50 protein-coding genes (2 of these 50 running past the window's edge) are annotated in these 57,671 nt (G+C 39.5%); 28 read left to right on the top strand and 22 right to left on the bottom strand.

All coding sequences use genetic code 11. The annotated features are described in order from the left end of the window. Positions 1 to 773 carry the end of an ABC transporter permease gene (locus AAC026_RS00890; protein ID WP_339694176.1) on the top strand. Its footprint begins 1,831 nt before the window's first position, so 773 of the gene's 2,604 nt are visible here — the last part of the coding sequence; its start codon lies off the left edge, out of view; its stop codon occupies positions 771 to 773. Beyond that, a complete protein-coding gene (locus AAC026_RS00895) occupies positions 766 to 3,444 on the top strand; it encodes an ABC transporter permease (protein WP_339694179.1) in 2,679 nt (892 codons plus the stop codon). Before AAC026_RS00890 ends, AAC026_RS00895 begins: the two co-directional genes overlap by 8 nt. Before the next feature lie 107 nt (positions 3,445 to 3,551). On the opposite strand, the gene AAC026_RS00900 is transcribed toward AAC026_RS00895, so the two are convergent. Next, entirely contained in the window at positions 3,552 to 4,442 is an 891-nt protein-coding gene (locus AAC026_RS00900; protein WP_339694182.1) for a DUF72 domain-containing protein, read from the bottom strand. Positions 4,443 to 4,657: 215 nt separating this feature from the next. Here AAC026_RS00900 and AAC026_RS00905 point away from each other — a divergent pair, with 215 nt between their 5' ends. The 3 genes from AAC026_RS00905 (at position 4,658) to AAC026_RS00915 (ending at position 6,959) form a co-directional block, all read left to right on the top strand. Then, positions 4,658 to 5,404, top strand: a complete 747-nt coding sequence (locus AAC026_RS00905; RefSeq protein ID WP_339694185.1) for a lysophospholipid acyltransferase family protein — start codon at positions 4,658 to 4,660, stop codon at positions 5,402 to 5,404. A 50-nt stretch (positions 5,405 to 5,454) separates the two neighbouring features. After that, entirely contained in the window at positions 5,455 to 6,600 is a 1,146-nt protein-coding gene (locus AAC026_RS00910; RefSeq protein WP_339694188.1) for a hypothetical protein, read from the top strand. Between the two features lie 134 nt (positions 6,601 to 6,734). Then, positions 6,735 to 6,959, top strand: a complete 225-nt coding sequence (locus AAC026_RS00915) for a VF530 family protein (RefSeq protein WP_339694191.1) — start codon at positions 6,735 to 6,737, stop codon at positions 6,957 to 6,959. Between the two features lie 25 nt (positions 6,960 to 6,984). Here the strand turns inward: AAC026_RS00915 and AAC026_RS00920 are convergent, their stop codons facing one another. The 6 genes from AAC026_RS00920 to AAC026_RS00945 all read right to left on the bottom strand — a co-directional run bounded on the left by AAC026_RS00920 (position 6,985) and on the right by AAC026_RS00945 (position 10,897). Continuing rightward, the gene (locus AAC026_RS00920) at positions 6,985 to 7,191 is read right to left on the bottom strand and encodes a hypothetical protein (protein WP_339694194.1); all 207 of its coding nucleotides are present in this window, start codon (positions 7,189 to 7,191) and stop codon (positions 6,985 to 6,987) included. Positions 7,192 to 7,354: 163 nt separating this feature from the next. After that, entirely contained in the window at positions 7,355 to 7,675 is a 321-nt protein-coding gene (locus AAC026_RS00925) for a heavy metal-binding domain-containing protein (RefSeq protein ID WP_339694197.1), read from the bottom strand. Positions 7,676 to 7,724: 49 nt separating this feature from the next. Next, positions 7,725 to 8,231, bottom strand: coding sequence for a cupin domain-containing protein (locus AAC026_RS00930; protein WP_339694200.1), 507 nt, complete (start codon positions 8,229 to 8,231; stop codon positions 7,725 to 7,727). 63 nt (positions 8,232 to 8,294) lie between these two features. After that, a complete protein-coding gene (locus AAC026_RS00935) occupies positions 8,295 to 8,870 on the bottom strand; it encodes a YceI family protein (protein WP_339694203.1) in 576 nt (191 codons plus the stop codon). A 111-nt stretch (positions 8,871 to 8,981) separates the two neighbouring features. Then, on the bottom strand, positions 8,982 to 10,007 hold the full coding sequence (locus tag AAC026_RS00940) for an aminoglycoside phosphotransferase family protein (RefSeq protein WP_339694205.1): 1,026 nt from the start codon (positions 10,005 to 10,007) through the stop codon (positions 8,982 to 8,984). Continuing rightward, entirely contained in the window at positions 10,007 to 10,897 is an 891-nt protein-coding gene (locus AAC026_RS00945) for a sugar phosphate nucleotidyltransferase (RefSeq protein ID WP_339694208.1), read from the bottom strand. The genes AAC026_RS00940 and AAC026_RS00945 overlap by 1 nt, the downstream gene beginning before the upstream one ends. An 82-nt stretch (positions 10,898 to 10,979) precedes the next feature. On the opposite strand from AAC026_RS00945, the gene AAC026_RS00950 reads away from it, so the two are divergent. From AAC026_RS00950 to AAC026_RS00970, 5 genes are all read left to right on the top strand, one after another. After that, positions 10,980 to 12,761, top strand: coding sequence for a sodium:solute symporter family protein (locus AAC026_RS00950; RefSeq protein WP_339694211.1), 1,782 nt, complete (start codon positions 10,980 to 10,982; stop codon positions 12,759 to 12,761). A gap of 70 nt (positions 12,762 to 12,831) precedes the next feature. Further along, on the top strand, positions 12,832 to 13,545 hold the full coding sequence (locus AAC026_RS00955; RefSeq protein ID WP_339694214.1) for a hypothetical protein: 714 nt from the start codon (positions 12,832 to 12,834) through the stop codon (positions 13,543 to 13,545). After that, positions 13,542 to 16,322, top strand: coding sequence for a carboxypeptidase-like regulatory domain-containing protein (locus tag AAC026_RS00960; RefSeq protein ID WP_339694217.1), 2,781 nt, complete (start codon positions 13,542 to 13,544; stop codon positions 16,320 to 16,322). Before AAC026_RS00955 ends, AAC026_RS00960 begins: the two co-directional genes overlap by 4 nt. Positions 16,323 to 16,344: 22 nt before the next feature. Further along, complete coding sequence (locus AAC026_RS00965) at positions 16,345 to 18,549, top strand: hypothetical protein (protein WP_339694220.1); 2,205 nt, start codon at positions 16,345 to 16,347, stop codon at positions 18,547 to 18,549. Then, positions 18,536 to 19,765 carry a DUF4249 domain-containing protein gene (locus AAC026_RS00970; protein WP_339694223.1) on the top strand — a complete coding sequence of 410 codons (1,230 nt, stop codon included), beginning with the start codon at positions 18,536 to 18,538 and terminating at the stop codon, positions 19,763 to 19,765. The genes AAC026_RS00965 and AAC026_RS00970 overlap by 14 nt, the downstream gene beginning before the upstream one ends. Positions 19,766 to 20,171: 406 nt before the next feature. On the opposite strand, the gene AAC026_RS00975 is transcribed toward AAC026_RS00970, so the two are convergent. Together AAC026_RS00975 and AAC026_RS00980 are read right to left on the bottom strand one after the other, a co-directional pair. Next, positions 20,172 to 20,687, bottom strand: coding sequence for a hypothetical protein (locus AAC026_RS00975; RefSeq protein WP_339694226.1), 516 nt, complete (start codon positions 20,685 to 20,687; stop codon positions 20,172 to 20,174). Between the two features lie 44 nt (positions 20,688 to 20,731). After that, complete coding sequence (locus tag AAC026_RS00980) at positions 20,732 to 22,099, bottom strand: Gfo/Idh/MocA family oxidoreductase (RefSeq protein WP_339694228.1); 1,368 nt, start codon at positions 22,097 to 22,099, stop codon at positions 20,732 to 20,734. Between the two features lie 194 nt (positions 22,100 to 22,293). On the opposite strand from AAC026_RS00980, the gene AAC026_RS00985 reads away from it, so the two are divergent. Genes AAC026_RS00985 through AAC026_RS00995 form a run of 3 tightly spaced genes read left to right on the top strand, consistent with a single transcriptional unit; the run spans position 22,294 to position 26,925 of the window. Further along, positions 22,294 to 23,646: a PhoH family protein gene (locus AAC026_RS00985; protein WP_339605994.1), complete on the top strand. Its 1,353-nt coding sequence runs from the start codon at positions 22,294 to 22,296 to the stop codon at positions 23,644 to 23,646. Between the two features lie 14 nt (positions 23,647 to 23,660). Further along, the gene (locus AAC026_RS00990; RefSeq protein WP_339694231.1) at positions 23,661 to 24,203 is read left to right on the top strand and encodes a hypothetical protein; all 543 of its coding nucleotides are present in this window, start codon (positions 23,661 to 23,663) and stop codon (positions 24,201 to 24,203) included. A gap of 34 nt (positions 24,204 to 24,237) precedes the next feature. After that, positions 24,238 to 26,925: a DEAD/DEAH box helicase family protein gene (locus AAC026_RS00995; RefSeq protein WP_339695307.1), complete on the top strand. Its 2,688-nt coding sequence runs from the start codon at positions 24,238 to 24,240 to the stop codon at positions 26,923 to 26,925. Positions 26,926 to 26,931: 6 nt separating this feature from the next. Here AAC026_RS00995 and purT read toward each other — a convergent pair whose 3' ends face one another. The 4 genes from purT to polX form a co-directional block, all read right to left on the bottom strand. Then, positions 26,932 to 28,089 (bottom strand): formate-dependent phosphoribosylglycinamide formyltransferase, encoded by a 1,158-nt coding sequence (purT, locus tag AAC026_RS01000; protein WP_339694234.1) that lies wholly within the window; start codon positions 28,087 to 28,089, stop codon positions 26,932 to 26,934. Between the two features lie 113 nt (positions 28,090 to 28,202). Continuing rightward, positions 28,203 to 28,472 carry a hypothetical protein gene (locus AAC026_RS01005; protein ID WP_339694237.1) on the bottom strand — a complete coding sequence of 90 codons (270 nt, stop codon included), beginning with the start codon at positions 28,470 to 28,472 and terminating at the stop codon, positions 28,203 to 28,205. Then, positions 28,469 to 29,485 carry a glycosyltransferase family 9 protein gene (locus AAC026_RS01010; protein ID WP_339694239.1) on the bottom strand — a complete coding sequence of 339 codons (1,017 nt, stop codon included), beginning with the start codon at positions 29,483 to 29,485 and terminating at the stop codon, positions 28,469 to 28,471. The genes AAC026_RS01005 and AAC026_RS01010 overlap by 4 nt, the downstream gene beginning before the upstream one ends. Continuing rightward, positions 29,478 to 31,190: a DNA polymerase/3'-5' exonuclease PolX gene (gene polX, locus AAC026_RS01015; protein WP_339694242.1), complete on the bottom strand. Its 1,713-nt coding sequence runs from the start codon at positions 31,188 to 31,190 to the stop codon at positions 29,478 to 29,480. Before polX ends, AAC026_RS01010 begins: the two co-directional genes overlap by 8 nt. A 103-nt stretch (positions 31,191 to 31,293) precedes the next feature. On the opposite strand from polX, the gene AAC026_RS01020 reads away from it, so the two are divergent. From AAC026_RS01020 to AAC026_RS01040, 5 genes are read left to right on the top strand one after another with little or no spacing between them, the layout of a single operon-like run. Beyond that, positions 31,294 to 31,701 (top strand): EVE domain-containing protein, encoded by a 408-nt coding sequence (locus AAC026_RS01020; protein ID WP_339694245.1) that lies wholly within the window; start codon positions 31,294 to 31,296, stop codon positions 31,699 to 31,701. Then, entirely contained in the window at positions 31,701 to 33,254 is a 1,554-nt protein-coding gene (locus AAC026_RS01025; RefSeq protein ID WP_339694248.1) for a hypothetical protein, read from the top strand. The genes AAC026_RS01020 and AAC026_RS01025 overlap by 1 nt, the downstream gene beginning before the upstream one ends. 52 nt (positions 33,255 to 33,306) lie before the next feature. Beyond that, entirely contained in the window at positions 33,307 to 33,855 is a 549-nt protein-coding gene (gene pyrR, locus AAC026_RS01030; protein WP_062588433.1) for a bifunctional pyr operon transcriptional regulator/uracil phosphoribosyltransferase PyrR, read from the top strand. Beyond that, positions 33,855 to 34,787: an aspartate carbamoyltransferase catalytic subunit gene (locus AAC026_RS01035; protein ID WP_339605986.1), complete on the top strand. Its 933-nt coding sequence runs from the start codon at positions 33,855 to 33,857 to the stop codon at positions 34,785 to 34,787. Before pyrR ends, AAC026_RS01035 begins: the two co-directional genes overlap by 1 nt. Before the next feature lie 4 nt (positions 34,788 to 34,791). Then, positions 34,792 to 35,763 (top strand): alpha/beta fold hydrolase, encoded by a 972-nt coding sequence (locus AAC026_RS01040; RefSeq protein WP_339694251.1) that lies wholly within the window; start codon positions 34,792 to 34,794, stop codon positions 35,761 to 35,763. A gap of 129 nt (positions 35,764 to 35,892) precedes the next feature. On the opposite strand, the gene AAC026_RS01045 is transcribed toward AAC026_RS01040, so the two are convergent. Next, entirely contained in the window at positions 35,893 to 36,795 is a 903-nt protein-coding gene (locus AAC026_RS01045; protein WP_339694254.1) for a hypothetical protein, read from the bottom strand. 197 nt (positions 36,796 to 36,992) lie between these two features. On the opposite strand from AAC026_RS01045, the gene AAC026_RS01050 reads away from it, so the two are divergent. The 5 genes from AAC026_RS01050 (at position 36,993) to AAC026_RS01070 (ending at position 42,325) form a co-directional block, all read left to right on the top strand. Beyond that, complete coding sequence (locus AAC026_RS01050) at positions 36,993 to 38,369, top strand: cystathionine beta-synthase (RefSeq protein ID WP_339605984.1); 1,377 nt, start codon at positions 36,993 to 36,995, stop codon at positions 38,367 to 38,369. A gap of 184 nt (positions 38,370 to 38,553) precedes the next feature. Next, positions 38,554 to 39,108: a sigma-70 family RNA polymerase sigma factor gene (locus tag AAC026_RS01055; protein WP_339694257.1), complete on the top strand. Its 555-nt coding sequence runs from the start codon at positions 38,554 to 38,556 to the stop codon at positions 39,106 to 39,108. After that, positions 39,101 to 40,306 (top strand): hypothetical protein, encoded by a 1,206-nt coding sequence (locus AAC026_RS01060; protein WP_339694259.1) that lies wholly within the window; start codon positions 39,101 to 39,103, stop codon positions 40,304 to 40,306. The genes AAC026_RS01055 and AAC026_RS01060 overlap by 8 nt, the downstream gene beginning before the upstream one ends. A 274-nt stretch (positions 40,307 to 40,580) precedes the next feature. Beyond that, the gene (locus AAC026_RS01065; protein WP_339694262.1) at positions 40,581 to 41,537 is read left to right on the top strand and encodes a Gfo/Idh/MocA family oxidoreductase; all 957 of its coding nucleotides are present in this window, start codon (positions 40,581 to 40,583) and stop codon (positions 41,535 to 41,537) included. A gap of 11 nt (positions 41,538 to 41,548) precedes the next feature. Further along, on the top strand, positions 41,549 to 42,325 hold the full coding sequence (locus tag AAC026_RS01070; RefSeq protein ID WP_339694265.1) for an HAD-IIA family hydrolase: 777 nt from the start codon (positions 41,549 to 41,551) through the stop codon (positions 42,323 to 42,325). Between the two features lie 13 nt (positions 42,326 to 42,338). On the opposite strand, the gene AAC026_RS01075 is transcribed toward AAC026_RS01070, so the two are convergent. Continuing rightward, a complete protein-coding gene (locus AAC026_RS01075; protein WP_339694267.1) occupies positions 42,339 to 43,160 on the bottom strand; it encodes a universal stress protein in 822 nt (273 codons plus the stop codon). A gap of 191 nt (positions 43,161 to 43,351) precedes the next feature. Here AAC026_RS01075 and AAC026_RS01080 point away from each other — a divergent pair, with 191 nt between their 5' ends. Then, positions 43,352 to 44,449 (top strand): DegT/DnrJ/EryC1/StrS family aminotransferase, encoded by a 1,098-nt coding sequence (locus AAC026_RS01080; protein WP_339694270.1) that lies wholly within the window; start codon positions 43,352 to 43,354, stop codon positions 44,447 to 44,449. A gap of 37 nt (positions 44,450 to 44,486) precedes the next feature. Here the strand turns inward: AAC026_RS01080 and AAC026_RS01085 are convergent, their stop codons facing one another. Continuing rightward, positions 44,487 to 45,197 (bottom strand): pirin family protein, encoded by a 711-nt coding sequence (locus AAC026_RS01085; protein ID WP_339694273.1) that lies wholly within the window; start codon positions 45,195 to 45,197, stop codon positions 44,487 to 44,489. 208 nt (positions 45,198 to 45,405) lie between these two features. Here AAC026_RS01085 and AAC026_RS01090 point away from each other — a divergent pair, with 208 nt between their 5' ends. From AAC026_RS01090 to AAC026_RS01105, 4 genes are read left to right on the top strand one after another with little or no spacing between them, the layout of a single operon-like run. Then, positions 45,406 to 46,107: a glycosyltransferase family 2 protein gene (locus tag AAC026_RS01090; protein ID WP_339694276.1), complete on the top strand. Its 702-nt coding sequence runs from the start codon at positions 45,406 to 45,408 to the stop codon at positions 46,105 to 46,107. Then, positions 46,108 to 47,595, top strand: a complete 1,488-nt coding sequence (locus AAC026_RS01095; protein ID WP_339694279.1) for a cellulose synthase family protein — start codon at positions 46,108 to 46,110, stop codon at positions 47,593 to 47,595. Then, positions 47,588 to 48,895, top strand: a complete 1,308-nt coding sequence (locus AAC026_RS01100) for a hypothetical protein (RefSeq protein WP_339694282.1) — start codon at positions 47,588 to 47,590, stop codon at positions 48,893 to 48,895. Before AAC026_RS01095 ends, AAC026_RS01100 begins: the two co-directional genes overlap by 8 nt. A 26-nt stretch (positions 48,896 to 48,921) precedes the next feature. Beyond that, entirely contained in the window at positions 48,922 to 49,773 is an 852-nt protein-coding gene (locus tag AAC026_RS01105) for a hypothetical protein (protein WP_339694285.1), read from the top strand. 312 nt (positions 49,774 to 50,085) lie between these two features. Here the strand turns inward: AAC026_RS01105 and AAC026_RS01110 are convergent, their stop codons facing one another. From AAC026_RS01110 to AAC026_RS01135, 6 genes are all read right to left on the bottom strand, one after another. Beyond that, on the bottom strand, positions 50,086 to 50,895 hold the full coding sequence (locus tag AAC026_RS01110; RefSeq protein WP_339694287.1) for a GIY-YIG nuclease family protein: 810 nt from the start codon (positions 50,893 to 50,895) through the stop codon (positions 50,086 to 50,088). A gap of 319 nt (positions 50,896 to 51,214) precedes the next feature. Beyond that, on the bottom strand, positions 51,215 to 52,138 hold the full coding sequence (locus AAC026_RS01115; RefSeq protein WP_339694289.1) for a nucleotidyl transferase AbiEii/AbiGii toxin family protein: 924 nt from the start codon (positions 52,136 to 52,138) through the stop codon (positions 51,215 to 51,217). Positions 52,139 to 52,200: 62 nt separating this feature from the next. Then, on the bottom strand, positions 52,201 to 52,812 hold the full coding sequence (locus tag AAC026_RS01120) for a DUF6088 family protein (RefSeq protein WP_339694291.1): 612 nt from the start codon (positions 52,810 to 52,812) through the stop codon (positions 52,201 to 52,203). Between the two features lie 541 nt (positions 52,813 to 53,353). Beyond that, the gene (locus tag AAC026_RS01125; protein ID WP_339694294.1) at positions 53,354 to 54,475 is read right to left on the bottom strand and encodes a hypothetical protein; all 1,122 of its coding nucleotides are present in this window, start codon (positions 54,473 to 54,475) and stop codon (positions 53,354 to 53,356) included. Positions 54,476 to 54,557: 82 nt separating this feature from the next. Next, entirely contained in the window at positions 54,558 to 56,675 is a 2,118-nt protein-coding gene (gene scpA / locus AAC026_RS01130; protein WP_339694296.1) for a methylmalonyl-CoA mutase, read from the bottom strand. Positions 56,676 to 56,684: 9 nt separating this feature from the next. After that, positions 56,685 to 57,671, bottom strand: partial view of a methylmalonyl-CoA mutase family protein gene (locus AAC026_RS01135; RefSeq protein WP_339694299.1) — the 3' portion only. Its footprint extends 150 nt past the window's final position; the window shows 987 of its 1,137 coding nt (coding positions 151-1,137); its start codon lies off the right edge, out of view; it ends in the stop codon at positions 56,685 to 56,687.

A 57,671-nucleotide genomic window follows, 5' to 3' on the forward strand; every position in this document is an offset into this window, starting at 1 on the left:
CGCTGAATTTAAGACTTGTAGCAGGCCGGGCATTTTCTAAAGAAATGAATGACGATGAGAGCAAAATCATGCTCAACGAAACCGCAGTGAAATTCATGGGATTAAAAGACCCTATTGGCTTTCAGCTAGAAGCTTCACCCAATGACTTTAAGGAAGTGATAGGAGTGGTTAGTGATTTTCAATATGGTTCATTGCACCAAGAAATTGAGCCTATGCTTTTCCGCTTCAGGAGCAGCGGTGATGATTTTATCGTCAGATTGCAACCAGGGGCTGAAGTAAACACACTTGAAAAAATCAAAACGATTTACGCCAAGTTCAACCCAAAACACGACTTCGAGTCTTCCTTTTTAGAAGATGATTATCGAGCCCTGTATAGCACGGAAGATAAGGTAGCCCAATTGTCTAACTACATGGCGGGAACTGCCATTCTCATTTCGAGCCTTGGTCTTTTTGGCTTGGCCACTTTTACCACAGAACGAAGAAGCAAAGAGATTGGAATTAGAAAAATATTGGGCGCAAGTCAGTTAGTAGTGGTGAAATTGCTTTCTGCCACTTTTACCAAAACGGTATTGATCTCTATAATTCTAGCCATTCCTATTGGCTATTACTTCTCCAACCAATGGCTTCACAACTTTGCTTATTCCATCGAATTGAAATGGTGGTTCTTTGCCTTAGCTGGTGTTTCCGCTTTATTAATTGCTTGGCTGACCGTAGGTTTTCAAACACTTAAATCAGCCAGAGTCAACCCTGTGGACTGCTTGAGAAATGAGTGATCTTAAAAAGAAGATCAATCCTGAACCACCTCGCTGGTCACTTAAGCTCCTTCGGCTCTTCATCAAGAAAGATTTCTTGGAAGAAATTGAAGGGGATATGGAAGAGGTCTTTTCAGATCTTCTTGAGCAACATTCTGTCAAAAAATCCAGGCGCTTATACAATGCTCAAATACTAAAGCTGATGCGGCCAAACTTGATTTTTAATTATAAAGAAAGGAAGATATTTACCCCACTCACAATGTTCAAACATCACTGTAAAACCTCTTTCAGAAGTCTAAAGAAGAACTTTGGATATTCGGCTATCAATATTTTTGGGTTGGCTGTAGCAATTGCAAGCGCTGCGCATTTGCTGATCTACATACAAGACGAGTTCTCTTATGATCGAGAGATCAAAGATGGCGATCGCATTTATAAAATGGCTTTGGATCGACAGTATCCAGATCATAACGAAGTGATTGGAGCGGTGCCACATTCCTTGGCAAAAGCAGCATTGAATGATCACCCAGAAATAGAGCAGCTTACCACCTTTGCGGGCCCTTTCAGAAGCATGCTCATTTCTTATACCAATTCAGAAAATGACATCAAGAATTACCATCAAAACGTAGTTGCAGCCGATAGTAATTTCATTTCTTTTTTCGGCCTCAACATGTTAATGGGGAACCCCAAAACTGCTCTTTTAGAGCCAAAATCGATGGTGCTGACATCAACGGCTGCAAAACGGCATTTTGGTAATGATAACCCGATTGGGAAAATCATTAGAATGTCGGGAAGTAATTTCAATATCACTGGAGTTTGTGAGGACTTGCCTGCCAACACCCATTTGAGCTTTGAATTCTTAATGTCCATTAACACTATTGGTCGATTTAGTGCTTTGAATTTTATGAAGCCCGATGTGGCTTGTTATTTTAAACTTCACCCAGAAGCGAACCCTGAAAGTTTACAGGCAAAACTCCAAAATACTGTAGATAAAAACCTTTCCATTTATTCTGAAAGCATAAACCGAATGCCGTGGGAAGATTACAAAACAGCAGGTAATGACTTCCATTATTTTCTTGTTCCTCTGAGCAAGCTTTACTTGCACCCTGATAATTTAGGCGGTATGAAATCTGGCGGAAACATGCGTTCCGACCAGACCATGATCGTAGTAGCCATCCTGATCATACTTTTGGCCAGTATCAACTTTATCAACCTTTCATCTGCCAAATCAATAGCAAGAGCGAAAGAGGTGGGCACCAAGAAAATATTGGGTTCTAGAAGAGGCCAGATTGTTAGTCAGTTTTTTATTGAAACCTCAATGATCTCCATGGCCAGCCTCCTACTTGCTTTGGTATTATTATGGCTTACTCAGCCTTATTTCAACGAACTCATAGGCAGGAATCTTAGCTTCCAATTGAGCCTACAAACTATTGGCCTGTTATTTTCGATTGGATTGATCATAACCCTTCTTGCTGGAGTTTACCCGTCCATTATGGCCGCCAATATTCGGCCACTCATGGTATTGAGGGGCCAATTTATAAGTGGTAAAAGGAGTCTTTGGTTTAGAGATGGTTTAGTGGTTTTTCAATTTTTCATTTCTATCTGCTTGGTCATTGGCATGTTTGTAATGAAGAACCAAATGAAATTCATACTTGATAAAGATTTGGGTTATGACAAAGAGCAGCTCGCGGTGATCTCTGGAGATTTTCACATGGACCCTAATTTCGCAAAGTCATATATCAATGAAATAGAATCCATTCCCCAGATAAAGTCTGTTGCTGGTTCACTTTCCATGTTAGGCCTTGGCATTTTTTGGCAAGAAGAATATCAACAAAAAATAAGCAATCAACTGATCAGTGTACAGTCCATGAAAGTTGGTGACAATTTCCCTGAGGTTATGGGTTTGAGAGTTAAAGAAGGAAGAATGTTTCGTCCTGATTCTTGGGATTCCCTTTCGGTCATTTTGAATGAATCTGCTGTAACAGCCCTAAACCTATCAGAGCCTATAGGCCAGCAAGTAACAGAAATTCTTGCCGATGGATCATCTTTGAATTATACGGTGGTGGGAACAGTTCATGATTTTAACTATGACGATCTTTATAATGAGGTTTCTCCTCTGGTAATAAAAAGCAATGAAATCCTATTTGAAAGAGCAAGCAAGGTATTAGTAAGGATCAATAAAGAAAGTGACCTTCGGCAGGTAGTGGCAAATTTAGAATCCAAATGGAAGGAATTAAGGCCAAGGGATCCTTTCATTTTTCAGTTTGTGGACCAAATGATTGATGCTTCATACAAAAAAGAGGCTCGACTACTTAATGTTTTCAAAGTTTTCTCCGGACTCAGCCTGTTCATTGCGTGCCTCGGTCTTTTTGCGCTTTCGAGTTTCATTATAAAACTCAGGACAAAGGAAATCGGCATTAGAAAAGTGAATGGCGCTGGGCTAATCCATATCATAGTGCTCTTTGGTAAAAGGACTACGATAATGGTCTTAATTGCGTTTGCCATCGCTGCGCCCTTGGCTTCTTACGGTATCGAAAATTGGTGGCTCGCTAACTTTGCCTACAGAACCAACATTCAACTGTGGTCAATATTCTTTTCAGGGTTCGCAATACTACTTTTGGCATGGCTCACTGTGTTGGGGCAAACGATAAAAGCCGCCAAAACAAACCCTATCGATTGCCTGAGGAATGAGTGATAATTAAAAGTTGAACAAGTGATTTGTCTCTTACTGCCTTCAGGTCAAAAGGCTAATCATCACTCGGCACAACCGAGCGATTGTTCTATTTGAGATTTACGCTACAATTAAAACATAGTCGTTTGCCCACCTTGCTGTTCGGGCACATGTAAATTATAACCCAGTTCGTTATTCAGTCGCTTAATAAAGTAGGCCGAAAGCAAAGGCGAGGCTTTCTCAAGGTTTTGGTGAACGAAGAAGTAAATATCTTCCAAACCACCGATTTCAATCCAGCTTTTAATTCGATCGAACCAATCATCTAAGCGTGCATAATCACTTTCATGATTTGCACCTACATAGCGAATAAAGGCTTTGGGTGTTGCCAAACGCATGTGAAGTAAATCTCTTCGACCAGCCGTATCGGTAATGATATTAGTCACATTGTTTTCTTCGAGTAACGCATAAAATCGATCAGCAACTTCAGCATCATTCAGCCAATCGGTATGCCTTACTTCTACCGCAAGCGGAATTCCTTTGGGGAAATTTGTAATGAAATGCGCTAGTCTATCCCAGTTTTTTGGCCCAAAATTATCGTGCAATTGAAGAAAGGTTTGCTCCATTTTTTCTTCCAAGCCCGACAAGGCATTTACAAAATCTTCAGTATAACGATCCGCATCGTTCAATCGCTTTCTATGGCTGATCATCTGATTAATTTTTGGAAAGAACTTGAAATCGGCAGGTGTTTTTCCATACCAGTTTTCAAACTGCTCAGCGCTATAATTATAGAAAGTGGCGTTCAACTCAATACTATTGAATTGAGTAGCATAGTAAGTCAGTTCATCCTTTGTGCCTTTCGGGTAAAAGCCCTTCAAATCAGTTTTATTCCATTTGGCGCAACCCACATAAATCTTTGGTTTATCCTTAGCGTTTGACTTCCCCAAAACTTTGGCGGTATCTGGGTGGTCATGTGGTAAAGTAAAATCAATTTTCTCTGGGTGTTCAACACTTCCGAATTTCATATTTCAAGATTTGCCTCAAGTTAAACTAATCCACAAAAAAAGCCCAAACCTGTGAGGGTGTGGGCTGCAAGTAAAGAGTGAAGTTCATCCTTTTCTTTAAATTGAGTCATGATTTGGATGAATAATCATGGTCAATTGTCATTAATTTCCGCTCAAATCTAATGACGCATTCCACATAAAAAAACTATTTTAGCTAATTCTTCAGAAAAGATTTTATGCTGAAAAAAGGGATTCAAATACTGTACACAGCTTGGTGCGCCATTTGGTTTGTAGCCATTATGATTGCGCTGTCTCCTTTTACGGTAATTCCAAGATTGATCAGCCCCAAACTGGATGAATTCAGTTACTTTTTTGCCCGAGTTTGGGTCTTCCTTTTTTCAATGGTTTCTTTCATACATTTTAAAACCCACAACCGAAAGTTGGTTCAGCGTGGTCAGCCTTATATTTTCACGATTAATCATACTTCGTTTTTAGATGCTCCTGCCATTCCAAGGGCTATTCCCGTTCCATTAAAAGGTTTGGGTAAAAAGGAATTGGCCAAAATTCCTTTGTTCGGGTTTATTGCCAGTAGCTTTGCGGTATGGGTAGATCGTACCAGCGAAGAAAGCAGAAAGAAAAGTGTTCAGAAACTGGTGAAAAACTTAAACCGGGGTTTATCCATTATGGTAGCGCCAGAAGGCACACGAAACAATACCGATGAACCTCTGCTTCCTTTTTATAACGGCCCTTTCAGGTTGGCCATTGAAACGAGTACTCCCATTATGCCTTTGATTATTCACGATGCAAAAAGGCTTATGCCTAAAGGTCAGTTGGGCTTGAGACCAGGACTAATTCATAATTATTTTCTACCACCCATTTCTACCCAAAACATGACCCAGGAGGACCTTCCAGCCCTAAAAGATCAAGTTTATGAAATGATGAAATCTAAGATCATTGAATTAGATGAGGAGAATAAAAGCTAATTTGGCATTCATTTTGGAATAATGGCTTACTCAACCAAACAATAAAGCTTATGAAAACTTTTTTACACTCACTTTTAGCCCTTATGGTGCTGACTATCGTAAGCTGTGCTACAGGAAAAAATGCACTTGAAAAAGGCAATTATGAAACGGCTTTAGACCGTGCCATCAATCGTTTACAATCGAACCCAGACAATAAGAAATCGCAAGATGTATTGATTGAGGGTTATCGTTTGGCGAGCAATTATCATATGGATTACATCCGCATGTTGGCTGTAAATAACGACCCAAATAAATGGGAGGCTACTTACTATCAGTACAAGCAGTTGAACAGTTATTATCGTCAAATTCAGCGATGCCCAGCTTGTTTATCGCTGGTAATGCCCAAATCTTATGTTAGCGAAGAAAGCGATGCTGCCAGAAAAGCTGCTGAATATCAGATAGAATTGGGGAATAACGCTTTAGCTACCAATACCATCGAAGGTGGAAGAAGGGCTTTTAAGCATTTCAATTTTGCACTCAATTTTGATAGAAACGTACCGAACATTGACAGTCTATTGACTGACGCTAGAATCATGGGAACGGTTAGGGTTTTAATCGAGCCAATTCCTATTCATTCTCGCAGTTTGGAGCTGACCAATGAGTATTTTGAAAACCGAGTAATCGAGTACCTAGATAGATTTAGCCAAGGCAGATTCGTTCAGTTTTTCACTGTTGATGAAGCTGAGCAGATTGATTTGCAACCCGACCAAATCGTATCGATGCAATTTGATGATTTCGTTTTGGGTCAAACTTTGATTGAATCGAAAACCAAAGAGGTAAAGCGTGATAGCGTAGTGGTAGGTCAGTTTACTGACGACAAAGGCGTGAAGCACGATGTGTACAATACTGTGAAAGCCGAATTAACGATTAATCGCAAAACGCTTTCGTCTCAGGGGGTTATGAATTTCGAAATAAGAGATGCTTATACTGACCGAATTTTAACCAATCGTAAATTGCCAAACCAAGATGTTTGGGTGCATGAGTGGGCTTCGTTTAACGGAGACTCTAGAGCGCTTACCCGCGATGAGATAGAAATGAGTAAGTTGAAGGAGTTGCCTCCGCCACCACCTCAAACCCTTTTCATCGGTTTTGTAGACCGCATATACGATCAAATTATTGGCAACATCAGTAATTTCTATAGAGATTCTGAAATATAAATAAAGGCCTTGGCATTCTTGTCAAGGCCAATTTTAATTACTCAATTTTAGCCAGTAAAGCATTTTATTGCACGCTGCTTTTCATCCTGAGTGGCAACGAAGGAACTATATTATTACCTGAAAGAAATAAAACTATGACCACCCCAAAAGAAGCCCAACCTAACAACCCCCTCCACGGAATAAAGCTGGCCGATATACTAGAGGCGCTGGTAAAGAAATACGGATGGGAAGAATTGGGTGATAGAATCAACATTCGCTGCTTTACGCATAATCCATCCATTAAATCGAGTCTTACTTTTTTGCGCAAAACGCCTTGGGCCAGAGAGAAAGTAGAACAGCTGTATCTTAGGTCTATTTAGTAGAGTCAATCTCTAATTGAACAGGCTATCTTTTCTTTTTTCTAAAAAAGGTGTACCAAATAAAACCTATTGCCATAATTCCGATCAGTATTCCCCATATCAAATCGGGATTTTTAGAAAGGAAGTCACTATCATCAGGGTCATTACCATTGTAGATTGACCTTTGAACTACAGGAGTGTATTCAATTAAATCAAAATGGCTTGAAGGATTTTCTATCAGTTTATAGAGCATAAATTATTTCTTAATTGATCAATATGCCCGACAGTCGAGCAGCATTAACTATGCTTAACTAACTTTTAGCAGTGTCAAAGGTTTATGTGTGATTGCCAAAGGAAAAGCCCCGATTTACTAGAAACCGAGGCTTTATGGGATAGAAAACACCAATTGGTGTATCTTATTGATAGGTTACCGCTGTTCCGCTTGCCGTAACCATAAGCATACTAGAACTTTGCCCTATCGTTTCATAATCCAAATCAATGCCCACTACTGCGTTGGCGCCCATTGCTTGAGCGTTATATTGTAATTCTTGCATTGCATTATTTTTTGCTTCGCGAAGCACTTTCTCGTAGGAGCCAGAACGACCACCGACTAAATCGGTAATGCTGGCGAAAATGTCTTTGAATAAATTGGCACCAATAATGGCTTCGCCTGTAATTACACCATGGTACTTTGTAATCGTGTGACCTTCAATGGTTGGGGTTGTTGTTAAAAGCATATCGTTGTTTTTAGTTTTAAGTTTCACTGCATGTTTATGCAGAACACAACTATGCTTTCGTGAAACGCTTAATCAGTGTTTTATGATCGGGATAAACGGAACTTAAAGTGGAGCGATCGGCCAATTCAAAGTCCTCAAACTCGAAGCCAGGAGATACAGTACAGCCTACTAAAATAAAATCTCCCTTGACAACTTCTGCGGCAAACCAGTGGTGTTTTGGAATAACCACCTGAAACTGTTCTCCATTTCCCAAGTCTTTTCCAATGGTTTTGGAAACCAATTTCCCCTCGTGTGAAAGCATGTGGATGCAGGCTGCACCACCGTCATGAAAATGCCAAATTTCGTCTGAGCTAAGTCTGTGGAAATTTGAAACACTATCAGGAGTAAGTAAAAAGTAAATTGAGGTACCGAAAACCCTAGCTGATGGATAACGGTTGGGCAGTGCACTTTTCTCAATACTTTCTTCCGATCTATAATTTTCAGCGTAATAGCCGCCTTCTGGATGAGCTAAAAGGTTTAGCTTTTCAATATAGTATTCAGCGGTTCTTTCAGTCATAACTAAAAATAATAAAAGGCTGCCCCATTAAATGAACCAGCCCTTGAGTATTGTTTGTAAGGGCTATTTTTGCGTTGCCATTTCTACATTGCAGATAATCTCGATCACAGGAGCTACAGATCCTCCTGCACCAGAAACTCCAAATTCATTTCTATCCACGCTTCCTTTAATCTGAAAGCCTACTTTCTTGCCTCCATCCCTTGTATCGATAGACCCAATATGGTGTGCCATTAGCTCCACTTGTTTGGTGTTGCCGCGCATGGTTAAATCACCCACCACTTTATACATACCATCACCTGATTTGGTGAAAGAAGTACTTTTAAAAGTAACGGTTGGGTGGTTTTCCATATCGAAAAAATCTGCTGATCTGAGGTGGTTATCTCTTCCGTCAACGCCCGTGTTGATGCTTTGTACTTGGGCTGTAAAAGTTACTTTAGCATTGGTAAAATCTTCTGCTGTTCCACCCTCAACGGTGGCTTCAAATTTCTCAAACCTTCCATTTACAAAGGAAATTCCCGAATGCTTTGCGTTAAATAATATGCTTGAATGTGCAGGGTCTACTTTCCACGTTTGACCGCTCATGGGGTTGGCCGAAAATAAAGTGGAAATAACAAATAAGGTGAGCATAACTCTTTTCATAGAATAGTTTTTTGTTTGTGTTCGAATAAAACTAACGATTTTTTCAACTGAAGGAAACGGACATTTCTGTTCAACGGTAGAAATTCATTAAAACAAGCTTATCACTTTCACTTAGCCTTTCTCTCCAAAAGTTTGGGTATGTATTAACTGAAGCAAGATCAACTGATTTTTCGCCCTGATAAAGTTTTCTTCAGGGAAGCTTATCTTGTAATAGGTATCACCATTTAAGTAATCGGCCAAAAAACGAATAGCCTGCATATAAGTCATGTATAAGCCTCCAAACTCTAAATTCTGGATTTCCAGGGGCGAAAGCGACTCTTCACAAGCCGAAAGGTATCCCGATTTCAATGCATTTAAATAACCTTCTCTAATTTCAATTTTGCTTTCATCCACCTCAGCTTCCTTCGTTGGTGATAGTAATGTACGCATCATATCTCCAAAATCAGAAAGCACATAACCTGGGCCTGTGGTGTCTAAATCGATCACATGCCGAAACTCATCGCTACCTTCGGTCAAAAGAATGTTGTCAATTTTTGTATCGTTATGACACACCCTAAGCGGCAAACCATTTTCAACAAGCTTATTAAAATGATCAGCGATCCAACTGAAAGCGTTTACCTGATCGATAAGTTTTTTGGAGGCATCAACTCGGCTCGCCTTGTTTAGCGATACAGCTTTATCCAACTGTTCTAAACGCCATTTTAAACTGTGAAAATTTGGGATGGCTTCATCAAAAATTGCGGCATCTAGAGTAGACGTAACTTGGGTAAACATACCAAAACCTCTCCCCACTTCTTCGACCAAAGTGAGGTTATTAGCGGTAGTTGGCCCATAGGCATTCAATACAAATTCTTGCAATTTCCAGCAGCCTGCTTGGTCAAGATGAAAGCATACTCCGTTCTTAGTGGTAATGTGTTTTGCAAAGACGTTCGACTGTAAGCTTTGCAGTAGATTGAGGTTATTTTCTAAAGTTTCGGTATTCTGAAAAACTTTGGTGTTCACCTTCTGAAGCAGGTAATTTCCACAGCTAGACTCTACTTTATAGGTATCATTGATATGGCCCGAACCGAAAGGGGCAACCTTTTCGATCGCCCCCTCTAATTGGAATGCCTTCAATGCTTCTAAGGCAATGTTCATTACTTTATTTCTTCTGGGTATTTACCATCCGCAATCATTTTACTGATTCCGCTTACTACAAATGGTTTGTCTTCCTGATAGGTTACACCAAGCCAAGAGGCAGAAGTTGGTACTACTTTAATTGTAGCTTTTCCTTCATTCATTAAGTTGTCCATTTCAGCAGGAACAAAACACTCCGACTTAGGATTGGTGTGGTTTTCCTTTACAAAGGCCACAAACTTTTCTTCGAAATGAGGAAGTGCAGAAGCTGGGAAACCCAAGAAATTCATCGACACGTAAGTGTCTGGAGCAAGCGAATGCTTCACGCCATCTTCTTCATAAGTAATAGCATCACCATTTTTGCTGATGGCTAAAGTCTCTTTAATGCCTGTTAGGGTCATGTCTTCTTTCACTTGGCAAACGCCACGGTTCACAGTTCCGTGATCGGAAAGCGTGTTGACCAAACTGTAACCCATGATCAAATACTCATTCTCCTTTAAGTTTTTCATGGCAGTCACTACTTCACCAAAAGATTCTTGACCATAATAATCATCAGCATTAATCACTACAAAAGGTTCATTGATGAGATGTTTGGCAGCCAAAATAGCGTGCGTGGTTCCCCAAGGCTTTTTTCTATCGGCTTCGTATCGCGCAGTATGCTCAGTGTATTCATTCTGAAAAGCATACTCCATTTTAATCTTTCCGTTGAATCGATTTTTGTAGTGCTCATCAAAGGCATCTTTCAAATCGGTACGGATAATAAATACCACTTTAGTGAATCCAGCATTGATGGCATCATGAATTGAATAGTCCATAATGATCTCGCCATGTGGCCCAATTCCATCCAATTGTTTATTTCCACCATATCGGCTTCCCATGCCCGCGGCCAATACTACCAAAGTCAAATCCATAATGTCCTCTATTTTAATTATAATTGTTGGCTCGAAGTTGTCGAAAAAGACAAGACGAGTCAATTTAACAAATCATTATATTATGCAGCTAGCGACACTCGACTGGATTATCATCCTCGGTTTTTTTGTCATTTTTTTGTTAATCGGCCTTAAAGTATCAAAAAAGGCAGGTACCAGCTCAAAAGAATTTTTCCTATCGGGAAGAAATATGCCTTGGTGGTTATTGGGAATTTCTATGGTGGCCACCACTTTTTCTGCCGATACCCCAAATTTAGTAACAGACATTGTTCGTCAGAACGGTGTAGCTGGTAACTGGGTATGGTGGGCTTTTCTGGTCACGGGTATGCTCACCGTTTTTGTGTATGCCAAGCTTTGGAGGAAATCAGGCGTACTTACCGATTTAGAGTTTTACGAAACTCGCTATAGTGGAAAAGAGGCCGCCTTCTTAAGGGGCTTCCGCGCTATTTATTTAGGCGTTTTCTTCAATGTGATGATTATGGCTTCGGTTTCCTTGGCTGCTATTAAGATTGGGGAAATCATGTTTGGTTTAGAACCTTGGAAAACCATGCTTTATGCATCCGTAATTACAGTAGCCTATAGCTCGATGGGCGGATTAAGGGGCGTTATTCTCACCGATTTCTTACAGTTTTTAGTCGCCATGGTAGGTTCCATTGCCGCAGCGGTATACATCATTAATTTACCTGAAGTAGGTGGTTTAACGGAGCTTTTGGCCAATCCAAATGTAGCACCAAAACTTGATTTAATTCCTGACTTCAATAACAGAGAATTGTTTATTACACTTCTAGTTATTCCACTGGCCGTGCAGTGGTGGAGCGTTTGGTATCCAGGTGCCGAACCTGGCGGAGGAGGCTACATTGCCCAACGTATGCTTTCGGCTAAAGACGAAAAAAACGCGGTTTCGGCTACTTTGCTTTTCAACATTACGCATTACGCTTTGCGCCCTTGGCCATGGATTTTAATTGCCTTGGCTTCCTTGGTGGTTTATCCAGATTTGGAGTCCATCAGATCCGCTTTCCCGAATATTTCTGAAGGAAAAATGGGACATGATTTAGGCTATTCAGCCATGCTACTCACTTTGCCTAAGGGACTCTTGGGAATTGTTATTGCCTCATTGATTGCGGCCTTTATGTCTACCATTTCAACACACCTCAACTGGGGTTCTTCTTATGTAGCCTATGATTTTTACCAAAGATTTGTGAAACCAGAAGCAAGTGAAAAGGAATTGGTAAATGTGGGAAGAATATCTACCGTGCTTTTAATGGTTTTTGCTGCTTTGTTTGCTTTGGTACTTACAAGCGCTTATGAGGCCTTCGATATTCTTCTGAAGGTAGGAGCAGGAACGGGAGCGGTATTCTTATTCCGTTGGTTCTGGTGGCGTATAAATGCTTATTCTGAACTTACAGCCATGGTGGTTTCATTCATTATGGCATTGCTTTTTTATGAAAAAACAGGCCCAGACTTTATGCTTGCCATACCTGGTGATTATCAATTATTGTGGAGTGTAGGTATAACCACCATAGCTTGGGTAGGGGTTACTTTACTTACCAAGCCAACGGACTACCAGAGATTGGCTACCTTCTTTAATTCTGTAAAACCTTACGGTATTGGCTGGAATGGGTTCAAAAAAATAGCTAAAAAAGAAGGCATTCATTTAGATGCACAAGTTGGTCGTTTTAGCATTGACATACTCGCTATGTTCCTAGGAATAATCATTGTTTACAGTGCGCTGTTTGGTGTGGGCATGTTGCTTTATGGCAATATCTCAACTGCGGTAATTCTACTTTCTGTCACACTGGTAAGTGTTTTACTCTTACTCCGAACTTGGAAGAAATTGACATTCTAAGCTAAAAGCGACTTCGTAAGTATCTCTTTAAGTAGAGTTATTTTTGTTCTTTTCTTAGTAATTTGAGCTGATGCTCACATTACTAAGAAAGCTTTTCGCATTTTTCTCCCTATTTTTCTTTTGTCTTTTTATGCTAAATGCTCAAGAAAAGTATAGCATTGAGGATTTTAATCTGGAAGGTGATATTGGGACATGGTATGAAACTCAAGTAAGTACAAAAAGCCTTTATCAGGTTGTGGGGGCTTATTATTCGATTTCTAGATCGTTTTCAGGCTCAAGCCCTTTCTTCTCTTCTTTCTATTCTGTTACGTCTGATTTATCTTATAGAGGTAAACTTTTTAAAAATGTTGAATTGGTTTACGACCTACAGCAAGACCTTTTGTATATGATCCACCCAATCCAAACAATTCCACTATTGCTTAAGCAAAGGGATATTAATTGGTTTACGATGGATGGACATCATTTTGTTAGGGTTATTGGAGGTAAAGGTTTTCTTGAAGTATTGTACAAAGGCCAATCACTGGGTCTTTATAAGAAGTTTTCCAAACTAGATAGAACGAAAGATGAAAACACCTTTTATCTACAAAGGGAAGAATATTTTCTTCTTACAAGTAAAGGGTTAACAAAAATCACAAACAAGAAGTCATTTTTGAAAATTTTTCCTGACCATAAAGCGGAAATACGAGGGTTTCTTAAACAAAACCGTCAGTTAGATTTTAAAAACAATCTCGATTTTTCACTTCTTCAACTGACAAAGTATTGTGAAACCACTATAAAGCCATGAAAATAGTTTATCTACTCTTCTTCTTAGTGGTTACAATTCAGATAAACGCTCAAAATGAGAGAACATTTTCTGGGAGCTTTAATCAAGAAGCTTTACAGAATATCCTCTTAAAAATAAAGGATGATCTGGATGTCAGTTTTTATTACAGAGTTGAGTGGGTTGATTCAATTAGCTACACTGGAAACTTTCAGAATGCAAACCTTGAGTATGTGTTAGACCAAATTGTTTTAGGCTCAGAAATAACATATTTTTATAATGGTAACTCTATTTACCTTACTCACGGCTTGCCCATTATTAGAACTCCAATAATAGTCGGGAGTATAGTCAAAAATAACAATGAAGAGAATTTGCCTGATACTGTTCCTAAAAGTGTACTATTTACTCGTGAGTATGTCCCGAATCAATTGACCAGTGATGATAAGAAAAACCGAGTGTATGAGATTGGGAATAAAGCAGATTTTAAACAGGGCGCAACATCTACTATAGCTGGTTTTATAACGAGTAACGAAACAGAGGAAAGAATTGATAATGCAGTGATTTATTCTATTCAGAGTAACAAATCCACGATATCGGATGAGACTGGATTCTATTCAATCTCATTGACAAATGGGCAAAATGAATTATATGTACAATATTCAGGCATGAAAACAGCCAAAAGAAAGATAGTACTGTTTTCAAATGGAAAGCTGGACATTGGGTTAGAGACTGATGTAATTGCTCTTAGTGAAATTGTTGTAGAGGCTGAAAGAGGGCAAAATGTTGAAAGTGTCAGTATGGGCATGAATAGACTGAATATAGAAGAGACAAAAGTTATCCCTGTAGTACTTGGTGAAAAGGATATCTTAAAAGTGGCTACTACTTTTGCCGGGGTTCAAACGGTAGGAGAAGGTGCCGCAGGCATAAATGTTCGAGGGGGCAAGTCTGACCAGAACTTGTTTCTTTTAGATGGTGCCACTGTATACAATGCCTCTCACTTTCTGGGTTTTTTCTCAGTATTTAATTCTGACGCTCTAGAAGACCTTGAAATTCTGAAGACAGGAATTCCTGCAAAATACGGTGGCCGACTAGCCTCCGTATTTGACATCACCTCCAAAAAGGCAGGAAAGTCCGAGTTTGGAGTAGAGGGAGGAGTTTCACCCATCACATCAAGGTTGACGGTTGAGGCTCCAATAATAAAAGATAAGGCTTCTTTATTATTAAGCGGGAGAGCCACTTATTCCAATTGGGTTCTTGATCTAGTGGATAACTCTGGGTTTAGAGGAAATGTAGTTGAGTTTTCGGACCTGATTTTAAATTATGACCATGACCTTAGTCCAAAAGACAACCTGAGCATTTCGGGGTATTTAAGTCATGATTATTTTAAACTCAATTCAGATACGCTCTTTTCGTTTTCTGATTTCTCATATGTAAACAATATGGCTTCTACCAAATGGACACACCAGTTTAGTTCTGATTTTGATGTCAATTTTACGGGGTCATACAGTAAGTACAAATATGAGTTTGAGACTTCCAATTCTCCTGCGAATGCCTTTATACAAGATTTTCAAATAAAGGAGTTAGGCGCTAAGGCCGACTTCAACTATGAAGCAACCAAAAACCAGTCTTTTAACTTTGGCCTTGAGACCAAACATTATATTATAAACCCAGGTAGCAAAAAAGCTTTAGGTGAAGAATCGAATATATCTTCCCTCTTCTTAGATGAAGAACGGGCATATGAAAGTGCCATATACTTCTCAGATCAATATGAGATCAGTGAGAAGTTTACTGTTAATGGAGGAATTCGATATAGTCTTTTTTCTGCTATAGGCCCAGGACAAAAATTTATATACTCAGAAAATTCACCATTGAATGAAGAATCGATTATCGATACCGTGACCTATTCCAGTGGAGATATTATTAAGACTTATCAGGGAGCAGAATTTAGGTTTTCGCTTAGGTATTTGTTGAACGAATCAAGTTCTATAAAAACCAGTTTTGGTAGAAATATGCAGTACATTCATTCCTTATCCAATACCTCATCCGTTTCGCCAACAGATATATGGCGCTTATCCAATGGGCACATTAAACCTCAAATTTCAAACGAAATCTCTTTAGGGTATTTTAGAGATTTTGAAGAGATCAATTTAGAAACATCTTTAGAGGTATATGCCAAAGAGCTCGAGAATCTTATTGATTTTAAAACAGGTTCCAATTTTTTACTAAACAATTCCATTGAAATGATTGCCCTGCAAGGGCCTGGTAAGGCTTATGGAATTGAATTATCCGCCAAGAAATTAGGCCAATTGCATGGTTGGCTCAACTACTCTTATGCACGTACTTTTATTAAACTCGAAGGTGATTTTGCTGAAGAGATAATTAACGATGGCAACTTCTTCCCTACCAACTATGACATTCCTCATACAATTAATTTAGTGAGTAATTATGATGTTACTCAACGATTTAGTCTATCGTACAACTTTACTTATAAAACAGGGCGACCAGTGACGTTACCAGTAGGCTCCTATAGTGTAAGAGGAGTGGAACAAATAAATTATTCAGCCAGAAATTCATCCCGAATTCCCTATTACTTAAGAATGGATTTGGGGATTACTCTAAAATGGGGTCATAGAACGAAGAAGCTTACTAGATCATTTTGGTCTTTGTCCGTATACAATCTTTTTGGAAGAGATAACCCCTATTCAGTCTACTTTGATGTAGTAGATGGAGAGGTGAAAGGGTATAAATTAACGGTATTTGGAAGTGCAGTTCCTACTATCACTTATAACTTTAAGTTTTGAAAAGAAGTAAGATGAAAATTCAATGAGGCGAAAACTTTATATACTAATCTTACTAATTTTTGCTTGGCAGTCTGCTCAATCACAAAGTGATAATGTGAGGGAAAATGTATTGATTCACGCTAATGGTAGTCATCATTTAGTGGGTGAAACCATTCATTACACGCTCTTCTGTGTAAGTAGTAAAACAGGGCGTATTTCTCCTTTGAGTAAATACGCCTATATCCAAATTGTGGGAGAAGAGGGAGTTGTATATCAAAAGAAGCATGAATTAAGCTCTGGTGTCGCTAGCGGTGAATTTTTTGCAGCTTCTAGTTTAAAAACCGGTCAATATTATATAGTAGCGTATACCCGATGGATGAGGAATTTTGAAGATTACTCTAAAGCATCATTGACAATTATTAACCCCTACCAAAGTTATGATAACCCAAAGCTGGACTCCATTAATGAACCAACCATAGAATTTAAACCGCTCGGTAAGATGATGGTAGGCGTGAATAATAGAATTGCTTTTAAGTTGGGAAGTAGTGTCAGCCATAACGAGAATATATCTGTACGATTAACGGGTTTAGAGGGTGAAAAGTCTCAAAGCTTAGCATATGACACCAATGGTATTGGCAATTTTGATATATCTCCTGACACAGCAAATAACTTCAGAATTGTGATAGATAGGGCTGATAGAGGATTTGAATTTATCGATACACCGAACGGATCAAAAAATGTAGCAAACATTCATATTGAACATCTAAAAGAATCTATTAAGGTAAATGTAAACTCACCTATCTCAGGTGAGTTTGTGATAATGCATCACGATTCAATTGTATACACTAGAAAAATTGAGAAGGGAAATAAAGAAATTAATGTATCAAGAAACCAATTACCACCTTCTAAACTAAAAGCAGCCATTAAAGATGATGCGGGTAGAGAATTGGCTGGGTATTCCTTATATAATTCCCAGTTGATTTCTGAAGAAACAAATCAGGCATTTGAGTCAAGACAGCTTGTTTCGTTGAGTCAATTTTTAGAAACTGGGGTATACAGCATCAGCGTTCGCAAGGCATCTTCCATGGGCTTTGATCATCATTTTGTACTTCCTAAAATATATAATCCTAACTTTTCTGGCGCCACCAATTTTAGTTATGAATATTTAGAAAATTTAAATGCGATTTACAATGAAGATAATAAAGCACCACTAAGAAAAGAGGTAAGCTTTCTTCCAGAACACAAGTCTGAATTAATGACAGGTAGGGTTACATTTTTAGATGGAAGCGTTGCTACTCAGAAGCCAATTATTCTAACGCTTGGAGAATCTACATTCAATATTGCCAGTTCGATCACCGATGAGTATGGCCGATTCTTAATAGAATATGAAACATTAAGCAGAGGGAACTTCGAAGCCCATGTCACAGTCTATGATTTCGAAAATGAATATGATATTCGAATAGAAGATAACTTCATTTCCGATTTTCCTGATTTAAACTTTAAACCAGTATTTCTTGACTCTAGTTTTGTCCAAGAAATTACTGATAGGGCTGTTCAAAGTCAAATAGAAAATGCCTTTTACCTTCCTTCCACTTATGAAAATAACTCTAGAATAATTCCAGTAATAGAAAACTCTGATTTTACTTCTAGCTACTCTTTTGATGATTATACGAGATTCAAAACAATTGAAGAACATTTCGTAGAGTACATTGCTTTTGCGAGAGTTAGGAAGAATAGACCAAATGGCTTTTTAGTAAGCACACCTTATCTCGAATTGGACTTCAAGTATCCTGCCTTAGTTGTTCTTGATGGAATACCAGTTAGTGGCAAGGCACTTTTAGAGTTTAGTCCCTACAGAATCAAGAAGGTAGATGTTTTTAATAGCCGTTTTTTTCTGCAAGGCAATTTTTTCGATGGAGTAGTAAATTTTACTTCGATTGATGGCGGGCTTGGTGGGTTTGCAAACTTAGATAACACTTTACAACTACAAATGGAAGGGGCTTCTGATTCGAAAACGAAGTCTATTTCAAAACCTTTAGAAAACATAAACATACCAGATCAAAATATCCAGCTCTTATGGGAATCGCCATACAGGGTGGTTCAAGAAGGCACAAAGGAGTTTTCTTTTTTCACTTCTGATCTTTCTGGAGATTTTGAAATGATAATAGAGGGTGTGACCAGTAAAGGATCACCAATATCAGTTATCAAAAAATTTAATGTTAAAAACCCGAATAATGAGAAAGACTAAGATAATTGAAGGTAGAGCGGCTTTGTTACTCTGGTGTCTTGTTACTTGCTCAGGTTGTGCCGTTGAGTTAGACAAAGGTTTTTTATCATATGAGAAGCTAGTTGTAGTAGATGGAATACTAACAGATGAAAACAAAACCCAAGAAATAAAATTATCCTACTCAACACCTATTAATGAGCCTGATATTAAAGCCCCCATATCTGGAGCTCAAGTTTGGATAGAGGTAGACAATGGAGAAATTATAGATTTTGAAGAAGATAGAGAGGGTGTCTATCTCTCTTTAGAACCTTATCAGGCAATTGCAGGAGCTTCATATAAGTTAATTTTTGTTTTAGACGCTGGAAACGGAAGCCGTTATGAGTCCAGCTATGAATTAATGTCAAAGCCAACCTCAATAGAAGAGATTGGCCAACGCTATGCTAATTTACCCTCTAGTACATTGGGGGGAAACATATCTGGCTTATGGATTTTCATCGATACTGGTGAGCTTAGCTCCGACCCTTCATTTTTTAGGTATGAGTGGAATGAAACACATCAAATTGTAGCCCCCTACCCAACAAAATATTATTGGAAGAGAGGAGCTAAATCAAATGACAGAGTGCCAGTACCAGATACTTGTTATCGGGAAAACTTTTCGAACAGCTTAATTCTTTCAAATACTTCTGGAATTTCTGGAAATAGAGCTTTTGATGTGCCTTTACGATTTCTGCCGGTTGACAATTTGGATTTGACAAACAGATACTCGATCGAGGTGACTCAATATTCCATCAATGATAAATCATACGCTTACTATAACAAACTTAGAGAGTTTAATGAGTCATCAGGATCTTTATTTGATAAACAACAAGGTATAGTTTTAGGAAATCTATCATCAGTTAGTGATGAGAATGAAATTGTACTAGGCTACTTTGAGGTGTCTTCGGTAACACGTTTTCGTAAGTTTTATAATATCGATGAATTTGGTGTAGAAGTCACGTCTCAAATTTCTGGTTTTTCTCAGCAATGTAAAGCGTCTGATTTTATTTCTACCACGTTAGATTCGTTGTCATTCTATAATCCAGATGATCCAATCGAGAAAAGGCGCAATGCTCCTTATCGGATTTATTTATGGGAGCCTTCACCATCCCCTTATGGAACGTCCTATCTCCGTTTGGCTGCTTGTGTGAGCTGTACCAGATACGGGAAGCTAGAAAAACCAACCTATTGGATTGATTGAACTATGTATTAATCAATTTGGGAAAAATGAACATTCTAAACCTAAAATAGGTCACTCAGCAATGTCAAGCGGCTGTTGGAGACTTCTTCGTTGGATACCTCTTTGAACAATGCTAGTTATGAGCAGTCACTAACAAGCTAAGTCATGCTGTAAGCCCCAAGGCTTCGAGGTGTCCAGTAACACAGAAGGAAGGTGTTTTGTCTTGTGAAACGTGAAAAACTTCTACGAAGTGACTGTTGTAGCGGGCTGACTTTTAACCACAAAGTTCATGAAGTTTCGCTAAGCCTAAATCGAAGTGCAATCGCTCGGTTATACCGAGTGATTACTAGAAGTTTGGCTTCAAGCCAACAAGGTACAAGTCACTCGGCAATGCCAAGCGACTGAGAGGAATGCTATGAAAGCAAGATTAATTTGGAATGTAATTTCTAAGCACCAAGATTATTCCTTCGGCCTCCTCTTGTGTTATTTGCTTTCCAATTATCTCCGTTCGTTTTCCATATCTGAATTGAACATTAACGTTTGAAAATCCAAACATGGCCGTTCCAGAAGCGCCAGGGTCATTCCGAGAATCGTAAACTTTTAATTCAGTGATATTGGCCATGATGTATTCTTTACTCTGCTTTAACTTGCCCACATGCTTACTTAACTTAATGTACTTCTCATGAATTTCTACTGTTTCATAACCTAGAGTTGCCCAATAAAAGCCAAAGAAATTTTTATATGCTAACCACAGGAACAATAGAAAAGCAACAATAAAGAACGGATGTAAGGTGTCTGTTAGAGCTTGTTCTATGAGTTTACCAAACATCACCAAAATACCAAGTACGGGAACAACAAGTAGAATTGCAATAAGCGTCTCCTTCCGCTCTGGGCGAATTGTTAATTCAATAAAACCGTCCTTCTTGTCTAGCTGGATGCCCATAGATTTAAAAAATTAAGGCCGATCTTAAAGAACGGCCTTTGTTATTAATAACTATCGTCAAGCGCGAAAATAGGTTTTCGATTAATCCATCTACCACGCGTAAAGTCTGGGAACTGAACTGGTTCACCACCTTGCAAGATTGATTGTTCTGAAAGCGCAGTAACGGCCATCCAAGCAGCACCATCATAGACATCAATTGGCATTGGCGCACCTCTTTTCAGGGCTTCAATAAAGGCATGGAATACAAAGAAATCCATACCGCCATGACCAGCACCCGAAGCTTTTTCACCATACTTTTTCCAAAGCGGATGATCGTATTTCTCCATCATCTCTTTGTCAGACTGCCACTGATGTGGTCGGCCTTGCCCTTCTACATAGAGCGATTTATTGATGTCCATCCAAAGTCCTTTGGTTCCCTGAAAGCGGAAGCCTAAAGAATAAGGTCTTGGAAGATTGGTATCATGCGTAAGGTTAATGGTTTCACCGTTTATTGTTCTAATCATAGTTGTCACCACATCGCCCAATTTGAAATCTACTTTGGCGTTCGGGTGATCTTTTCCTCCTTTAGGGTGATTCACAATATAATCGTGTAAACCTCTACTCTTCGAACTCATTGAAGTAAGATAAGACATACGGTTACCCCTATTCAGATTAATGGCAGTGGCAACTGGTCCTAGCCCGTGAGTTGGGTAAAGCTCTGCATTTCTATGTACCGAATGTGTGGTTCTCCATTTCGATTCGCTATATCCATTTTCACCAAACTCAACCCCTTGTCCGTAGGCCGATTTACCATCGTTCAGTTTTACGCCCCTAAGGTCATGTTGATAGCCTCCCTCCAGATGAATCATTTCACCAAAAAGGTCATCGCGTACCATATTTAAAACCGCCATTACATCTCTTCTGTAACACACGTTTTCCATAAACATTAGTGGTACGCCCGTTTCTTCTTGCGCATTTACCAAGTCCCAACATTCTTCTATGTCTGTAGCGCCAGAAACCTCTAAGGCTACAGCTTTTCCCGCTTTCATGGCTGCAACGGCCATTGGCACATGCCAAATCCACGGAGTAGCAATATATACGGCATCCAAGTTATCCATTTCGAGCATCTTGTGATAGGCTTCTCCATCACCGTCAAAACGTACAGGCTTTTTACCTCCGCTTTTTGTAATCATGTCTTCGGCCTTTTGCAAAACCGCATTGTCCACATCACAAATAGCAACTACTTCAACATCGTCTCTTAATAAAGCTACATTTAATTGGCCTCTGCCCCTTTCGCCAGTACCAATAAAGCCCATTCTGATAACAGACTTCTTTTGATCTGAAAAAAGCATTGATGACGATACGAAAGGCAATGCTGCTCCAACAGTTGCCGTGTTTCTTATAAAATTTCTTCTGGAAAGTGGAGGTGTCATAGTTGTGTAAGTTTTGGTGTTCAAATTAAGGTATTTTTTCCAATGATGCAGCCCATGAATTTAACTCATTCATTTTCAATATTTTAATTAAAAACCCGTGTTAAGCCTATATTAATAAAGCTTACTGGGCTTGTTTCAACCATTATTTTACTAACTTAAAACAACCTTTCTACTTAATTATTGATCAATTCGATATGGCAAGAGCTAAGACGCTGAGTGAGAAGAAAATTTTCGTACTTGATACTTCTGTAATACTTTTTGAACACATCTCCATCATGAATTTCGAAGAACACGATATTGGGATTCCCATTACCGTGTTGGAAGAATTGGATCAGTTCAAAAAAGGAAATGACACCAAAAACTTTGAAGCCCGTGAGTTTACTCGTTTACTCGATAAGCTGGCGCAGGATAAATCTTTGCAAGACTGGATTCCCCTTAACGGGAAAACCCGCGGTAGCCTGAAGGTAATAATGGAAGCTGGTTCGGGTAAAGGAGAACTGGATGCCAATGAGGTGTTTGGAGAAACTAAAAACGATCACCGAATTCTCAATGCCGCCCTTCGCATGCGCGATGAAAACAAAGGCAGAAAAGTGATTCTTGTTAGCAAGGATATTAACCTTAGGCTCAAAGCAAAATCGATGGGCTTGGCAGCCGAAGATTACGAGACTGGAAAGATCAAAAACGTTCAGTCGCTTAGAAAAGGAATGATTGAAATCGAAAAGGTAGATTCTGACTTAGTGAATCACCTTTATGAAGATGGCACCATTAGCCCTAAGGAAGTACTGAAAAGAAAGAAGGCACACCCTAATCAATACTTCATTTTAAAAAGTGATAAAAACTCGGTGCTTGCACGATATAATTCGCAGGAAGACTGTATTCATAAGGTAGATAAACGACCTGTTTCGGGCATTAAACCACGCAATGCAGAACAAACATTTGCTATTGATGCCATTATGAATCCTGATGTTAAACTAGTGACCATTCAGGGGGTAGCAGGAACAGGAAAAACCTTGCTGACTTTGGCGGGTGCTTTGGAGCAACGCAGAGAATACAAGCAAATTTACTTGGCCCGACCGATTGTGCCTTTGAGCAATAAAGACATTGGTTATTTGCCGGGCGATATTAAATCGAAGTTGAACCCTTATATGGAGCCACTTTGGGACAACCTCAAATTCATTCAGAACCAGTACAAAGAATCGGATAAGGAATTTAAAACCATTACCGATATGGTGGCCAAAGAAAAACTGATGATTACGCCTTTAGCTTATATCCGTGGAAGAAGTTTATCGAACATTTTCTTTATTGTAGACGAAGCCCAAAACCTAACGCCACATGAAATCAAAACGATTATAACCCGAGCAGGTGAAAATACCAAAATCGTATTTACAGGCGATATCTACCAAATTGATACGCCTTACTTAGACTCACAATCAAATGGACTTTCTTATTTGATTGATCGCGTAAAAGATCATCCATTGTACGCGCACATTACCCTTGAAAAAGGCGAGAGATCTGAGTTAGCGAATTTGGCGAATGAGATGTTGTAATTGAATCAGGCTTTATGTTGAGAACAATCAAGTTTATGGTTTTAGGTTTATTGTTCTTTTCATGCGGCAATAATTCGGTTGACGACATATCTGGACTTTGGGACTATACAGAAAAATCGATTCACGTGTTTGATACAATAGGTGGACGTGGGGATTTTGATACGATGCAAATTACGTACATTATTAAAACTGACTCGGGTAGGTTTGAGCATTTCTATACGTGGGATGAGGACACGTTGTTAAAAATCGAACCCTATAAATCCATTGAAATTTTGCAAATAGAATTTGACGACAAAACACATGGAATTGGTTCATTTTATGAGTTAGATACCACACAAGCACTAAAGGAAGAGCCAAGATATACCGCTAATTTCAACACTAATTTTAGTTTATATCAGACAGAAGGTAAGTCCTATTTGATTTTTGATTACGGCTTCTCGCAGTATGGAAGAGCGTTTGATACTGTGCCAGTAAAATCAGTTTCAAACGATATCCTAGTTTTTGATGGAGATACTTTGAAGAAGGTAAAGTATAACCAGTACTTGAATAAAAAATAAACAACTGTCCTACAAAAACCAAACTTCAAATCCTCTGAAAAATTTCCCCCCCAATACAAAATTCAAACACCCTTGGAGGGTTTATCAAAAGAGAGTTCTTGAGCAATTAGAAGAGCATCTGGACGATAATCATTTACACATAATAGCCCCTCCGGGTTCGGGTAAAACTATTCTAGGGCTTGAAATAGCCATTCGATTAAATAAACCAACCTTAATTTTGGCACCTACTTTGGCCATTAGAAATCAATGGATTCAAAGGTTTTGCGATTTGTTTTTAAATGTTCAGATAAAACCTAAATGGATTTCTAGAGATATCAAAAACCCTCTCTTTTTAACAGTGGTCACTTACCAGTCTTTGCATGCTGCATTTAATTCGGAAGAGGGAATTAAAGAATCCATAAGCGATATAAAACCTTCAGAAAGTGAGGTAATTTCTAAACTAAAAAATATAGGTGTTCGAACCATTGTTGTAGATGAAGCCCATCATTTGAAAAATGCATGGTGGGAATCTCTCATAAAAGTAAAAGATATACTAAACCCAACAATAGTTGGGTTGACAGCTACCCCGCCATATGATGTTTCATATCAGGAATGGGAACGATACTTGGACCTTAATGGCCCTGTTGACGCTGAAATATCAGTACCTGAGCTTGTGGTAGCGGGAAACTTGTGCCCCCATCAAGACTATGTCTTTCTCTCCTTTCCTGGTGCGGCTGAAGCAGAAAAGATATATAGGCATAGGAAGAATATTGAGGGAGTTTTTAACTACCTAAAAACAAATGAAGCACTGCCAAATGCTCTGAGTCGCCATCCACTTTTCACAAATCCAGAAATTCATCTAGAATGGATATACAGTAATATTGAATACTATGCAGCGCTACTCATTTATCTGAACACTAAAGGCCATTTTATTCCTGAGGGTCACCTAAAAATTATAGGAGCTAAAACATTTGAGCTTCCCGAGTTAAGCTATCAGTGGGCCGAAGAGCTTTTGAGATTCTATTTATATAGAGATTTTGAAATTGATAAGGACGTCCTTTTAAAGGAAAGTTTGACTAACAAATTAAGACAGGCGGGTATTTTAGAACGAACCAAAATAAGTTTAACAGATTCTGAAAAAACTAGTAAATACCTTACTTCAAGTATAAGTAAACTGAATAGTATAAAGAGCATTTTTAAATCAGAAAGTGACCATTTAGGGGCTGATCTAAGAATGGTGATTTTATGTGATTATATCCGTAAGGAATACTTAGTGAAGAGCCCCACCAATAATATGGAACTCAATAAAATCGGGGTCCTTCCTGTTTTTGAAATGATTCGAAGAGGTTTCGGCAGCGACCTAAAAATGGCTGTGCTAACTGGCTCATTAATTATTATTCCAAAATCGGCTTATGAGGCTTTCCAAGATAAAGCGGCAAAAGCAGGGGTCATCTCCGTTTATGCCACTACCCTGCCGTATGATGATCTGTATTTTCAAATTGAAGCTAGTCCTCAGCTAAAACATGAGCTTGTTCATATTATCACTCAAGTTTTTGAAGAAGGTTATGTAAATATTATTGTAGGCACAAAGTCTTTGCTTGGAGAAGGATGGGATGCTCCCTGTATTAACAGCCTAATCTTGGCAAGTTTTGTTGGATCCTATGTGCTCTCGAATCAAATGAGGGGCAGAGCCATAAGGTCGCATGAGACCAATAAAGAGAAAATTTCTAATATTTGGCATTTGGCCTGTGTAAACCCTTATGAAAAAGATGGTGGTGGTGATTTAAAGGTTTTATCAAGACGCTTTAAGAGTTTTGTTGGGGTAAACAATCAGGAGAATTTGTCTATTGAAAATGGGCTAAACCGCCTAGGTATTCCTAAAGATTTAACCGATAAAATGGAGATAGAGAAATTCAATAATATGACTTTATCAAAATCCATTCTTCGGGAAGATTTGAAAAACAAATGGCACACAGCGCTAGAGTCTGGTAACTTACTTATTGAAGAAATAAAAATACCCTTCGAAAGCAGAGATCAATCCTACCCTAGGGAAAAAAGAATGGTATACAACCGAACGATTAAATACCTTCTAGCAACTCTCGGTTCTGCTGTTGGAGGGTTCATAATCGAAACCTTAGATGCTTTTGGTCGCTTTTTTCGGAATTGGAGATCAAAGGAGGAAGTAATAATTTTCCTAATGATAGCTGGTGGAATAGGGGTTCTACTTTTTGGGAGAATGGCCATTATTTCCATGCGGTTGTATATTTCATACAGAGATATCTCAAAGGATATACATGGAATTGGAAATACACTTTTGGCTTCTCTGATTAACGAAGGAGTAATTAAATCCTCAACGGAGAAATTAAAAGTAGATACAAATCTTGATGAAGAAGGCTCTATTTTCTGTCACTTAATTGGTGGAACAACATTCGAAAAATCAGCCTTCATAAATGCCATGGAAGAAGTTGTTGGCCCAATTAACAACCCTCGTTATATCATTGTTCGAAAAAGCTTTTTTGTTCAGCTATTGTCTCAAAAGGATTATCATTCAGTTCCAGAGGTTATAGGAAGGAATAAAAGATCAGCAACCTTTTTTGCCAATAAGTGGAAAAGCTTGGTTGGGGACAATGCACTAATCTATACCCGAACAATAGATGGAAGGAAGCTAGTCTTAAAATCTCGTGTGGAATCTTTAGCTTCACAGTTTCAAGAAAAGGCAGAAAGAATTAATAAGTGGAGGTAAATAAATCTACCTCACCTTTATCGCCTTAGCAACCTGAGTAGCGCGTGCTCTTAGTTCATCTGTAGACACTTCTCCATAAGCCAAGGCTACTCCCATTCTGCGGAACGGACGGGTAACGGGTTTACCGAAAATTCTAAAGTCAGTATCAGGAAAACTTGCAGCTTCTTCTAAGCCAGAATATACAGGTTCGGTACCAGCAGACTCGGTTAAAATTACCGCACTGGCTCCGTTACGCTCTAATTTTATTTCAGGAATAGGCAAGCCCAAAACAGCCCTAGCATGTAATTCAAACTGATTAAAGTTTTGAGTTCCAGCTAAGGTTACCATGCCGGTATCGTGCGGTCTTGGGGAAAGTTCAGAGAAATAAACATCGTCTTTGGTAAGAAAGAATTCTACACCCCAAATTCCCGCTCCGCCTAAAGCCTTGGTCACTTTTTGAGCAATTTTTTGTGCGCGTTGAAGCTGCCCAGAAGATATAGCGGCTGGTTGCCAACTTTCCATGTAATCCCCTCTCTCTTGGCGGTGGCCAATGGGTGCACAAAAAAGTGTTTCGCCATTTTTTTGTGTTACGGTCAGTATCGTTATTTCTGATTCAAACTCGATAAATTCCTCCACAATCACTTTTCGAGTAGCCTCACCACGTGCTTTGCCTGCGGCTGACCAAGCCATTTCTATATCCGTAATGTCCTTGATCACCGATTGTCCTTTTCCAGAAGAGGACATCAATGGTTTTACCACACAAGGGAATCCTATTTTATTGACAGAGATAATCAGTTCGTCTAAGCTGGAGGCATACAGAAATTTTGGCGTACGTACTCTCAGTTCTGTAGCTGCTAAATCACGAATGGATTTGCGATTCATGGTGAAGTTGGCTGCTTTGGCACTAGGTACCACCTGCATACCTTGTTTCTCATAATCGTATAACCTCTCGGTGCGAATGGCTTCAATTTCTGGAACAATCAAATCTGGCTTATGCTTTGCAACAATGCGGTCCAGCTCCTCCCCGTCTAGCATATTAATTACCTCGCATTGATGTGCTACTTGCATGGCAGGGGCTTGATCGTAACTATCGACAGCGATAACATGCTGGCCTAACCTTTGACAAGCGATAACAAACTCTTTACCCAGCTCTCCGGAGCCTAAAAGAAGAATCCTTTTTTGCATAGTTTTGATTGGATTGACCTACAAATATAAAATTTATCCTATGAAATTAGTCGTTGTTTATAATTTGTTAACACTGGCTTATGCCAAAGGAATATATAGTGAGGAATTAAGTTTTAGACAGGGAGAATTGCATATACAATTAGGGCATAAACAGCATACAGCAATCCAAGGGCTTGGCTGATGTTTTTTTCACGCTTTGGAATGCCCATTTTTTTCACAATACTTACATTCATACCAATGGCAAAAAGAATGAGCCCTAATGAAATACCCATAGTTAAAGAATGATCTTCCGAAGTGATTTTATCCGTTCTCATCCCAACTTCCAAAACAAGGGATGCAAGAAAAAAGGCCAATGAGGTACGTTGAATATGGTGGTGTTTCATGGAATCCAGAAGTCAAAAATAATATCGTTCATGCACTTGAAATGTCCCTTCGGGCATTTATCAAAACCGATTTTAGAACAAGGCCTGCAATCCAGCTTCTTGTTTTCTAAAATGGTGAATTTTGTTTGGTAAGGATACATTCCAAACTCAGGAATGGTATTTCCCCAAATGGAAAAAATGTTTTTGTTGAAGGCCGCAGCAATGTGCATTAAGCCTGTATCGTGGGTGAACACATGGCTGGCACCTTTTAATATTGAAGCCGATTGATTGAGATTGAATTTTCCGCAAGCATTATAAATAATGGCCTTCTTGCCCATTTCCTCCAAAGGCGAAATCATATCTTCCTTGTCGTGTTTTCGGTTGAAGAAGTCTTCGAGCCTTTCTCCATTTTCTACGTCTTCCTTTCCGCCCAAAACCACAATCGGCTTGTTGATTTTATCGCAAAGCTCAATCATCCGATCGATGGGTAGTTTCTTGGTGTTGAGCTGGCCACCAATGGCAAAGGCAATGTATCCGTTGCGGTGGGTTTCTGGAAGCCAGTCTTTTTCTACTTCATCCTTTTCAGGAATAAAGTAATCAAGGCCGAGCATGTCTTTCTTCACCCCCAAAGGCTTTACCGTTTCAAAATAACGATCTACAATGTGCACATTCGGCAGTTTGTTCACTTTGAAATTGACGATCAGCCACTTTTCCCAATTCAGCTTATCGAATGCGTTACTCGGTTTGCCCAAACGGGTTTTTATAATGCGTGTGCGAAGGTTATTATGGAGGTCTACAATGTGGTCGAAGTTCTCTTTCTTCAGTTCGGCAATCAAAGGATTTAAGTCCTTTTCTAGCAAATGCACTTTATCAATGTAAGGGTTGGCTTCTAAAATCGAAGCGAAACTCACCTTTGTACAAAAGTGAATTTCAGCATCATCTAGCTGCGTTTTCAGTGCGCGCACAATAGGAGTGGTGAGCACGATATCGCCAATGGATGAAAACCGAAGTACAAGGATTTTTTGCTTAGCCATTCACTGCGATTTTTTGTTTGCGCTCCGCAAAGTATTTCCCGATTTCTTCAGCGCTTAAAGCATTAAATGTCATGTCGGCTGTAAGCCCACCTTTACGGCCAGCCAGCAGACCATAATACATATGTTGGTAGCCATCCATTTCATGCGCATCGGGGTTAATCGCCAGTTTTACGCCTTGTTCTAAAGCATAATGTACCCAGCGCCAGTCTAAATCCAGTCGCCACGGATTGGCATTGATTTCAATCACCACATTATGTTTTGCACAATGGTCAATTACCATTTTATGGTCAATCGGGTAACCTTCTCTTCTAAGCAATAAACGCCCGGTTGGGTGACCTAAAATGGTAGTGTATGGATTTTCAATGGCCGTTAAAAGTCGTTGTGTGGCCTTTTCAATATTCATGTTCAAAATTGAATGCACGGAAGCCACAATGAAATCAAAGCTCGCTAAAACATCATCGGTATAATCAAGTTGGCCATCATAAAGAATATCAGACTCAATGCCTTTGAAAATTTTAAAGGGCGCTAGCTTTTCGTTCAGCTGATCAATTTCTTCGTGCTGTTGAATTACCCGGTTTTCATAAAGTCCATTGGCATAAAAAGCTGATTTGCTGTGATCGCAAATACCGAGGTATTCATAGCCCAAATCTTTGCAATGTTGCGCCATTTGTTCAAGGCTGTGCTTTCCGTCACTGTAAGTGGAATGGTTGTGAAGAATGCCTTTCAGATCTTTCATTTCTACCAACTCAGGCAGTTTTCCGTTTTTAGCCGCTTCAATTTCGAAAGTACCCTCACGCATTTCAGGAACAATTTCGCCCAAACCAGCCGCAGCATAAATTTCTTTTTCTGAAGAGAATTCTTGTTGTCTTACAATGTCCTTTAAAGTCAGTTTGTCTTTTACTTCTAAGCTGAGGTGCAGATTACTCCCGGTTCTTAAAAACTGCTCTTTTACAAAGTCTTCCTTTTCGCAAAAAGAAAGTTGAATTGGAATTCTCAGTGCTTTATAATTTCCTCTCCAGGTAATTGGCCCTGATTCTTCAATGATTTGCTCAAAGTTTTCCGCATCATCCAAGGCATCTTCAATGGTTTCGATATCATCTGTGCCCACAATCAGATCAATAACTTCGATGACTTCCATTTTTCTTCGCAGCGCTCCAGTAACTTCAATTTTAATATCTGGAGCTATTTCGAGAATTTCTGCAATTACGATTTCCGCTAGCTTTTCGGCTTCGGCATAATGGAGTTTATGGGCGTTGGCCTCTTTAAATTCTAAGGCATTTATAATGGTCTGCTGTGTCTTTTCACCAAAACCTTTCAGCTTGGCCACTAAACCAGAATTGGCAGCTTCTTTCAGTTCATGACCACTTTCGATGCCCAATTCCTTCCAAAGCACTTTTATCTTTTTGGGGCCTATGCCCTTCATATCGAGTAACTCGACAATGCCTTCTGGGGTATTTTTGAGATATTCTTCTAAAGCAATAGAAACTCCCCTTTGGTTAATTTCATTAATATTGGTGGCAATGCTCTTTCCTACGCCATCAATTTTTTCGAGTTCAGCCAAAGATAAATTGCCCAACTCAATGTCGGTTTTATCAAGATTGAAGACCGCATTTTGGTAGCCCCTGATCTTAAAACTGTTTTCATCGTGCAGCTCCATAAGGGCAGCCTGAAGCTTTAATTGTTTAAGAATAGTCTTGTTGTCCAAAGCAGCAATTTTTAGTTCGAAATTATTTGAAAGAAAGGTTCACTTTTTTAATCATTGAACATTTCCTAAATTCCATCGAAAGCTAATTCAAAAATAAGTCTTTATGAACTATTGGTTGATCAAATCGGAACCGAATACCTACTCTTGGGACGATCTGGTGGCAAAAGGTACCGACCTTTGGGATGGTGTGAGAAACTATGCTGCCCGAAATAACATGAAAGCAATGAAAGTGGGCGATTTGGCTTTTTTCTACCATAGCGTAAAGGAAAAGGCGATTGTTGGAATCGCGGAGTGCGTAAAAGAGCATTACCCCGACCCAACTACCGATGATGACCGCTGGGTAGTTGTTGATTTTTCGCCCAAAGAAAAACTAAAGAAGCCAGTAACTTTAGAAGATGTAAAAGCAGACGATAGGCTTGAAAACATGGATTTACTACGCTTATCTCGTCTTTCAGTACAGTCCGTTAAAAAAGAAGAGTTTGACATCATTTTAGAAAAATCTCAATCCTAGTGCGTCAATTCCTATTCATATCGAGCCTATTTATCCTCTCTCAATTTGCACAAGCGCAAATTGAGAATCATAATAGATATGAGCTAGAATACGAATGGCGAGACGAAGATTATTTGTTAATTTCAAATGAAAAACTGGGGTTAACCTTGGTACAAGCGGACTACAGCGGGCTTAAAGAATATACCCTCTCCATCAAACAGTTAGATATTGATTTTAACCAAAAATGGGAAAGAGTTGTAATGATAAAAAGAGGGTTTGAGCTCTTGGGTTACCATTCTGTTCATGACAAAACTTACCTGATGCTTCAGGAGTTCCCAAGTAGGTTAAAAATAAAAATAATAAGTATAGACAATCGAACTGGAGATGTTGAAGAGTTTAACCCCAAGGAAGTTCTAGAGTTAGACATTCAAGAATTTGAGATTATCCAAAATACTGCGGTTATAGGGGGATACTTTGAAAGTAGGCCAGTCGTTTTCGCTCTTAATTTAGAGAATGATAAAATTCAAGCGCTTTCTAACGTTTATCAGAATGAGTCAAAGCTTATTGAAGTACGAATCAATAGCGACAGCCTAACTTTTAATGTACTCGCATCAAAATACAACAAGAATCGAGATCAAACCATTATGGTAAACACTTATGATTACTTGGGAAATTCGATTAGAGATTATGAGCTGGAGACAAAAAAAGACTACCACCTTACTTCGGCAATTTCTTCATCCATAAATGATATCTCACAGGTTATTGTAGGTATATATTCTTATAAAGCTACCAACAGCCCAGCGGGATTATTTGTAAATCATGTGGACAGGACTGGGCTTCAAACCATGAAATATTATGGCTTTGGCGAACTAGAACATTTCTTTTCCTACTTGGGAGAGAAAAAGTCCAAGAGGTATCGCGAAAAAGCAGAATCAGCTAAAAGCAAAGGCAGAGAGGTGCGCTATAGAGTTCAGCCATTGTTTTCTGAAATGATTGAAGATGAAGATCAACTTATCGTCTTTGGAGAATTTCTTCGGAGCTATAGTCATGATAGTAATAATATCGGATGGGCGGGGACAAACTATCCTACGGGGTTTAGAAACAGAAATGAAGATTTTAACGGATATAATGACACTCCTCACCAAAAGGAGTCATTCCAATTCACCCATGCATACACTTTAGTTTTAGATAAAAAAGGTAATATTCAATGGGACGATTGGGTTGAGGTTCCCCAAGAAGGAAAAGGGTCTCCCGAACCATTTGGAGGATTTATTTGGGATAAGGATAAAGGAATGTATGCCTATTACTTTGAAACCGAAGTATACGGTAAATTGATGAACAGTCAAGAAGACAATGAAGTAGTCGTTGACAACTTGGAATTAGGTGACCCACAAGACAAATTAAGATATGAGAATGAAAACAGCTCAGGAACCTTAAAATGGTATGATAATTACTTTATCGTTTATGGTGTTCAAAGCATTCATTCAGGAGAAAGTAATGGTGACTTGAGAAAGGTTTTTTTCATCAATAAAATATCGTTAAATCCGAACCAGAAAGGAAATGGCAGCGATTAATTGGCATGAATCGTTCCAGTAGCCAATCCTTTTAGTATCTTTGACACTTGAAATGCAACGCAGACTCCTTTTAGGACATCCACAACTGGCCATCACTATCGGCCGCCTCTGTCAGGAACTGATAGAAAACCACCAGAATTTTGATAATACCGTAATCTTAGGCCTTCAGCCTAGAGGCATTTTCTTTGCCGAGCGTATTAAGGAAAGACTTCTAGAAATTACTGGAACAGAAATCGAACTCGGTTACTTAGATTCTACATTTTATCGTGATGACTTCAGAAGAAGAGACTCTCCAAAACGCGCTAACGAAACCAAAATTGACTTTTTGATTGAGGGCAAAAAGGTAATTCTGATTGACGATGTGTTTTATACGGGTCGCTCTATCAGAGCTGCAATGGATGCCATGATTGCTTATGGTCGTCCGGCCAAAGTAGAGTTACTTGTTTTAGTAGAAAGAAAATACTCAAGGCATGTACCCATTAAGCCCGATTATGTAGGTAGACAGGTAAATACACTTGATTCGCACAAAGTTTTGGTGGAATGGAAAGGGCAAGGCGTTGATGACGACAACATTTGGTTAATGACTAACGAAGAAGAATAATGCAGGAACAGTTAAGTGTCAAACATCTTTTGGGAATCAAGGATTTAACGCCTGGAGATATTGAACTTATTTTTGAAACTGCCGATGAGTTTAAAGACGTCATCAACAGACCCATCAAAAAGGTGCCTTCCTTGCGCGATGTAACTGTCGCCAACGTATTCTTCGAAAACTCAACCCGTACAAAGCTGTCATTTGAATTGGCAGAAAAAAGGCTTTCAGCCGATATAGTAAACTTTTCTTCGAGCAATAGTTCAGTAAAAAAAGGAGAAACCCTGCTTGATACGGTAAACAATATTTTGTCTATGAAAGTAGACATGATTGTAATGCGACACGCCAGTCCTGGCGCACCGCATTTTCTTTCAAAACACATTAAAGCCAACATTGTAAACGCTGGCGATGGCACCCACGAACACCCTACTCAGGCTTTACTCGATACCTTCTCGATTCGACAGAGGCTAGGTGGTGTGGCTGGGAAAAAAGTAGCCATCATTGGAGATATTCTTCACTCGCGTGTGGCGCTTTCAAACATATTTGCCTTACAAAAATTGGGGGCCGAAGTAATGGTTTGTGGGCCAATAACGTTACTTCCAAAACACATTGCCTCGCTTGGGGTGAAGGTAGAATTGAACGTAAGAAAAGCACTAGAATGGTGCGATGTAGCCAACGTATTAAGAATCCAGCTGGAGCGCCAACAGATCAAGTATTTTCCTTCGCTTCGCGAATATTCGCTCTATTACGGCATCAATAAAAAGCTGCTAGATTCACTCAATAAAGAGATTGTAATCATGCACCCCGGGCCCATAAACCGCGGGGTAGAACTGAGCAGTGATGTGGCAGATTCCGATCATGCCATCATCTTAGATCAGGTAGAAAATGGTGTGGCTGTACGAATGGCCGTGTTGTACTTACTCGCTTCGCTCTCAAAAAATTAAAATCATGAAGAAGTTTTTCAAAATCATGATCATTGGCCTTTTGCTAGTGATTGCAGCATTCTATTTCTTAGTATTGCCTTACACGGTAAAACTGATTACGGATTATGACCGCTATACTTTTGATTATGTATTAAGCGACACCGCCATGATTACCAAGTTTGGTATCGGTGAAAATCGTGACCCTGCGGATTATGGCTACCCTAATTTTGAAGAAGTTGATTTTGAAACCTTGACCGATGGTATCAACCTAAACGGCTGGTATGTTCCTGCTTCAAAAGAAGGCATTACAAAAACTTTGATGATCAATCATGGGCGTACGTCTAACCGACTAAAGACAATGAAGTACTTGGCTCTAGTGAAAGAAACAGGGCTTGACTCACTTTACAATGTTTTCATTCCAGACCTAAGAAACTCCGGAAAATCAGATGATGCGGAAACAGCCTTGGGTTATGAATTTGCCGAAGACATTACGGGTGCTATGAAAATGCTGAAAGACAATTATGGGCAAAATGAGTTCGTACTTTGGGGCTTTTCAATGGGTGCAATGGCCAGTGCCATTACAGTCAACCGACCAGACTTAGTTGAATTCGCCCAAAATGAAGGCTTAAAAGTAGACAAGCTAATCCTCGATAGCCCTTTGAGTAATATTTATGCTACCACAAAGGTAGAAAGCGAAAACATGGGAATTCCGGGCTTCATCTTCGACATGTCGTTCAATAAGTTCGATCATGTAATTGACGACTGGGGAAGCAACATGAAGTTCTCTTATCTATTGAGTCATAACCCGTTACCAACCCTAGTCCTATATGGCAATGGCGATTCAACAACACCCGCTTCAATTTTGGAAGATGAAATCAAAGGACTCAGCAATGTACACGCTGAACTCTTTGAAGGTGCAGACCACGTGCAACTCTACACCAGGTCAGAGTACAAAGACCGATACACTCAAGCGGTGAATGATTTCTTGAGAAAGTAATTTTTCAGAAAGTTGAGGTGAGTACCTGTCGCAGGTACTGAGGAATCTATGATTGTAATGGTTGATTTTAAAGACAGAAGAAGTGAAAAGAAACTTTTAGTCATTTTTGTCTTTTAGTAAAAAATAAATTTACCATCCATAGTAAGCCTTAATTCCTTCTGACAATAAATTTCCGGCTGCACCTAAGCCAATGTCCCAAGAATTTTCCATTGCCTTTGTCATCATGCTGTTTACCCAAGTCTTTACTTTTTCCCCGAAAAGCATATTTGTTTTATCAGGATTGTCGTCATCTATTATCTCTTGAAGCTCCCTGATGTATGTTTCTGATAGTTGGTGCTTTTTAAGGAGTTCTTCAAGTACTTTAAAATTTCCCTTTGAGTATTTGATATTAATTTTTTGACTGTTCCCTTCACCCACAATTATAGTTGTATTGTCTCCAAAGACTGAGTTATTAAAAAGGTTATCAATTGTTTTCTTGATTTCTTCCTTAGAACCCTGAATATCATCTTCAAAAATTATTTCGTCATTAAGGTCCAAAAGAAAATCAAGGAGTTTTGACTTGATTGAAATTAAGCTTTCATGCACTTGAGATTTATGAATTTCGGATTTTGCGTATTCAACAAAAAATCCATTCCCAGAGTTTTGATTAAAAAGTTTATAAAATGATGGATCAATGTGTTTCATCATTTGAGTATTCTCAGAGCTTACGAAGTCCTCCAAAGTTGCGATACTATGATCCAAGTGCATTTTGATAAAACTCTCTCGGGTCTTTTTTTCTAAGTGCATCATTGGGATTGGGTAGTTATCAAACCTTTGATAACCATTGGATATAACTCCTGTAACTACGGCAGATAGCTTTCTATAAACAGGTAGAGAATCGCTTTCATTATAACCATTTACTTCCTTGTTTATCCAAGCTATTAATGTTTGATTTTTGAGTTTATGAGCTAGTACTTTCGTCCGAATTAAAATATCGGATAACTCTTTATTGTCACTACTCAAGTCATCAATTAGCTCATCAATTATTTTCATATTCACGTATTTAGCTCTTGGCAAAGTGCATACTAATTGCAATATATAAACTTGTATCAGCAATATTAACAATTACCCATGTGCCCACAGCTTATCTTGCATTACACAATCGACCATAAACCTTTCTTAACAAAGGTTTAAAAACGGGGTTTAGGATTGAGCGCTAGAAATCGTAATTTTGTTCAAACTTTTAAAAAATGAAGTATTACAATTCGATCATTGAAACCATTGGCGATACGCCTCTTGTAAAGTTAAACTCCGTAACCAAGGGTATTCCGGGCACTATTTTGGCCAAAGTGGAATATTTCAACCCAGGGAATTCTATGAAAGATAGAATGGCGGTAAAAATGATTGAAGATGCCGAAAAAGCTGGTTTAATTAAGCCAGGAGGAACAATTATAGAAGGTACTTCTGGTAACACAGGAATGGGTTTGGCCTTAGCTGCCATTGCCAAAGGTTACAAATGCATTTTCACTCTGGCCGATAAGCAGTCGCAAGAGAAGATGGACATTTTGAAAGCAGTAGGTGCCGAAGTAATTGTTTGCCCTACCAATGTTTCGCCAGATGACCCTCGCTCCTACTATTCAGTAGCAAAGAAATTGAATGCGGATATACCAAACTCTTACTATCCAAATCAGTACGACAATATGTCGAATACTGCGGCTCATTACGAAACTACCGGCCCAGAAATTTGGAGAGATACTGAAGGTAAAATCACTCACTATGCAGCTGGTGTTGGTACTGGTGGTTCAATGTGTGGTACTTCAAAATACCTGAAAGAACAAAATTCAAAAGTGGTAACTGTAGGTATCGACACTTATGGTTCGGTGTTCAAAAAATATAAAGAGACAGGTATTTTCGATGAAAAAGAAGTATACCCTTATTTAACCGAAGGTATTGGTGAAGACATTCTACCGAAGAATGTAGACTTCGATATGATTGACCACTTTGTGAAGGTAACAGACAAGGACGGTGCAATCATGACCCGTAGACTATCACGCGAAGAAGGATTGTTCTGCGGTTGGTCATGTGGTTCGGCTGTTGCCGGAGCCTTAGAGTGGGCCAAAGAAAACATGAAAGAGGAAGATGTAATGGTGATTATTTTGCCAGACCATGGAACTCGCTACTTAGGCAAAGTATATAATGATGATTGGATGAAAGCGCGTGGTTTCATTGAAAACCGTGCTTTCGAAACCGCTGCCGATGTGCTCAGCCATCAAAATGGCAATGGTAAATTAACTACAATTGCCCAAACTGCTACCGTTGCTGAGGCCATTAAGCTAATGACCTCTAAGGGTATCTCTCAGTTGCCAGTGGTTAATGGTGATGAGTTTGTAGGTAGCTTAGTAGATTCTAAACTTTTAGCCCATATGATTGATGATGCTGATGTGAAGAGCAAATCGGTTTCTGAAATCATGGACAAGCCTTTCCACTTTGTATCTCCTGATAATACATTAGATGTGTTGTCTTCAGTAATTACTAAAGATAACCCAGCAGTAATGATTAGAGATAAAGCCAACGAAGTACATATTATTACAAGACACGATTTACTACAAGCTATGGCAAGCAATTAAAAGTAGCCTCTTGCATTAAAGAAAAGATTTGACCTCAACCTTAAAGTTGGGGTCATTTTATTTTAGACCAATTCGTTTCGTCAGTCAAATACCCACCCTCTTTTCGTAACTTATAGAAAGATTTTTTTTTAACACGCAGCCTTTTACTTTTTACAAAGGTACGGTGATTGAAAAAAGGCTGAAATTGACAAAGATCGAGAAGCTTTTGGAACTAACTATCAACGGCTGTAAGAACAACGACAGGCAGAGTCAACAAGAGTTGTACCGTAGCTTTTACAGCTATGGCATGAGTATTTGTGTGCGCTATACTGGAAACGAAGCCGATGCGCTAGAAGTGCTTAACGATGGTTTTCTGAAGGTTTTTACCCATATCGAAAAGTTTGATATCAGCAAGCCTTTTAAACCTTGGTTGAGAAGAATCATGGTCAACGCAAGTTTAGACCACATTAAGAAGAATCTTAAGCACAATTACATGGCAGATATTACTGAAGCCAATGTGCAGCAATCAAACGAGGAAGCACCAGATCACAATCTTAACCATGAAGAAATTTTACTTAAGATTGGACAACTATCCCCCGCCTATCGCGCTGTATTTAACCTGTATGTAATTGATGGGTACAAACATCAGGAAATTGCAGAGCAGCTCGGGATTACGGAAAGCACTTCAAAAGCCAATTTAACAAGGGCAAAGGCCATGCTAAGAGCTATGTTAAGAAAGGAGGTTTATCAATATGGATGAGGGGATGAAACCTAATGATGGATTAGACCAGATTACAAAAGAAGCTGCCAAAAGAGCTCATTTTGAGTTTAGCGATAGCGCTTGGGCAGCAATGGAAAAAAAGCTAGATGGGGGAAACAAAGCCCCATTTGCTTGGTGGAAAATATGGGGGCCAATAGGACTCTTGGCCATACTATTGCTTACATTCTTATGGCCAAGCAATGGTCAAATTGATGATTTACAAAATCAAACTCCTGAACAACCAAATACAGAGTCCAACGAAAATACTTCTTCCGATAATGAGCAGTCGAACTCCCTATTAAAAGAAAATAGTCCCGAAAACACGACTCCAAATCAAAACAGTCAAACGGTAGTTGTAGAATTACAGCCAAACCAATCAGCGCAAGAAAACTCAAAGACAATTTTAGCCATCCAAAATGAAAGCGTTTCTGATCAATTAGGTGTGAGGACCGATCGACAGCAAACTACAGAGCAAGAAGTTGAGGAATTAGGACTTCCTTTAGAAAAAGTACTCTTAAGATGGCACCCTTTGGCTGACTTACCAAGCTTGAATTTGTCCCCAATGGAGTTGGCTAGCTTTATATCCGAACAGCCATTAGACACTGCAGTTTCCTATAAACGCTGGGTGTTCAGTGCAGTAATCTCTGGCGACATGAGTGCCACTACTTTGAGTGGGTTTAAAAAGCCTGGCCCATTAGTGGGAATTATGGTAGAGTACTTTGTTAAAAAAGACCTCAGTATTCAATCAGGATTATCATACGGAGCGAAAAAGTATAGTGCATTAGGTTCAGAATATGAGACTCCTTATTGGGCACAAGGCTCAGCTTACTCTGTCACAAGTGTCTATGCCAATTGCAAAGTGATTGATATTCCCTTGAACATCCAAAAATACTTCGATTCAAAAAACGGAAATCGGTTCTTTATTGGTACTGGAGTATCAAGCTACCTTATGCTTAGCGAAGACTATGATTATGAATACTCATATGGTCAAGCAGGTTGGCCAGAACATTGGCAATTAAAAAACCAAAACCAACATTACTTTGGAATTCTAAATATAACCACTGGGTTTGAAAGGCCTTTAACCGAAAAGTTTAGTCTCAGCTTAGCACCCTATTTGAAAATGCCACTCACTGGTATTGGAGAAGGAAAAGTAAAGCTATTGAGCTTTGGCGCAAATGTTGGCATCAAGCTACATTAAATAACAATTTAAATAAAAAGTAGAGTAATCCCTTAGAAGCCTTAAAAGAGGCTTCTTCTATCTTAGGCCAACCGCGCTTAAAACTAAGTTCATTGAGTGTCACAATAAAAATCATACGAAACGGTTTTTCTATTATATGGTATGGCAGATACTGTATGTTTTGGTTGAAGAAAGGGATTGTCCGAAAGGCGATCCCTTTTAATTTTAAGGCTGTCCAATTAGTATAACAACAGAAAACCGACTGCGCTCTCTTTAAAATTTCCGTTCTTGAAATATGAATTGGGGGTTTATAGGTTTTGGCAGAATTGCCAGAAAATTTTTAACTAGTTTAGAATTTGTTCAGGGAGAAACACCCTATGCTTTTGCATCAAGATCTAATGCAGTTGAGTTAGAAAAGGAATTTTCTAACGTTAAGGTTTACGATAATTACGAGTCACTTTTTGCCGACCCTGACATCGACATTGTTTACATCAGTACTACACACAACTTCCATTGCCAGAATGTGATTGACGCGCTCAGTGCTGGCAAAAATGTACTCTGTGAGAAGCCCATGGGTATTTCTTCAGGTGAAATCCGTAAAATGACCGAGGTAACCAAAGGTACTGGCAAGTTTCTGATGGAAGCCATGTGGATGCGTTTTCTGCCTGCCTATCGCGAAGCTATTAGAAGAGCGAAATCTGGAGAAATTGGTGAGATTCAATACATCACCGCAAGCTTCGGGTTCAATTCACCCAATTTAAAACCAGAGGGGAGACTACTGAACCCCGATTTAGCCGGAGGCGCTTTATACGATGTGGGCGTTTATCCGCTCACCATAGTTTCAGATATTTTTGGCTGGCAGCCTGACAGTTTTCAAGCGCAGGCTGTACTTTCAGAAACTGGAATTGACCAAAGCATTCAAGTTCAGCTTTCTTACAAAGGAGGAGAAATGGCACAGGTATTTGGAAGCATTGTTATGAATACCAATAAAGAAGCTTGTATTTATGGTTCAGAAGGCTTTATCAAGCTACCTCTTTTTTGGAAAGCTCAAGAATTTGAAATACATAAAGGCGATAATATTGAGAAAGTAGAACTTCCTTTTAAAAGTACAGGCTACGCCCATGAAATAGAAGAGGTTGTAAAATGTATAAAGGAAGGCAAAACGGAATCTCCCTTATTCACACTTAACGATAGCTTAATGAGTGCAAATTTGGTAGAAAGCATTCTATCATCAATCTTTAACCAATCATAAAGTAAATTACCATGCCCAAAGGATTTCTAATAGACCAAGACGGAGTTATATATGTAGAAAACAGATTGATTCCGGGTGCCGACAAATTCGTAGAGTTACTGCAAAAAGAGAACATTCCGTTCACCTTTATGACCAATAACAGCCAACGAAGTCCTTTGGATGCAGTCAGGAAATTAGAAAAACTGGGAATTCATGTAGAAGAGAAAAATGTGTATACCAGTGCCATGGCTACTGCTCATTTTATGGGGCAGCAATTCCCGAACGGAACTGCCTATGTATTGGGGGAAGGCGGTTTAATTTCCAGCTTACATGAACATGGATTTACCTTAGTACAAAATGATCCTGACTTTGTGGTAGTAGGTGAAGGAATCAACTTCACTTTAGAAATGGTTAGAAAAGCAATTGACTTTATTCTTGGAGGCTCAAAATTTATAGCTACCAATCTTGACCCATCTCCTAGAAAAGCGGGCTGGAACAACTTGGGAATTGCAGGTATAGTGTCGATGATTGAAGCAGCTACAGGCAAAGTAGCTTTTACCGTTGGCAAGCCTAGCCCAGTAATGATGCGTCAAGCTAGAAAACACATTGGGCTTGCCACAGATGAGGTCACCGTAATTGGAGATACCCTAGCCACCGATATTCAGGGTGGAGTTCAAGTGGGTTATAACACCATTCTTACCTTGTCAGGAATGTCAAAAAAAGAGGACCTAAACGATTTTCCGTTTAAGCCCGATATGGTTGTTAGTTCTATAGCAGATATTAAGTTGCCACTTCCGTGGTGGAAATAGATCTTAAAGTAATCTATTCTGGCATAATCATCAAAGGCATCGGAATGTCCATCACCAATCGTTTGGTTTCACTCCCACGTGCAATTCTATCGATCAAACTATGATGGCGCGAAATCATTACGAGCAAGTCAATATTCTCTTCTTTGGCAAAGGCCAACAGACCATCTTCTACATCATAGTCTCTTTTAAAATGGAAAGAGTGGCTTACCTTTTTCAAATACTGCTCTAAGCTTTTAGCAATTTCAATTTCATCATGCTCCAGATCTTTATCCTGATCGATATGGATGATATATAAATGAGCAAAGAATGCCTTTGTTAATGTAATCACAGGTTCAATTGAGTGTGCAGCAGGCCTGTGCTTGTAGTCGCCCGACATTGCAATTCTTTTCATTTTGGTAATGTCAGCATCTTCTGGCAGAGCAATTACAGGGCATTCCACATTTTTAATCACCGTATAAGCATTACTTCCTATAAAAGTTTTCTTGAGGCCAGATGCACCATGCGTACCCATAATCACAAAGGCTGCATCGTGCTTTTCAAGCGCATCATTTAAACCATGTAAAAGTAAACCAGCCAAAATCTCAGTATGATATGGCACGCGTTTAAGCTCTTTATTCTTCTTAATGAAGTCGGCCATATTTGCTTCAGAAGCCTCTTGCAAATCATCTATCATAGAACCCACAACTAAGGGTGTTCCATCTGTAGTGGCCACTGGCAACATAAAAGTGTGAAGTAAAACAAGCTCCATACCCATACGCTCAGCCACTAGAATGGCATTATTCAGCGCATTTTTAGAGCAATCGGAGAAATCTATAGGCACAATAATCTTTTTCATAACAATGTCTTTCTTTAGTTAACACGCTAATTATCAAATCGTTTTAAAAATCTAAATGACTCTCATCATTTAAAGGCGATAGATAAATTACAAGCCTTCTAGATTTCATATCCAAGGTATGTTGGTATCTTTAACTTTGGCCTGACAAGTATCAGTAAGCAATATGATTCTGGTCATCAATTTAGCAGCGCATGGAAATCTTATTTTTAGACTTAAAACGACAATACCTTTCCATAAAAACAGAGGTCGATGCTGCGGTTCAATCTGTAATTGACGAACATCGTTTTGTTGGTGGAGAAGTGGTTTCAAACTTTGAGAAAGCTTTTGCCAAAGCCCATAAAGTGAAGCATTGCATTGGACTAGGAAATGCTACCGATGCCCTTTTCGTGATTCTGAAATCTTTGGGAATTAGAAATGGAGATGAAGTAATTGTCCCGGCCCATGGTTGGCTCTCCGCGGCAGAAATGGTTTCACTTTGTGGCGCAACCCCTGTATTTGCCGATGTTGAAATGAAGCGTTTTGGCCTAGATCCAAAAAGCGTTGAAGAGAAGATTACCGTGCGAACCAAGGCCATTATCCCAATTCATTTGTATGGACAAATCTGCGAGATTGAAGCTTTAGCTGAGCTCGCAAAAAAACACCAATTGTACTTGATAGAAGATGCAGCTCAAGCGCACTTTGCAGAGAGGGACGGAAAAACAGCAGGCAGTTGGGGCATTGCTTCGGCTTTCAGTTTTTACCCCAGTAAAATCCTCGGAGCTTTTGGCGATGGCGGTGCAATTCTCACCAATGATGACATTTTCGCAAAGCAGTGCCGAATGTTTGCCAATCATGGTGGCTTGTCAAAAAACGACCATCAAGTGAAGGGCATCAATAGCAGACTTGATACGCTTCAGGCCGCTGTGCTCAATGTAAAACTCAATCATGTTGAGAAATGGATTGAAGCCCGAAACCGAATTGCTAAAAGGTATTCAGAGGCATTCACAGCAATTGAGGGAATCATTACACCAGCAGTAAATGAAACTGAGATCCACAACTTTCATATTTACTGCATTCGGGCTAAAAAAAGAGATGCGCTAAAAGCACATTTGCAGAATGCCGGAATTTCGACTGAAATCCACTATCCATTGGCCAGCCCATTGACTTCGGCCTTTAATTCGAATGATAAATCTGACGATTTTCCTAACAGTTTTCAACTTCAAAACGAAGTGCTTTCATTGCCCATTTATCCAGAATTAACAGAAGCTGAAATAGGCTATGTTATTGAAAAGGTAAAGGAATTCAAATAACAGGAGAGGATGCCCTTTCGGACATCCTCGTTAATTTCTAAAACTCCATCGGTACTTCAATGACCAGCACTTCAGCATAAGATTTTGCCTTAATTTCAAAGCTGTTGGTTTCGGTAACCGCCACGGCATCTCGTGTATCTAGCTTTTCATTGGCGGCAATAAGCTCTCCGTTCAAAACGAAAACATAAACTCCATTTCCAGGGTGCTTTACTTCATAAGTCAATTTTGTACCTGCGTCCAAATTGGTCAAATTGAATTCAGCATCTTGATTAATCCAAAGCGCATCACCTCCATTTGGAGAAACTACCGTTTGAAATTTATTCATGCGATCTTCTACCAAATAAGTCTTCTGCTCATAACGTGGGGTAATGTTTCTTTCCTTCGGGAAAACCCAAATCTGAAGAAAATGAACAGCCTCATCTTTATTATGATTGAATTCTGAATGTTGAATTCCTGTTCCGGCCGACATGATTTGAACATCGCCTTGGCGAATTACCTCATTGCGGCCCGTGCTGTCTTTGTGTTCCAAATCACCTTGCAAGGGAATCGAAACAATTTCCATGTTATCGTGAGGATGGGCTCCAAAACCCTGGCCTCCATCTACTTCGTCATCATTCAACACCCTAAGTGCCCCAAAGTGAACGCGCTCAGGATTGTGATAACCCGCAAAACTAAAAGTATGACGGCTTTTTAACCAGCCATGGTTTGCTGAACCTCTTGATTCTGATGTATATACAACGGTTTTCATAATGAATTTCCTCTCTTATTTAAAATATATGTATGTACATATATTAAACTCGCTTCGCTCTAAATCAGTTCCCAATTTCGTTTTTAAAAATAGAAAGTCAAGGATTGTATTTGGTCGGGTGGAGCACCTTCATGGAAACGAATTTCAGAATAAAGGAACTAAAGTGTCGATTGAAGCTTTCCTCTTATTAATATTTTTAATTTTGTCCGTGAACGAACAGGTGAGGCCGAACATCAAAGTGGTAATACCCGCATACAACGAAGAGCGATCTATTGCGCATGTAATTGCTGATATTCCAAAAGATTGGGTAAAGGAGATTATTGTAGTGAATAACGGCTCTACTGACAACACTGCCGAAGTTGCTGAAAACGCTGGGGCTACGGTGCTTCATCAACCCAAGGCGGGATATGGCAACGCTTGTTTAATGGGCATCGAATACCTGAAAAACCCAAGTGAAAGCCCCGATATTCTAGTGTTTATGGATGGCGATTATTCCGACTATCCACAGCAATTGCCAGAAGTAGCAGGCCCCATTGTAAATAGGGAAGCAGATTTCGTAATTGGTTCTAGGGCTTTGGGAAATCGTGAAGGAGGTTCAATGACCTTTCCACAAATATTTGGAAATTGGCTGGCCACTTCGATGATGAAATGGTTTTATAAAGTTAATTATACCGACCTTGGCCCTTTCCGTGCTATCGCTTTTCCTCAACTCGTAGCACTCGACATGAAGGACAAAACCTACGGTTGGACGGTGGAGATGCAACTGAAGGCCGCAAAGCAGAAATTACGAATAACAGAAGTGCCTGTAAACTATAAAAAGCGAATTGGGGTTAGCAAGGTGTCGGGCACGGTGAAAGGCACCGTAATGGCTGGCTACAAGATTATCTTTACCATATTTAAATACCTATAAATGTATTGGCTAGAGCTGATCATATTAACATTATACACAGGAGCGCTATCGTTTATTTTCGTCTATAGCATTTCACAACTGAACCTTGTTTACAAATACCGCAAGGCGAAAAGAAAGAACTTACTTCCGCAAATCCCCGAAATTCCAGCCGATTATAACCACCCTGTAGTTACAGTACAGTTACCTGTTTACAACGAACTGTATGTAGTGGAAAGGCTCATCGATGCCGTGGCTTCGCTCGAGTGGCCGAAAGATAAACTGGAAATTCAAGTGCTGGACGATTCGAATGACGAAACTGTTGATTTGATCGCAGCAAAAGTAGCCGAATGGCAGGCCAAAGGAATTGACATTGCCCAAGTAAGAAGGCCTGAGCGAAAAGGCTTTAAAGCGGGTGCTTTGCAGTACGGAATGAAGATTGCCAAAGGCGAATTCATCGCCATTTTTGACGCGGATTTTGTTCCCGAAAAAGACTTCTTGAAAAATACGGTTCCTCATTTTGCGCATGATGAGAAAATTGGTGTAGTCCAAAGTCGTTGGGGGCATATCAATGAGAATTACTCCATGCTCACCAAGCTTCAGGCCTTTGGCTTAAACACGCATTTCTTCGTGGAACAAAACGGACGTTCAAGCGGAGGTCACTTCCTTAACTTTAATGGAACTGCTGGCGTTTGGCGCAAAAGCTGCATCAATGATGCTGGTGGTTGGAAAGCCGATACGCTTACCGAAGATTTAGATTTGAGTTACCGCGCGCAGTTGAAAGGCTGGCAAATCTTTTATGTATCGAACACGGTTGCTCCTGCGGAACTTCCTGCGGCCATGGGCGCTATTAAATCACAGCAATACCGCTGGACAAAAGGCGCAGCTGAAACCAGTAAAAAGCTACTTCCTCAAGTACTGAGATCAAACCTTTCTTTCGGAACGAAATTTCATGCGGCTTTTCATTTATTGAATTCCGCCATTTTCATTTGCATTGTGGTTACGGCCATGCTGAGTATACCTGTTTTGTTCATTCGTAATCTATCTACAGGTTGGGTAACGCTGTTGAATATTTCTAGCATTTTCTTACTGGGCTATATCTTTCTGATCATCTTCTATTGGAATGGTTTTAAAGAAAAGCGCCAAGGTTTCTGGAAAACGCTGAAGGAATTTGTGCCACAAATGTTCATGCTACTTTCAGTGTTTCTGGGCTTGAGCATTCATAACGCTGTGGCCGTTTTCGAAGGTTGGATTGGCAAAAAAACTCCCTTCGTTCGCACACCAAAATTCAACATTAAAAGCAAAAAAGAAGGCTGGAAAGGCAACAAATACTTTGTGAAGAAAATCAATCCGCTAACCGTTTTAGAAGGGCTGCTTTCGCTCTATTTTATGGCAGGTTTGGGCTTGGCCTTTTACTTTCAAGATTTTGCTTTACTCCCTTTTCATATTTTGCTTAGCTTAGGCTTTCTGTTGGTATTCTATTATACCGTGCAGCATACTCGAAATGCCTGAAAATAATAACCGCCTTTCATTTGCCTACATTCTATATGCCGTGCTCATTCTTGTGGCGGGCTACTACTTAGATCGTGCGCTGACTATTCCCTTGCTCTCGTCTTTTGTATTGATGGCCGTAGCCATGATTTACATTATGCGCTGCACGCAAGAAAAAGAAGCGGATTTGCCCTTTTACTGGGCCATGTTGCTCAGGCTGCTTTTGCTCTTTTCCATTCCTGGTTTGTCCGATGATGTATATCGCTTTATTTGGGATGGCCGCTTACTGACCCAAATGGTCGATCCTTACAAAGAATTGCCTACAACCTATTTAGGCCAAGGCATAGAGGGCATCAACATCCAGCTATTTTCTCAACTGAATTCACCTGAGTATTTCACGGTGTATCCGCCTTTCAATCAGGTGTTTTTCTTCTTGTCGGCTTTGCTTAGTCCGGGTTCAGAGTTTTGGTCCATTGTGATTTTACGCGTGATTATTCTGGCCTTCGAGTTTGGTAATATTCGTTTGATCAGAAAGCTATTGCGTCATTATGGTTTACCAGAAAGGTATGGCCTTTTCTATGCGCTCAACCCCATGGTAATATTGGAGCTGACAGGCAATCTGCATTTTGAAGCCATCATGATTTTCTTCCTGCTTTTGGCCTTGTGGAGTTATGAACAGAAGAAATTTCATCAATCGGCCATTTGGTTTGGACTTTCGGTGGCGACAAAATTTCTACCGCTCATTTTCCTTCCGCTGCTGATCAGAAAAATCGGCTTTAAGAAAACAATGATCTATGGCCTTATTGTGGCTGGAGTGCTTATTATTTCTTTTCTTCCCTTGATCAATACCGCTCATATTTGGGCGATAAAAGATAGTTTAGAATTGTATTTCCAGAAATTCGAATTCAATGCCAGTATTTATTATTTGGCCCGTTGGTATGGTTTTGAAACCGAGGGACACAACATTATAGCGCAATCGGGAAAATGGATGATGGCGGCCACTTTTATTGGTATTGTGCTGTATTCGCTTTTACCGTCAAAAAAAGAACTGCCTGTGCGAATGCTCTGGGTTTGGACGATCTATTTGCTCTTCGCTACCACAGTTCATCCGTGGTATGCCATTCCTTTGCTGGCCATTAGTGTGTTTACCGAAAAACGATTTGCATTCATATGGACCTTGCTCATTTTCTTTACCTACGCCAATTATCTTGGCGGTGAATATTTTGAATGGATTGAAGTCGTAATCATCGAATACAGCGTGGTGGCAATTTTTGCGATTTACGAATCCACAGGCCGCTCATTGCAAAGGTGGTTTTTTTGACGTCAAGGATTACTAAATTGGCATCAATGTTCAGGCATCTTTCCCTCATTTTCGTTTTTCTTATGTTTGGTTCCTTGGCCAATGGTCAAGAAGGCTTTAGGGTGATTCTGTCTTCTGGAAAAAACTACAAAAAGACGGAAAAGGGATATTTTGAGTTGAAAAACGGAACGCCTCTGAGCAAAAAAGATCAAATCGAAGTGCTCCCCAACGGCTTGGTCATTTTAATGGACAGCGAGGGGCGGTTATTAGAAATTGAACTGGAAGGCCAGTATAATATGGCCACGCTCGATCTTAAAGAACTCTACCCTCCTTCAGAATTGATTTATACAGAATGGGAAAAATTCTATAACCCAAAACGGAGTTTAGAAGCTTGGCCACCCAACGATTACGCCAAAGAACCTTCTAATTTTGTAGACCTCCATCTTAATTTTCCTTCTTCTACGGAAGTCTATGGAAGGTATATTCAACTGGACTGGGCTGATATTCAGGATCAATACCAAGTAAGATTTTGGAACGAATATGATCAGGTTTTCGAAACGCATGATGTCAATTCCACTCATTTCACCATTGACCTTTTGAGCAATAGCTTGGCATTTAAAGACATATTTGGAGTGGAAGTTTTTGCCAAGAATAGTAAAAGATCTACAGGAATTTATTTTCTCGATAAGCTCTCTCCTCCCGATAAAGAATTGCTCGATCAAGCCTTGAATACTTTTCCTGAAGAAGGAACTATGCTGACCGATTTGACCAAGGCCATAATGCTTGAAAACCGAGGCTTGTTTGCCGATGCGGCCACGGCCTATCAAAACCTCATTAAGCAATACGGTGACTTGATGATTCCCTTCTATCAATCTTATTTAGATCGGTTTGGGTATTAAGCTATTTTAGGGCTAAACAGGTTCTTTCGTTAATTTATACAGGTCTGACCTTCGGTGCCGACCTGAGAGTGGCCCTTCTGTTATCGGTTGGTACCGAAGCTCATACCGTACCCTAAAAGAAGATTGAGATTGCTTAACCTATTCTATAATTCATAGATGAAATTCTCGATAGAGCATTGATTCACCAAAAGCTCCGAAACATCACTCTACGCAAATTCAATGATTTCCTTATCTCGATTTTCCATTTCTTTAAATTATAGCTCACTCAGCCCTCATTGCGTATAGGTGTTGTTGCCACACGTTTTTTATTTTTTATCCTACAGCAATTTCACGACATTTCTTTCGGTCTTCTCGTAATTCACTTAATCGAAGTGGATTGCTTTTGTCGTTTAGCAGAGGGCAGTATTCTTTTATCAATTCATCTTCAATTGAAAAATCGCCTTCTACTTCTTTAATTACAAATTCCGTATTTTTAAGAAGCCAACTTGTAATCGAATTGGTGTCGGAAGGTGAAAACTTGTAATTTTTCTGATTGATTTTTCCTTTTAAGTGTCCGGGAACAGGTTTATAATTCAATACAGCTCCTATGCTTCTGAAAAATGTTCCTGGACTAGTATGGTAAATTTCTTGATTCAATCTGTCACGAAGAGATTGACCTTGTGCTATACCGATATATATGATTTTGTGACTTCTTTGGTCTAAAATGGTTTGGTATCTGACAGGAAGCTTTGCACCTTTTTTAAGCTTTATTAAGTACAGTCCCGTTTTGCTCAATGTTGAGTCGTTTAAATCATTGAAATTCTGAAATTTCGATTTGTCTATTGAGCCAAATTTTACTTTCGGTTGAGGCGTTTTGGTTTTTAGAGCAACCTTTTGGATTGTCGACTTTGGATTAATTTCATTTGTCGTACCATCAATTATTTTAATCAGTTTATTCCGCACAAGTTCTTCTAAGTCAGAAACGTGGTATCCTTTTTTTGAGGAGAAGTCCGAATAATAAAACCCTATTTTTCTGATTTTATCGCGAATCCTTTTTTGCTCACTTCTGTCAGCTAAGACCTTTTTTGAAATGAGTTTTTTTAATTCAGCATATTCACTTTTAGTAAATGTCGTCTTTCTCATTTTTTAATTTGTGCCAACGTTATGTATCGGTCACATTTATGACCGTTATATCTCTTATTTTAAATGTTATGACCGTTAGCAACCCAATATAGGCTGCTAAACGCACCTTTTAGCAAGTAATAAGTTTAGTGAAATTAAATATAAAACAGTAGTATTGGTGGGTTATTTAGCATTTAAAAATCCACTAAGCTGAAGTCAGGCAGCTTTATAAAACACTCGATCCTGTGTGATTATTTATCCGCAAGGTTGCTTCACTGAGCAGGTTGGCAACGCTTGCAGCAGAGCTGTTGTTAGAATACTTTTTTATGATCTTCTGACATTAGTCTACTTTTAAATTCTTGTTTATATCATCCAAGAGCACCTCAAAGTCTTTTGAAGTGCCATGGATCATATTGTTCTGCATTTCTCTATAATCTGATTTGAAATTTTTCAACTGCGCTTCAGGAGGGGTAATGTTGAGCGTTTTTAAACTTAATGTTTCGTAATCGGTTGTTTTTACAGGGGTCAATACTTTGCGATGTTCTATAATACTTTTGAAAAGCTCCTTGTCTTGCAAAGCATCTAAGCCGTATTCAGAATCCAGTATTCGTCCTATATCATAAAAATGGCGAGACATTCTCAGGTGTCGAATCTTATCTGCTGGTTTCTGAAATTCTTCGTGCAATAGAATCAGTTTTTCTAAGAACGTCTTTTGTGGGTTAGTCGCTTGGACTTCAAAGTTGGTCTCTGTGAAGTCCATTTCCGGATATTGCTGATCAATAAGAGAGTTGATTTTAACCTCTTGAAAAGGTTCACGAAGTGATCTTGCACTCACTTCGATCAATACTCTTTTTGGTAGATAGGAGACTTCTTCGAAAACAGATTTATAATTCACCTCTATCGTTTCAGGATCTTGATCCGAAATCTTGTCGTTTTCTATGACCAAGTCATACAAGCGGTCGTCAATCCCATAGTTATTGAGTTCATTGGTAAGAATGGTCGTTAATTTTTCAGAAACAAAGGTGTGGCAAGCTCTTCTGAGCTTTCTGATTTCACCTTTAGTTAATTCACCCTCGAAGCCTAAGTAAGAGCGATCTATGCTTAAATCAATGTCTTCGGAAAATCGCTGAATGAGATTGAACGCTTTGCTTAATGAAGTTCCACCTTTGAAGATAAAATGGGATGCTAATTCAGAGTTGAAAATCATGCGAAGCATCAGCGTTACCCAAGCATCTTTTTCAATTGCTTGAGGGGGAAGATTCATGCTAACCCCGACTTGAGTGAACAACTCAACTTGTTCTTCTTTTGATAAGGTTAGCCAGTTGTTCATTTGGTCACGATGAATTTTCGCATCCAAACAGGAGCATTAAACAAGTTTTTATAGATTAATTCTCGCTCTTGGCTATCGTTAATAATCTTCTGAATTTTTTCAATTTGTTCTTCTGATACATTTTTTTCTCCAATAGCTTTGAGTGCTTGTATAATCAAGTTGCTCAATCGATGATCGATACTGAGGTTTTTGGGATTCGTTTTTTTGAATTGAATGGTTTGGTTACCCACCTCAATTTGTCGGGCAGAGCCGTCTGTTAGATAAACTACTTTTAAAGGCATTTGAGTCGAAAGCCCAAGTTTGTTGAGAGCCGTTATTCCCGTTGGGATAATTCGAGCTTTATCACGCTTGGCAATTGCTTCAGCTATTTGTTCTGCATGAGGATAGACGATACCAAATCTTTCATGTTTTTTTGGTAAGAAATAAATCCCTTTAGCAATTCGACCAATTTCGTCTTCGGTTGTCAGTCGCTGTAAAGACTTTCTTACTGCTTCATAAGAACCCAATTCCGTGAAGTCAGCGATAAAGAAGATATCCCCGCTTTTAAACTTCTTTTTTATGATCTCTAAATCCAGCATTGTCCCAAAAATGATTAAAAATTGGGACAAGTCAATATTCTTTCTAGGATATTTTGTCCCGAAAATAGATAAAAATTGGGACTATTGTAGAATGATAATGTTTCAGATATAAGGTGTGGGGGAAGATTTTAGCACTTTTGGTTTTTTAGAGATGGATGTTATCGTTGGCAAAACCAAATGTGCTTAAATGTGTAGTGGGTTTTCGCTTACCGCATGGCATACAACTTTATGTATAGGTCACATTTATAACCAGCACCCCAATACGGTGTGCTAAACGCACCTTTTAACAGGCAATAAGTTTAGTGAAGTTAAATATAAAACAGTAGTATTGGTGGGTTATTTAGCATTTAAAAATCCACAAAGCTGAAGTTAGGCGGCTTTATAAAACGCTCGATCCTTTGTAGTTATTCGTCCGCAAGATTGCTTCACCGAGCAGGTTGGTAATGCTTACGCCAGTGCTTTCACCGGTAGCAGAAGTCTAAGGCGAAGGAGCATAACGGTTCATTTGAATTATGCACCTGCTAAGGCGTCAGGAGCGGTTTATAGTACACACAAAAAGAGCCAGCCGCTACTAAATCGCAAGTTCGTAAGTGATGTGCTTTTTTCCTGGCACTGCGCCTAATGCTTTATGAATAGCAATCATTTTATCATTGAAATCGCCTACCCAAGAGAGTTCCCCTTCTACATACTGACTTTTCATGGCGCCTTCGAAACATTTGTAAACTAAAACGGATTCCAGCCCCATATTTTGAAATTTAGGGTGAGTGCCCATGGCCCAAACTCTAAGCCTCGTAATCGTCTTTCTTTTCTTTAGAAGAACAAAACGAAGTTTGTTCAAAAGATTGAGTTTACCCTTAAAGTGTTTCAATATTTGGTTCACATCTGGCAGCACCAAAACGAAACTGGCAGGTTGTCCATCCACGTAAGCAAACCAAATGTAGTTGGGGTCGTAAAACGGCTTTACTTTTTTGAAAGTCTCTTTTACATATTCCTTTTTTATGGGCGTAAAGTTTTCGTGACTTGCCCAAGCCGCATTATAAATGGCCATAAAATCTTCGGCACATTCATCAAATCGATCGGCATTTAAAGGTCTTAAAGTAAGGTTGGGCTTTTTTGAAATGGCATATTTGGCAATTTTCACAAAGCGCTCTGGTAAACCGTCTGTTATGTTCAAATGGTTGGTAAGCTGCTCCATCTTCTTTTTGAAACCATAGGATTCAAAAAAATCGCGGTAATGAGGTGGGTTATATACCATTCCATTCGATGGATGTGTAAAGCCTTCTACCAAAAGCCCCCAAAAAGAATCATTTTCGCCAAAATTAATTGGCCCTTGAATCGTATTTACTTTACGCTCTACTAACCAAGCTTTGGCTATATCAAAAATTTTGAAGGCTATGGTTTTATCATTGATGCACTCAAAAAAGCCAATTCCTCCAATACGTTTATCTCCAAAATTGGCCTTGCTTTCGTTAATAAAAGCGGCAATTCTTCCTATCAAATTTCCTTGATCATCTTTGAAAACCCAACGGGTGGCTGCTCCATTTTGAAAGAACACATTTTCTTTTGGATCGAAAATATTGTTGATCTCTTGATCAAGTGGACATACCCAAACAGGATCGCTCTTATAAACAACTCTGGCTACCTCCAGAAAATCGTTAGCATCTTTTTTACTTTTAACCTCGATGATTTGCATTGACCTAAGCTTATCCCTGATTGTTACAAAGAAATCTGATATTTAGTTCTGGTTAAAATCTTTAACCGTTTTTTTCGGTACACTATTCTTCTATCAACTTAAGAAGAATTTCCTGAGCCGCCTTTGCAATTACGGTACCCGGACCAAAAATAGCCGCAGCTCCAGCCTCTCTCAGAAAATCGTAATCGGCTGGAGGAATTACGCCACCAGCGATTACCATAATGTCTTCACGCCCTAGACGTTTCAATTCAGCAATAAGTTGTGGAATTAAGGTTTTATGTCCTGCGGCCAAACTCGAAGCGCCAATCATATGCACATCGTTTTCGGCTGCTTGAAGTGCCGTTTCTTCTGGGGTTTGGAAAAGTGGTCCAATGTCTACGTCAAAGCCTAAATCGGCAAAGCTGGTAGCAATCACTTTGGCACCACGGTCGTGGCCATCTTGCCCCATTTTCGCTACCATAATTCGCGGTCTTCGACCGTCCATTTCGGCAAACTTATCGGCCAGTTCTCGGGCTTTTTTAAAGTCTTCGTTGTCTTTCACTTCGTTTGAATATACACCAGAAATTGATCTGATCACAGCTTTGTGTCTTCCAAAAACATTTTCCAATGCTGTAGAAATTTCCCCTAAAGAAGCCCTCAGCCTAGCAGCATCCACAGCAAGTTTGAGCAAATTGCCTTTGCCAGAACGAGCGGCATCTTCTAATGCTTTTAAGCTTGCTTCCACTTTTGCTGTATCTCTGTTGGCTTTCAAAACCGCCAGTCTTTCCAATTGCGATTTTCTTACCGAAGCATTATCAACTTCTAGTAAATCGAAATCTAAGGCTTCATCTACCTGATATTGATTTACACCAACAATAATGTCCTTGCCTGAATCAATTCGGGCTTGCTTACGGGCAGCGGCTTCTTCAATTTTCATTTTAGGAAGACCTTGCTCAATGGCTTTGGCCATTCCGCCTAGCTCCTCCACTTCTTCAATCAGTTCCCAAGCCTTTTTTACCAACTCTTCGGTAAGGTATTCTACATAATAGGAGCCGCCCCAAGGGTCTACCACTTTGGTAATGTCAGTTTCTTGCTGAAGGTAGATTTGAGTGTTTCTGGCGATTTTTGCAGAGAAGTCCGTAGGCAGGGCAATGGCCTCGTCTAAGGCATTTGTATGCAGCGATTGCGTATGACCAAGCGCAGCGGCCATGGCTTCCACACAAGTTCTAGTAACGTTATTGAAAGGATCTTGCTCTGTTAAACTCCAGCCCGAAGTTTGGCTGTGCGTTCTCAGTGCCATCGACTTTTCGTTCTTTGGGTTGAACTGTTTTACGATTTTTGCCCAAAGCAAGCGCCCTGCTCGCATTTTAGCAATTTCCATAAAATGGTTCATACCAATTCCCCAGAAAAAAGAAAGACGGGGGGCAAAGGTGTCAATATCCATTCCTGCGTTAATACCTGTGCGGATGTACTCTAAACCGTCTGCCAACGTATAAGCCAGCTCGATATGCGCTGGCGCACCGGCTTCGTGCATGTGGTAACCCGAAATACTGATGGAGTTAAATCGAGGCATATTTTTAGACGTATACTCGAAAATATCGCCAATGATTTTCATAGAAGGCAAGGGCGGATAGATATAGGTATTCCGCACCATAAACTCCTTCAGAATGTCATTCTGAATGGTTCCACTCAATTCTTCTTTTGCTACGCCTTGTTCTTCTGCAGCAGCAATATAAAAAGCCATAATGGGCAAAACCGCTCCGTTCATGGTCATTGAAACCGACATTTTATCGAGTGGAATTTGATCGAAAAGCAGCTTCATGTCCAAGATGGAATCAATGGCCACACCTGCTTTTCCCACATCGCCCACCACACGCGGATGATCGGAATCATAACCTCTGTGGGTTGCTAAATCGAAAGCCACAGACAGTCCCTTTTGCCCTGCTGCTAAATTTCTTCGGTAAAAAGCATTTGATTCTTCGGCAGTAGAAAATCCAGCGTATTGACGGATCGTCCAAGGGCGTTGGGTATACATTGAAGCATAAGGGCCTCGCAAGTAGGGAGGAATTCCCGCTTCAAATTTTAAATGCTCGGCATCTTTAATTTCGGAAAAGGAAATCGTTGAAGGCACTTCAATTCCTTCTGCTGTTTTCCAGCTTTCGGCAACTTTAGTCTGGGTACTTTCAGCCGAAATGTTGAGTGGTTTTAATGTCGGTCTCATAATTTCGGATTAAAGGGCTAAAGCATTAATGTCTGTTTCAGAAAGGTTTTTTAAACCTCCTTTTTCTTCAATTTCTTGAAGAATGGCCCAACTTTTCTCTACCAATTGGGCGGTCAGTGATTCTATATAATAAGAGCCAGCAGACGGATCGAGGGTTTTGTCCAAATAAGATTCGTCTTTAAGAATGGTAGAAATGTTTCTTGCTATGCGCTCGCCTTGGGCTGGATTTTTCGGAAACAAATGATGGAAAGGTTGAATAATCACAGCGTCTGTTCCTCCGATAATGGCTGTCATGGCTTCCGTTGTTGCGCGGAGCAGGTAATTATACTCATCCTTGGTAGGTTCTTTCCATTGGCCAGAGCTAGAGGAAATTTGAATATCGTTCAGTGCTAATTCAAAACCATACGAATTTGCGAGCTGAGCAACTAGAATCCTTAATGCGCGATGACGGGCGATCTCTAAAAAGTATGATTCACCTACATTGAGGTTAAACTGTAATTGCTTCAACCAAGCTTCAGCTTCTTCAACCGACTTGGTTTTATGATCAATAACATCAATGGTTTTTCCGAGAAGGATGGCCAAACCTAAGTTAGCATTTTCATGCTTTTCTTCTGAAAGAAAAAATCTGAAATTAGGCAGCTTACTTAATACTGGAGATTCATTGGAACGAATAAAACCTCTTGCTTCATTTTCATCAGCACCTTTTACTTTAACGTATGCTTCAAAAGAATTGAGTAGAGCTTCTGAATCGTTCTTTATCTCAAAGGCAATATGGCAGTAATCGAGAAGTATGTCTTTTAGGAGTATATCGAAGTTCGGAACTGATTTTAAACCAAACAGAATTCCTGTAGCACCCTGATTTAATGCCGAAAGCGCCTTTTCATTGGCTGTTTTTTCTGTCTCCACCTCAATCACTTGGTAATTGACCCAGTTTCTGATTCCCAAAGCTTCCGCCTGATGATTTGGGATTTGTAATTGAGGTAAAGAACTCGGCAA

Origin of the sequence: uncultured Roseivirga sp. (genome assembly GCF_963973945.1) — a bacterium.
In the GTDB taxonomy this organism is placed as follows: Bacteria; Bacteroidota; Bacteroidia; order Cytophagales; family Cyclobacteriaceae; genus Roseivirga.

What these genes read in the sequence shown, in the direction of transcription:
- AAC026_RS00945 (WP_339694208.1), bottom strand. Translation starts at nt 10,897, where the DNA reads ATGGATTTGACTTTGGTAGTATTGGCCGCGGGCATGGGAAGCCGATAT.
- AAC026_RS01125 (WP_339694294.1), bottom strand. Translation starts at nt 54,475, where the DNA reads ATGCAAATCATCGAGGTTAAAAGTAAAAAAGATGCTAACGATTTTCTG.
- AAC026_RS01110 (WP_339694287.1), bottom strand. Translation starts at nt 50,895, where the DNA reads ATGAGAAAGACGACATTTACTAAAAGTGAATATGCTGAATTAAAAAAA.
- AAC026_RS01010 (WP_339694239.1), bottom strand. Translation starts at nt 29,485, where the DNA reads ATGGCTAAGCAAAAAATCCTTGTACTTCGGTTTTCATCCATTGGCGAT.
- AAC026_RS00915 (WP_339694191.1), top strand. Translation starts at nt 6,735, where the DNA reads ATGACCACCCCAAAAGAAGCCCAACCTAACAACCCCCTCCACGGAATA.
- AAC026_RS00910 (WP_339694188.1), top strand. Translation starts at nt 5,455, where the DNA reads ATGAAAACTTTTTTACACTCACTTTTAGCCCTTATGGTGCTGACTATC.
- AAC026_RS00980 (WP_339694228.1), bottom strand. Translation starts at nt 22,099, where the DNA reads ATGACACCTCCACTTTCCAGAAGAAATTTTATAAGAAACACGGCAACT.
- AAC026_RS01005 (WP_339694237.1), bottom strand. Translation starts at nt 28,472, where the DNA reads ATGAAACACCACCATATTCAACGTACCTCATTGGCCTTTTTTCTTGCA.
- AAC026_RS01080 (WP_339694270.1), top strand. Translation starts at nt 43,352, where the DNA reads ATGGAAATCTTATTTTTAGACTTAAAACGACAATACCTTTCCATAAAA.
- AAC026_RS00920 (WP_339694194.1), bottom strand. Translation starts at nt 7,191, where the DNA reads ATGCTCTATAAACTGATAGAAAATCCTTCAAGCCATTTTGATTTAATT.
- AAC026_RS00970 (WP_339694223.1), top strand. Translation starts at nt 18,536, where the DNA reads ATGAGAAAGACTAAGATAATTGAAGGTAGAGCGGCTTTGTTACTCTGG.
- AAC026_RS01100 (WP_339694282.1), top strand. Translation starts at nt 47,588, where the DNA reads ATGCCTGAAAATAATAACCGCCTTTCATTTGCCTACATTCTATATGCC.
- AAC026_RS00955 (WP_339694214.1), top strand. Translation starts at nt 12,832, where the DNA reads ATGCTCACATTACTAAGAAAGCTTTTCGCATTTTTCTCCCTATTTTTC.
- purT (WP_339694234.1), bottom strand. Translation starts at nt 28,089, where the DNA reads ATGCAAAAAAGGATTCTTCTTTTAGGCTCCGGAGAGCTGGGTAAAGAG.
- AAC026_RS01070 (WP_339694265.1), top strand. Translation starts at nt 41,549, where the DNA reads ATGCCCAAAGGATTTCTAATAGACCAAGACGGAGTTATATATGTAGAA.
- AAC026_RS01060 (WP_339694259.1), top strand. Translation starts at nt 39,101, where the DNA reads ATGGATGAGGGGATGAAACCTAATGATGGATTAGACCAGATTACAAAA.
- AAC026_RS00975 (WP_339694226.1), bottom strand. Translation starts at nt 20,687, where the DNA reads ATGGGCATCCAGCTAGACAAGAAGGACGGTTTTATTGAATTAACAATT.
- pyrR (WP_062588433.1), top strand. Translation starts at nt 33,307, where the DNA reads ATGCAACGCAGACTCCTTTTAGGACATCCACAACTGGCCATCACTATC.
- AAC026_RS00985 (WP_339605994.1), top strand. Translation starts at nt 22,294, where the DNA reads ATGGCAAGAGCTAAGACGCTGAGTGAGAAGAAAATTTTCGTACTTGAT.
- AAC026_RS01035 (WP_339605986.1), top strand. Translation starts at nt 33,855, where the DNA reads ATGCAGGAACAGTTAAGTGTCAAACATCTTTTGGGAATCAAGGATTTA.
- AAC026_RS00940 (WP_339694205.1), bottom strand. Translation starts at nt 10,007, where the DNA reads ATGAACATTGCCTTAGAAGCATTGAAGGCATTCCAATTAGAGGGGGCG.
- AAC026_RS00905 (WP_339694185.1), top strand. Translation starts at nt 4,658, where the DNA reads ATGCTGAAAAAAGGGATTCAAATACTGTACACAGCTTGGTGCGCCATT.
- AAC026_RS00930 (WP_339694200.1), bottom strand. Translation starts at nt 8,231, where the DNA reads ATGACTGAAAGAACCGCTGAATACTATATTGAAAAGCTAAACCTTTTA.
- AAC026_RS01085 (WP_339694273.1), bottom strand. Translation starts at nt 45,197, where the DNA reads ATGAAAACCGTTGTATATACATCAGAATCAAGAGGTTCAGCAAACCAT.
- AAC026_RS01105 (WP_339694285.1), top strand. Translation starts at nt 48,922, where the DNA reads ATGTTCAGGCATCTTTCCCTCATTTTCGTTTTTCTTATGTTTGGTTCC.
- AAC026_RS00925 (WP_339694197.1), bottom strand. Translation starts at nt 7,675, where the DNA reads ATGCTTTTAACAACAACCCCAACCATTGAAGGTCACACGATTACAAAG.
- AAC026_RS01050 (WP_339605984.1), top strand. Translation starts at nt 36,993, where the DNA reads ATGAAGTATTACAATTCGATCATTGAAACCATTGGCGATACGCCTCTT.
- AAC026_RS00965 (WP_339694220.1), top strand. Translation starts at nt 16,345, where the DNA reads ATGAGGCGAAAACTTTATATACTAATCTTACTAATTTTTGCTTGGCAG.
- AAC026_RS00990 (WP_339694231.1), top strand. Translation starts at nt 23,661, where the DNA reads ATGTTGAGAACAATCAAGTTTATGGTTTTAGGTTTATTGTTCTTTTCA.
- AAC026_RS00950 (WP_339694211.1), top strand. Translation starts at nt 10,980, where the DNA reads ATGCAGCTAGCGACACTCGACTGGATTATCATCCTCGGTTTTTTTGTC.
- AAC026_RS00895 (WP_339694179.1), top strand. Translation starts at nt 766, where the DNA reads ATGAGTGATCTTAAAAAGAAGATCAATCCTGAACCACCTCGCTGGTCA.
- AAC026_RS01040 (WP_339694251.1), top strand. Translation starts at nt 34,792, where the DNA reads ATGAAGAAGTTTTTCAAAATCATGATCATTGGCCTTTTGCTAGTGATT.
- AAC026_RS00960 (WP_339694217.1), top strand. Translation starts at nt 13,542, where the DNA reads ATGAAAATAGTTTATCTACTCTTCTTCTTAGTGGTTACAATTCAGATA.
- AAC026_RS01075 (WP_339694267.1), bottom strand. Translation starts at nt 43,160, where the DNA reads ATGAAAAAGATTATTGTGCCTATAGATTTCTCCGATTGCTCTAAAAAT.
- AAC026_RS01095 (WP_339694279.1), top strand. Translation starts at nt 46,108, where the DNA reads ATGTATTGGCTAGAGCTGATCATATTAACATTATACACAGGAGCGCTA.
- scpA (WP_339694296.1), bottom strand. Translation starts at nt 56,675, where the DNA reads ATGAGACCGACATTAAAACCACTCAACATTTCGGCTGAAAGTACCCAG.
- AAC026_RS00900 (WP_339694182.1), bottom strand. Translation starts at nt 4,442, where the DNA reads ATGAAATTCGGAAGTGTTGAACACCCAGAGAAAATTGATTTTACTTTA.
- AAC026_RS01020 (WP_339694245.1), top strand. Translation starts at nt 31,294, where the DNA reads ATGAACTATTGGTTGATCAAATCGGAACCGAATACCTACTCTTGGGAC.
- AAC026_RS01045 (WP_339694254.1), bottom strand. Translation starts at nt 36,795, where the DNA reads ATGAAAATAATTGATGAGCTAATTGATGACTTGAGTAGTGACAATAAA.
- AAC026_RS01115 (WP_339694289.1), bottom strand. Translation starts at nt 52,138, where the DNA reads ATGAATCTTCCCCCTCAAGCAATTGAAAAAGATGCTTGGGTAACGCTG.
- AAC026_RS00935 (WP_339694203.1), bottom strand. Translation starts at nt 8,870, where the DNA reads ATGAAAAGAGTTATGCTCACCTTATTTGTTATTTCCACTTTATTTTCG.
- AAC026_RS01065 (WP_339694262.1), top strand. Translation starts at nt 40,581, where the DNA reads ATGAATTGGGGGTTTATAGGTTTTGGCAGAATTGCCAGAAAATTTTTA.